The 57671-nt window shown below is 66.2% G+C and carries 48 protein-coding genes and 1 tRNA gene (1 of these 49 running past the window's edge); 25 read left to right on the forward strand and 24 right to left on the reverse strand.

Annotated features, from left to right (window positions below):
• Positions 1 to 264 precede the first annotated feature (264 nt).
• Positions 265 to 1809, reverse strand: coding sequence for an adenylate/guanylate cyclase domain-containing protein (locus tag IEW02_RS21855; protein ID WP_188547037.1), 1545 nt, complete (start codon positions 1807 to 1809; stop codon positions 265 to 267).
• Between the two features lie 43 nt (positions 1810 to 1852).
• Between IEW02_RS21855 and nucS the strand changes: the two genes are divergently transcribed.
• Positions 1853 to 2560 (forward strand): endonuclease NucS, encoded by a 708-nt coding sequence (nucS, locus tag IEW02_RS21860; RefSeq protein WP_188547038.1) that lies wholly within the window; start codon positions 1853 to 1855, stop codon positions 2558 to 2560.
• A gap of 20 nt (positions 2561 to 2580) precedes the next feature.
• The gene (locus IEW02_RS21865; protein ID WP_188547039.1) at positions 2581 to 2904 is read left to right on the forward strand and encodes an Rv1322 family protein; all 324 of its coding nucleotides are present in this window, start codon (positions 2581 to 2583) and stop codon (positions 2902 to 2904) included.
• Positions 2905 to 2935: 31 nt separating this feature from the next.
• Here the strand turns inward: IEW02_RS21865 and IEW02_RS21870 are convergent, their stop codons facing one another.
• Complete coding sequence (locus tag IEW02_RS21870) at positions 2936 to 4168, reverse strand: hypothetical protein (RefSeq protein ID WP_229746227.1); 1233 nt, start codon at positions 4166 to 4168, stop codon at positions 2936 to 2938.
• 48 nt (positions 4169 to 4216) lie between these two features.
• Entirely contained in the window at positions 4217 to 4696 is a 480-nt protein-coding gene (gene mce, locus IEW02_RS21875) for a methylmalonyl-CoA epimerase (RefSeq protein ID WP_188547040.1), read from the reverse strand.
• A gap of 98 nt (positions 4697 to 4794) precedes the next feature.
• Here mce and IEW02_RS21880 point away from each other — a divergent pair, with 98 nt between their 5' ends.
• Entirely contained in the window at positions 4795 to 5154 is a 360-nt protein-coding gene (locus tag IEW02_RS21880; RefSeq protein WP_188547041.1) for a DUF3817 domain-containing protein, read from the forward strand.
• 70 nt (positions 5155 to 5224) lie between these two features.
• On the forward strand, positions 5225 to 6112 hold the full coding sequence (locus IEW02_RS21885) for a tetratricopeptide repeat protein (protein ID WP_188547601.1): 888 nt from the start codon (positions 5225 to 5227) through the stop codon (positions 6110 to 6112).
• Position 6113: 1 nt separating this feature from the next.
• On the opposite strand, the gene IEW02_RS21890 is transcribed toward IEW02_RS21885, so the two are convergent.
• Genes IEW02_RS21890 through IEW02_RS21905 form a run of 4 tightly spaced genes read right to left on the reverse strand, consistent with a single transcriptional unit; the run spans position 6114 to position 11969 of the window.
• On the reverse strand, positions 6114 to 6290 hold the full coding sequence (locus IEW02_RS21890) for a hypothetical protein (RefSeq protein WP_188547042.1): 177 nt from the start codon (positions 6288 to 6290) through the stop codon (positions 6114 to 6116).
• A 14-nt stretch (positions 6291 to 6304) separates the two neighbouring features.
• Entirely contained in the window at positions 6305 to 7750 is a 1446-nt protein-coding gene (locus tag IEW02_RS21895; RefSeq protein ID WP_188547043.1) for a neutral zinc metallopeptidase, read from the reverse strand.
• The gene (gene glgB, locus IEW02_RS21900; RefSeq protein ID WP_188547044.1) at positions 7750 to 9966 is read right to left on the reverse strand and encodes a 1,4-alpha-glucan branching protein GlgB; all 2217 of its coding nucleotides are present in this window, start codon (positions 9964 to 9966) and stop codon (positions 7750 to 7752) included. The genes IEW02_RS21895 and glgB overlap by 1 nt, the downstream gene beginning before the upstream one ends.
• A complete protein-coding gene (locus IEW02_RS21905) occupies positions 9963 to 11969 on the reverse strand; it encodes an alpha-1,4-glucan--maltose-1-phosphate maltosyltransferase (protein ID WP_188547045.1) in 2007 nt (668 codons plus the stop codon). Before IEW02_RS21905 ends, glgB begins: the two co-directional genes overlap by 4 nt.
• A gap of 203 nt (positions 11970 to 12172) precedes the next feature.
• Between IEW02_RS21905 and glgP the strand changes: the two genes are divergently transcribed.
• Positions 12173 to 14740, forward strand: a complete 2568-nt coding sequence (gene glgP, locus IEW02_RS21910) for an alpha-glucan family phosphorylase (protein ID WP_188547046.1) — start codon at positions 12173 to 12175, stop codon at positions 14738 to 14740.
• 70 nt (positions 14741 to 14810) lie between these two features.
• A complete protein-coding gene (locus tag IEW02_RS21915; RefSeq protein ID WP_188547047.1) occupies positions 14811 to 15593 on the forward strand; it encodes an alpha/beta fold hydrolase in 783 nt (260 codons plus the stop codon).
• On the opposite strand, the gene IEW02_RS21920 is transcribed toward IEW02_RS21915, so the two are convergent.
• From IEW02_RS21920 to IEW02_RS21930, 3 genes are read right to left on the reverse strand one after another with little or no spacing between them, the layout of a single operon-like run.
• Positions 15590 to 17638, reverse strand: coding sequence for an ATP-dependent DNA helicase (locus tag IEW02_RS21920; protein WP_308933201.1), 2049 nt, complete (start codon positions 17636 to 17638; stop codon positions 15590 to 15592). The two genes, IEW02_RS21915 and IEW02_RS21920, sit on opposite strands and share 4 nt — an antisense overlap.
• A gap of 17 nt (positions 17639 to 17655) precedes the next feature.
• On the reverse strand, positions 17656 to 18207 hold the full coding sequence (locus IEW02_RS21925) for an isochorismatase family protein (protein WP_188547048.1): 552 nt from the start codon (positions 18205 to 18207) through the stop codon (positions 17656 to 17658).
• Positions 18204 to 19502 (reverse strand): nicotinate phosphoribosyltransferase, encoded by a 1299-nt coding sequence (locus IEW02_RS21930; protein ID WP_268236773.1) that lies wholly within the window; start codon positions 19500 to 19502, stop codon positions 18204 to 18206. The genes IEW02_RS21925 and IEW02_RS21930 overlap by 4 nt, the downstream gene beginning before the upstream one ends.
• 62 nt (positions 19503 to 19564) lie before the next feature.
• Here IEW02_RS21930 and clpS point away from each other — a divergent pair, with 62 nt between their 5' ends.
• From clpS to rdgB, 7 genes are all read left to right on the forward strand, one after another.
• Positions 19565 to 19870 (forward strand): ATP-dependent Clp protease adapter ClpS, encoded by a 306-nt coding sequence (gene clpS / locus IEW02_RS21935; RefSeq protein WP_188547050.1) that lies wholly within the window; start codon positions 19565 to 19567, stop codon positions 19868 to 19870.
• A 14-nt stretch (positions 19871 to 19884) separates the two neighbouring features.
• Positions 19885 to 20472: an oxidative stress transcriptional regulator AosR gene (aosR, locus tag IEW02_RS21940; RefSeq protein ID WP_188547051.1), complete on the forward strand. Its 588-nt coding sequence runs from the start codon at positions 19885 to 19887 to the stop codon at positions 20470 to 20472.
• Positions 20469 to 21527, forward strand: coding sequence for a P1 family peptidase (locus tag IEW02_RS21945; protein WP_229746228.1), 1059 nt, complete (start codon positions 20469 to 20471; stop codon positions 21525 to 21527). The genes aosR and IEW02_RS21945 overlap by 4 nt, the downstream gene beginning before the upstream one ends.
• A 63-nt stretch (positions 21528 to 21590) precedes the next feature.
• Entirely contained in the window at positions 21591 to 22220 is a 630-nt protein-coding gene (locus IEW02_RS21950; protein WP_188547611.1) for a rhomboid family intramembrane serine protease, read from the forward strand.
• Positions 22221 to 22266: 46 nt separating this feature from the next.
• Entirely contained in the window at positions 22267 to 23025 is a 759-nt protein-coding gene (locus tag IEW02_RS21955) for a cyclic nucleotide-degrading phosphodiesterase (RefSeq protein ID WP_188547053.1), read from the forward strand.
• A gap of 111 nt (positions 23026 to 23136) precedes the next feature.
• A complete protein-coding gene (gene rph / locus IEW02_RS21960; RefSeq protein WP_188547054.1) occupies positions 23137 to 23889 on the forward strand; it encodes a ribonuclease PH in 753 nt (250 codons plus the stop codon).
• Entirely contained in the window at positions 23882 to 24487 is a 606-nt protein-coding gene (gene rdgB, locus IEW02_RS21965; RefSeq protein ID WP_188547055.1) for an RdgB/HAM1 family non-canonical purine NTP pyrophosphatase, read from the forward strand. Before rph ends, rdgB begins: the two co-directional genes overlap by 8 nt.
• A 62-nt stretch (positions 24488 to 24549) precedes the next feature.
• Here the strand turns inward: rdgB and IEW02_RS21970 are convergent, their stop codons facing one another.
• The 4 genes from IEW02_RS21970 to IEW02_RS21990 form a co-directional block, all read right to left on the reverse strand.
• On the reverse strand, positions 24550 to 24915 hold the full coding sequence (locus tag IEW02_RS21970; RefSeq protein ID WP_188547056.1) for a DUF3817 domain-containing protein: 366 nt from the start codon (positions 24913 to 24915) through the stop codon (positions 24550 to 24552).
• On the reverse strand, positions 24912 to 25304 hold the full coding sequence (locus tag IEW02_RS21975; protein ID WP_188547057.1) for a transcriptional regulator: 393 nt from the start codon (positions 25302 to 25304) through the stop codon (positions 24912 to 24914). Before IEW02_RS21975 ends, IEW02_RS21970 begins: the two co-directional genes overlap by 4 nt.
• 59 nt (positions 25305 to 25363) lie before the next feature.
• A tRNA-Leu gene (locus IEW02_RS21980) sits at positions 25364 to 25447 on the reverse strand.
• Positions 25448 to 25975: 528 nt separating this feature from the next.
• The gene (locus tag IEW02_RS21990) at positions 25976 to 26755 is read right to left on the reverse strand and encodes a DUF8548 family protein (RefSeq protein WP_188547059.1); all 780 of its coding nucleotides are present in this window, start codon (positions 26753 to 26755) and stop codon (positions 25976 to 25978) included.
• A gap of 451 nt (positions 26756 to 27206) precedes the next feature.
• Between IEW02_RS21990 and IEW02_RS21995 the strand changes: the two genes are divergently transcribed.
• Together IEW02_RS21995 and acpS are read left to right on the forward strand one after the other, a co-directional pair.
• Positions 27207 to 36419 carry a type I polyketide synthase gene (locus tag IEW02_RS21995; protein ID WP_188547060.1) on the forward strand — a complete coding sequence of 3071 codons (9213 nt, stop codon included), beginning with the start codon at positions 27207 to 27209 and terminating at the stop codon, positions 36417 to 36419.
• Complete coding sequence (gene acpS, locus IEW02_RS22000; protein WP_188547061.1) at positions 36416 to 36808, forward strand: holo-ACP synthase AcpS; 393 nt, start codon at positions 36416 to 36418, stop codon at positions 36806 to 36808. Before IEW02_RS21995 ends, acpS begins: the two co-directional genes overlap by 4 nt.
• A gap of 85 nt (positions 36809 to 36893) precedes the next feature.
• On the opposite strand, the gene IEW02_RS22005 is transcribed toward acpS, so the two are convergent.
• Entirely contained in the window at positions 36894 to 37571 is a 678-nt protein-coding gene (locus IEW02_RS22005; protein WP_229746273.1) for a TetR/AcrR family transcriptional regulator, read from the reverse strand.
• A 233-nt stretch (positions 37572 to 37804) separates the two neighbouring features.
• Here IEW02_RS22005 and IEW02_RS22010 point away from each other — a divergent pair, with 233 nt between their 5' ends.
• The 3 genes from IEW02_RS22010 to IEW02_RS22020 all read left to right on the forward strand — a co-directional run bounded on the left by IEW02_RS22010 (position 37805) and on the right by IEW02_RS22020 (position 41804).
• Positions 37805 to 39319: a hypothetical protein gene (locus IEW02_RS22010; protein WP_188547063.1), complete on the forward strand. Its 1515-nt coding sequence runs from the start codon at positions 37805 to 37807 to the stop codon at positions 39317 to 39319.
• Between the two features lie 57 nt (positions 39320 to 39376).
• The gene (locus tag IEW02_RS22015; RefSeq protein WP_188547064.1) at positions 39377 to 40717 is read left to right on the forward strand and encodes a dipeptidase; all 1341 of its coding nucleotides are present in this window, start codon (positions 39377 to 39379) and stop codon (positions 40715 to 40717) included.
• A gap of 229 nt (positions 40718 to 40946) precedes the next feature.
• Entirely contained in the window at positions 40947 to 41804 is an 858-nt protein-coding gene (locus tag IEW02_RS22020) for a cyclopropane mycolic acid synthase family methyltransferase (RefSeq protein ID WP_188547065.1), read from the forward strand.
• A gap of 4 nt (positions 41805 to 41808) precedes the next feature.
• Here the strand turns inward: IEW02_RS22020 and IEW02_RS22025 are convergent, their stop codons facing one another.
• The 3 genes from IEW02_RS22025 to IEW02_RS22035 are packed head-to-tail and all read right to left on the reverse strand — an operon-like array spanning position 41809 to position 44926.
• A complete protein-coding gene (locus IEW02_RS22025; protein WP_188547066.1) occupies positions 41809 to 42816 on the reverse strand; it encodes a crotonase/enoyl-CoA hydratase family protein in 1008 nt (335 codons plus the stop codon).
• A complete protein-coding gene (locus tag IEW02_RS22030) occupies positions 42813 to 44312 on the reverse strand; it encodes a hypothetical protein (protein ID WP_188547067.1) in 1500 nt (499 codons plus the stop codon). Before IEW02_RS22030 ends, IEW02_RS22025 begins: the two co-directional genes overlap by 4 nt.
• A 5-nt stretch (positions 44313 to 44317) precedes the next feature.
• Positions 44318 to 44926 carry a TetR/AcrR family transcriptional regulator gene (locus tag IEW02_RS22035; RefSeq protein WP_188547068.1) on the reverse strand — a complete coding sequence of 203 codons (609 nt, stop codon included), beginning with the start codon at positions 44924 to 44926 and terminating at the stop codon, positions 44318 to 44320.
• A gap of 135 nt (positions 44927 to 45061) precedes the next feature.
• Here IEW02_RS22035 and glgX point away from each other — a divergent pair, with 135 nt between their 5' ends.
• A complete protein-coding gene (gene glgX / locus IEW02_RS22040; protein ID WP_188547069.1) occupies positions 45062 to 47101 on the forward strand; it encodes a glycogen debranching protein GlgX in 2040 nt (679 codons plus the stop codon).
• Positions 47102 to 47126: 25 nt separating this feature from the next.
• On the opposite strand, the gene IEW02_RS22045 is transcribed toward glgX, so the two are convergent.
• On the reverse strand, positions 47127 to 47717 hold the full coding sequence (locus IEW02_RS22045; protein WP_188547070.1) for a hypothetical protein: 591 nt from the start codon (positions 47715 to 47717) through the stop codon (positions 47127 to 47129).
• A 71-nt stretch (positions 47718 to 47788) separates the two neighbouring features.
• Complete coding sequence (locus IEW02_RS22050) at positions 47789 to 49003, reverse strand: MFS transporter (RefSeq protein ID WP_188547071.1); 1215 nt, start codon at positions 49001 to 49003, stop codon at positions 47789 to 47791.
• Between the two features lie 227 nt (positions 49004 to 49230).
• On the opposite strand from IEW02_RS22050, the gene IEW02_RS22055 reads away from it, so the two are divergent.
• Genes IEW02_RS22055 through IEW02_RS22080 form a run of 6 tightly spaced genes read left to right on the forward strand, consistent with a single transcriptional unit; the run spans position 49231 to position 55273 of the window.
• Positions 49231 to 50220 (forward strand): fumarylacetoacetate hydrolase family protein, encoded by a 990-nt coding sequence (locus tag IEW02_RS22055; protein WP_229746230.1) that lies wholly within the window; start codon positions 49231 to 49233, stop codon positions 50218 to 50220.
• Entirely contained in the window at positions 50217 to 51353 is a 1137-nt protein-coding gene (locus IEW02_RS22060; RefSeq protein WP_188547073.1) for an FAD-dependent monooxygenase, read from the forward strand. Before IEW02_RS22055 ends, IEW02_RS22060 begins: the two co-directional genes overlap by 4 nt.
• Complete coding sequence (locus tag IEW02_RS22065; protein ID WP_188547074.1) at positions 51350 to 52381, forward strand: amidohydrolase family protein; 1032 nt, start codon at positions 51350 to 51352, stop codon at positions 52379 to 52381. Before IEW02_RS22060 ends, IEW02_RS22065 begins: the two co-directional genes overlap by 4 nt.
• Positions 52378 to 53325, forward strand: coding sequence for a VOC family protein (locus tag IEW02_RS22070; RefSeq protein WP_188547075.1), 948 nt, complete (start codon positions 52378 to 52380; stop codon positions 53323 to 53325). Before IEW02_RS22065 ends, IEW02_RS22070 begins: the two co-directional genes overlap by 4 nt.
• Positions 53322 to 54293, forward strand: a complete 972-nt coding sequence (locus tag IEW02_RS22075) for a fumarylacetoacetate hydrolase family protein (protein ID WP_188547076.1) — start codon at positions 53322 to 53324, stop codon at positions 54291 to 54293. The genes IEW02_RS22070 and IEW02_RS22075 overlap by 4 nt, the downstream gene beginning before the upstream one ends.
• Entirely contained in the window at positions 54290 to 55273 is a 984-nt protein-coding gene (locus tag IEW02_RS22080) for a cyclase family protein (RefSeq protein ID WP_188547077.1), read from the forward strand. The genes IEW02_RS22075 and IEW02_RS22080 overlap by 4 nt, the downstream gene beginning before the upstream one ends.
• Here IEW02_RS22080 and IEW02_RS22085 read toward each other — a convergent pair.
• The 4 genes in view from IEW02_RS22085 to IEW02_RS22100 are tightly spaced (at most 27 nt apart) and all read right to left on the reverse strand, a layout consistent with a single transcriptional unit that may run on beyond the window.
• Positions 55266 to 56198, reverse strand: a complete 933-nt coding sequence (locus IEW02_RS22085; RefSeq protein ID WP_229746231.1) for a LysR family transcriptional regulator — start codon at positions 56196 to 56198, stop codon at positions 55266 to 55268. The two genes, IEW02_RS22080 and IEW02_RS22085, sit on opposite strands and share 8 nt — an antisense overlap.
• A 12-nt stretch (positions 56199 to 56210) precedes the next feature.
• On the reverse strand, positions 56211 to 56699 hold the full coding sequence (locus IEW02_RS22090; protein ID WP_188547078.1) for an FBP domain-containing protein: 489 nt from the start codon (positions 56697 to 56699) through the stop codon (positions 56211 to 56213).
• A complete protein-coding gene (locus tag IEW02_RS22095; RefSeq protein WP_188547079.1) occupies positions 56696 to 57274 on the reverse strand; it encodes a TetR/AcrR family transcriptional regulator in 579 nt (192 codons plus the stop codon). The genes IEW02_RS22090 and IEW02_RS22095 overlap by 4 nt, the downstream gene beginning before the upstream one ends.
• 27 nt (positions 57275 to 57301) lie before the next feature.
• Positions 57302 to 57671, reverse strand: partial view of a TetR/AcrR family transcriptional regulator gene (locus IEW02_RS22100; RefSeq protein WP_188547080.1) — the 3' portion only. It continues 203 nt past the right edge of the window; only the last 370 of its 573 coding nucleotides appear in the window; the start codon falls outside the window, past its right edge; the stop codon is at positions 57302 to 57304.

A 57671-nucleotide genomic window follows, 5' to 3' on the forward strand; every position in this document is an offset into this window, starting at 1 on the left:
ACCGCCGAACACAACCCCCAGAAAGCCCCCCACCACCAGGTGAGGGGCTTTCTGCATGTCACGGTTAAGTCGAACGGACACAACACCATTCGGCACGGGTAGTTCCCAAGCTTGTGAAGGATTGTCCGCGGCTGCCGCGGTGGATCCTTCACAACCGTGTGGAGACCGCATTCATCGCGCAGGAGCGAAGGGCACATCGGGCCCATCTGACCGTGCCCGTCCAGAAGTTCGCGCGTAGAGCACCGACATTTGACACCTCCGGGATTACTCCGGGATCGCCAACTGTGTTTCCTGCGAACGTCCTCGCAACGTGACGGAGTCCCCGAGTTTCCAGCCTTGGGCCCGCTTGGCTTCGTCTATCGTTCGGGCCGAAGCCACGAGTGCGCCCGGAATGGACTTCGCCAGCTCGGACAACCGTGCGGCCTCGTTCACCGGATCTCCGATGACGGTGTACTCGAACCTCGCTTTCGCCCCGATGTTGCCGGCAACGGCGCGCCCCGAGGCGACGCCGATGGCGGCCTTGCAGTCCGGGACCTCGACGAGGAGCCGATCACGGATGCAACGGGCGGCGGCCAGCGACTTGCCGCACGGGTCGTCGATGTCACTGGGCGCCCCGAAGATGGCGAGGGCGGCGTCGCCCTCGAACTTGTTGACGAACCCTTCGTGACGATCCACCTCCTCGACGACGACGTGGAAGAACCGGTTGAGTAGATCGACGACCTCGGAGGGCGGTTGCGACGCAGCAAGTTCGGTCGAACCGACGAGGTCGATGAAGAACACCGCGATCTCGCGCTCCTCACCCCCCAGCTCAGGGTTCTTCGCCAATGCTGCCTCCGCGACCTCGGTGCCGACGTGACGGCCGAACAGGTCACGGATCTTCTCGCGCTCCCGGAGTCCGTCGGCCATCCGGTTGAAGCCGCTCTGCAGCTCACCGAGCTCGGTCCCGTCGTACACCTGCAGTCGAGCGTCGAGCTCGCCCTTCTCGATCGCGGCCATTCCCGAACGCACGTTCTTGATGGGTGCCGTCGTCGCCAGACCGCCCAGAAAGGTCAGCAGGAAGCCGAAGACGATGGTCACCGAACCGAGCGCCAGAATCGCCACGGCGAACTGGGTGGAACTCGTATCGCGGCGGATGAACGAGGCGATCGCGATGATCATCAAACCGATCACGGGTACTCCCGTGCCCAGGAGCCAGGACAACAGGGAACGTCCCATCACTCCTGCCATTCGGATACGGCGGGGATCGCCGGCTTCGAGGGCGCGGGCGGCAGCGGGGCGCAGCGCGAACTCGGTCAAGAGGTAACTGAACGCGCACACGGTGATTCCGCCGAAGACGACGGTGAAGGCAACCTTCGGTATCGAGCCCGGATTGATCGTGCCGTACGCCGTCGTGAAGAGCATCGAACCGACCGTCCACAGGAGGATTTGCACCCTGGTCAGACGCCACGGCATGGCCAGTGTCCGAACCTGTTCCCGACGCGTCGGTTCGCGATCCTCGATTGCCCACCGGAGCCCCTTCACGGTGCGGGTGGTGCCGTAGACGAGTCCGATCAGGAACGCGAGCGCCAAGTAGATGGGGAGCATGATGAAGTTGACCCACCAGTACTCCCGTGGCGTCACGACGTTCGGTCCCGGCACCACCACGCTCACCAGGGTGAGAACGACGACGAGCCCGATGGCATTGGCCCCCAGCAGCGACACCGTGAGCAGAATTTGCACCCGGATACGCCGGCGACGGGGGGATTCGTCGGGCTTGCCGAGAAGCGACGATCCCAGTGGGGCTACGGTACGACCTGGTCTCCGGGGCATGGTGATGACGAGACTATCGGGCGAACTGTTCTACTGTGTCCGAGTGCGTCTCGTCATTGCTCGTTGCCAAGTCGACTACGTGGGACGCCTGACCGCGCACCTTCCGTTCGCCCGCCGGCTGATCCTGATGAAGGCCGACGGTTCGGTCAGCATTCATGCCGACGATCGGGCCTACAAGCCCCTCAACTGGATGACGCCGCCGTGCTGGCTGACAGAGAACCCGGAACACCTGACGGCGCCGCTGGACGGCGAGATCGTGCCCGCCGATCGGCAGATCTGGGTGGTCACGAACAAGGCCGGCGAGGAACTGCGCATCACCGTCGAGGATGTCGAGCTCGACTCCTCGCACGAGCTGGGCGTCGATCCCGGTCTCGTCAAGGACGGCGTCGAGGCGCACCTGCAGGAATTGCTCGCGGAGCACGTGGAAACCCTCGGACCCGGGTACACGCTCGTTCGTCGTGAATACCCGACTGCGATCGGTCCCGTCGACCTTCTGTGCCGTGCCGAGGACGGTGGCTCGGTAGCCGTGGAGATCAAACGGCGCGGCGACATCGACGGCGTCGAACAACTCACGCGATACCTCGAGCTGCTGAACCGCGACCCGTTGTTGGCCCCGGTCAGTGGGGTCTTCGCGGCGCAGCAAATCAAGCCGCAGGCAAGGACTCTTGCGGCGGATCGCGGAATCCGTTGTCTGACACTCGATTACGACGTTCTGCGGGGTACCGAGAGCACCGAGTTCAAGTTGTTCTGACCGCCGATAGAATCGGGGGTGTGCCTCGTCGAAAACCACACCGCAAAGGTGGCCGCGCCGCGCCCACGGAGCACGACGGCACGCTGTTCGGCAGCGCAGTGATGCGCACCGAAATCGGTCCCGCCGGCGACGAGGACGAGCGTTACGCCGTACGTCCCATTCCGGGATCGCGGGCCACCAAGCCCTATCGGTGCCCGGGCTGCGACCAGGAGATCATGTCGGGCGTCGCCCACGTCGTCGTCTGGCCGGTCGATCGCATCGGTGGACCCGACGACAGGCGGCACTGGCACACCGGCTGCTGGTCCGGAAGGGGCACCAGGAAGCTCACCCGTAGGTGGTCCTGAGTCGGAGCGGCCGGCCCCGGCCCCCGCCGACTCAGTTTCCGGTACGAATAGCCGTGGTGTCGGCGTCGTCCGAGTAGTCCTCCACGTCGTCGTCCTGAGACTGTGAGCTGTCGAGCAGTTCGCTCTCACGATTGACCGACGACAGCATCGCCGGCACTGAGTCGAGCTGCCCGCGGATGCCCAGGAGCTGAGCCAGAACGCGTCCACGGAGCACACGCAGCTCCTCGGCCAGTTCCTTCGCGTGGGCGATTCGTCGTTCCGACTGTTCCGTCGCGGCCTGCAGCCGTCGCTTGGCCTCGGCGGTGGCATCCGCCAATGTGCGCTTGGCTTCGGCGCTCGCCTCGGCGAGGCGGCGCTCGGCGTCTGCCTTGCTCTCGGCCAGTCGTCGTTCGGCTTCGGCGGTACTGGTGGCGAGGCGGTCGTCGGCCGCTGCCTTGCTGTCGGCGAGGAGTTTCTCGGCTTCCGCCTGGCTCTCCGTGCGAAGCCGCTCGGCCTCGTTCTTGCTGTCCGTGAGACGAGCCTCGGCCGTGGCAGTGCTCTCCGCCCGCAGCTTCTCCGCGGCGGCTGTGCTCTCCGCGAGCAACGTGTCCGCAGCAGCGGTGCTGTCGGCCAAGCGTTTGGCTGCCTCCGCCTTGCTGGTGGTGTCGAGCTCCTCCACCTCCGCGAGGACCTTGCCTCGGCGGTCGGCCATGGTGATCTCGAAGTCTTCCTGCACCGCGTTGCGCTTGGTCTCCGCTTCGGCGTCGAGGCGGTCGCGCTCGGCCTCTGCTGCTTCGACGATCCGCGCGGCCTCGGCCCGCGCGTCGGCCATCGTCTTCTCGTGTTCTTTGTCCAGCGCCGCGCGGCGTTCCTTGAGCTCGACGACGAGGGTGTCGTGCTGGCCACGCAGTCGCTCGCTCTCCTGCTCCGCGACGGAAATCATCTCGGCGGCCTCGGCCTGTGCGGTAGAGCGCACTTCGGAGGCCTCGTCCGACGCCAGACGCAGCATGCGCGAGATGCGATCGCTCATGCCCTCCGCAGTAGTCGGCGGGACCGAGAGACGATCGATGTCCTTGCGCAGGTCGTCGATTTCGTCCCGTGCGTCCTCGAGTTGTACGGCCAGGTCCCTCGCCTGAGCCGCCGCCGCGTCGCGATCGGTTGCGGTGACACGCAACTCCGCGTCGAAACGCTCGAAGTACCGCTGAACTTCGTCCTTGTCGAATCCCTTGCGTGTGACGCTGAAGGGAAGGCTCGTCGCGCCCCCGCTGACGTTCTCGTTCACCATGGCGGTCAACTTACCGGGACAACCGCCATCATTCCCAGTGCGTGCCTGTCAGTGCTGCGTCGACGCGGCGGGCTCGACCAGTTCGACGAGCACCCCGCCCGCGTCCTTGGGATGCACGAAATTGATCCGTGAGTCCGCGGTTCCGCGCCGAGGCTTCTCGTAGAGCAGGCGAACGCCGCGCTCGCGGAGGAATTCGGACACGGCCTCGACGTCACTGACCCGGAAGGCGAGTTGCTGCAAACCGGGTCCGTTGCGATCGAGGAACTTGGCGATGGTGGACGTCTCGTCGAGCGGTGCCAGCAACTGGATCTGAGCGGACGCATCCGTTGCCCCAGGTACGGACATCATGGCTTCGCGCACGCCTTGACTCTCGTTGACCTCTTCGTGTGTCGACACCATGCCGAAGTGCGAGCGGTACCACTCGATTGCGTCGTCGAGATCGCGGACTGCGATGCCCACATGATCGATCGCGGTCACGAGGCCCGCTGCGATCGCCTGGGCCGTGGGGGACTGCGTCGAAGAAGTCATCCCACGACGGTATAGCGGCGGAGCGGAAACTGCCGATGGTGTAGCTCACACCAGCGGACAACTACCCGCTGTCGTAGTCGTCGGGCACAATCGATGTCATGGCGAATGCATTCGATCTCTCCACCACGGCCAAGCGCTTCCGCTTCGTTGCGATCGCCGAGGCCATCACCTGGGTGGCTTTGCTCGTGGGAATGGCCATCAAGTGGATCCCGGATCCGAACATCGACAGCGCCGTTCGTTACCCCGGCATGATTCACGGTGCCGTGTTCGTCATCTACATCGTCGTCACGGTCGTCACCGCGGTGAAGCTGAAGTGGACCGTAGGAGTGACCCTCGTCGCATTGCTGGCCAGCATCCCGCCCTTCGGCACCGTGATCTACGAGCGGTGGGCCGTGCGCACGGGCCGTCTGGCCGAGTTGTCCGAGGGTGGGGCAACCTCGCGCTCGGTCCCCGCGTAGTGACAAAATATTCGATGTGACTCGCCCCGGCTCCCGTCCTCCTCGTCCCTCGGCAGTGACAGCGGCCGCCATGTCCGGCGCCGTGGACCTGTCAGCACTCAAAGCCAAGGCTGCGGCCAAGGACGCACCACCGCCGCCCACCGCGCCCAACGGGTTACCCGTGGTCGTCGCCGTGACGGAACTGGACTTCGAGGACAACGTTCTGGTCCGCTCGAACCAGGTACCGGTGATCGTCAACCTCTACTCGGCCAGGTCACCGCAGACCGCCTCGCTCACCACGGTGCTAGAGAAACTGGCCGTCGAAGGCGCGGGATCCTGGGTACTGGCGAACGTCGACGTCGACGTCAGTCCCCGCATCGCTCAGGCATTCGGCGTCCAAGCCATTCCGACCCTGGTGGCGGTGGCCGCCGGCCAACCCCTCGCCGACCTGCAGGGACCGCAGCCCGAGGAGCACCTTCGGCAGTGGCTCGCCGCCATCGCCCAGGCCGTGGAAGGCAAATTGAGCGGACCCCCGTCGGCAGACGGGGCAGTCGAGCCCGAAGAACCGAGCGATCCGCGATTCGACGCCGCGGAAGACGCTCTCGCCGACGGTGACTTCACCAAGGCCGAGCAGGCGTTCCAAGCGATCGTCGACGCGGAGCCGACCAACGCCGAGGCGCTGAGCGGCGTACGTCAGGTGCGGTTCCTCGCTCGCGTGCAGCAGCTACCGGCGGATGCCGTCGCCACGGCTGATTCCGACCCGTCCAACATCGACGCCGGTCTGGACGCCGCCGACGCCGAATTGCACGAGCAGCGGATGGAGGAGGCCTTCGACCGACTCGTCGCGTTGGTCAAAGTCACTGCGGGCGAAGATCGTTCACGTGTTCGAGCGCGCCTGCTCGAACTCTTCGAGCTGTTCGACGTGGCGGATCCGGTGGTGGTGAGTGCTCGCCGCAAGCTCGCGACAGCGCTCTACTAGGTCAGTTCCAGTCGTCGTCCTTGTCGGCCGCCTTGTTGCGTGCCGCCGCCGTCTCGAGGGCGTGCTCGGCGCTGTCCCGGTCCGGATACGGACCCATCCGGTTCGAGTATCCGGTCGTCTTGCCCTGGGAGACCTGCTTGGTCTCGACGTCGTAGTACCACTCACCTGTGTCGCTCACGTACGTAGTGTGCCTCAGTTGTAGCGGCCGTCGCACGCTGTTCGGCCGCCCAGTACGCCCCAGCGGAACGCGTCGACGCGGGAGAAACCACTGGGGACCGTGTTGCCGTCCACGTCGGAGGCCGCGAGTCCGTCCGTGAGGAGGCCCGAGACGGCCTCGTCGAGATCACCGGGGGACAGCGTGACGGCCAGTTGCGCTCCCTCCTGGGGGTTTTCGGGGCTCAGCAGCGAGGTGACGGCGCCCGAGAGGCATGCGGATCGCAGCGCGGCACGGGCGTCGACGAGGGTTTGCCCCGCGGCTTTCTGTACCGCGAGGACGTATCGCGAGACGAAGACGACGTACGCGCTGTAGTCACCCGAAACGTTGATCGGCAGCACGTCGTCACCGGACCGCGACTGCTCACCGCGCTCGGCCAGTTTCTCGACGTCGACGCCGATCGTGTTGGTGGAGGGACAGTACGACACGGGGTCGGTGGTTTTCGCGTCGGTGCAACCGGTGTCGGAACGGGTGTAGTCGAACGTCGGGGGTGTCGGCGTGGGAAGAACCTGTTCGAAGGTGGTAGCAAACATCTCGAGAGATTCCTGCGTCACCGGCAGTTCGCCAGTGTCCGAGGGATTGTCGAACTGCTGGGGGAGGCTCGCACGCCTGGATTCGACTTCCTTCTCGTCGATCTTCGTGCAGGCACCGGCGCCGTCGGTGAACCCGATCTGCGCGGCGGTCACACGCTCGAATGCCGACCCGTGCACCGAATCGGGGGAGCCCGGGTCCTCGTCTCGGACGGCGACCGTTGCGGCGAGCACCGAGTTCAACCCGTCGGACGTGTTGAGCGTGAAGTGCTTCGACTCGCCCTGAGCGACCGAGCGCATGAACGCGCCGCCGAAACAGTCGGCCTGTTGCTCGGCGACGATCGTGGGATCGCTGTCGCCGATGAGTCCCGACTGCGTCTGCACTGCGTGGCCGTACTCGTGTGCGAGGACCATCACGACGGACATGGGGCCGAACGCGTCCATCATGGCGGGAAGGAGGATGCCTCGGTCCCACCCGATGGTGTTGTCGAGCGAGCAGAAACCGGCGTTCGGAACGCCGTCGGTCTCCTCGTCGCAGAAGTCCGGACTCTGGCCGCGCCGTGCGTCGGCGTCCCACGAGATCAGCTCGGCCACCGGCTCGAATCGACCTCGGAACAAGGTGGGATAGACCGCCTCCCAGAACGTCTGGATGTCGTCGACGGCATCCACCGCCAGCACGTCGGCGTCGTTGCCGTCGAAGTTCGTGACCGGTAGGTCGGCGTGGCTCACGCCCGGACGTGGGCCCGACGGACCCGACGTGACCGGGAGACCGGCAACGGTGAAGGGGTCGTCGTAGATGGACACGGCCCGACCGGACACGAGGTTGCCGCAACCCGATGCCAGAAGAGCGAGAGCGAGGGTCGCCGCGATCAGACCCGAGCGACCCCCGATCATCACCTCTCCAGTCTGAGCCAGATCGCTCCGTAGGGCGGCAGTGTGACCCGCGCCGAGGCGGGGCGACCGTGCCAGGACTGCTCCGTTGCCGTGACCTCACCGAGGTTCCCGACGCCGGAACCCCCGTAGGACTCGGAGTCGGTGTTCAGGATCTCGGTCCAGGTGCCCGGTTCGGGTAATCCAACACGATAGTCGGCGTGCTGAGAACCCGAGAAGTTGAACAGGCACGCGACGGTCGAACCGTCCGAGCCGAATCGCAGGAAGCTCAGTACGTTGTTCGCGGTGTCGTTGGCATCGATCCAGGAGAAGCCGCTGGGCGAGCTGTCCTGGGTCCAGAACTCCGGGCCGTCGACGTAGGTGCGGTTGAGGTCTCCGACCAACTGCTGCACCCCACGATGCAGAACGCCGACCCCGTCACCGTCCATGTCGTGCCAGTCGAGACCGCGTTCGTCCGACCACTCGGCGGTCTGCCCGTACTCCTGACCCATGAAGAGCAGCTGCTTGCCGGGGTGTGCCCACATGTAGGCGAGCATTCCGCGCACGCCGGCGGCTTTCGCCCAGTCGTCGCCGGGCATCCGGGTCCACAGGGTGCCCTTGCCGTGGACGACCTCGTCATGGCTGATCGGGAGGACGAAGTTCTCGCTCCACGCGTACACGAGCGAGAAGGTCATCTCGTGGTGGTGGTAGGCGCGGTGGATGGGATCGCGGCCCATGTACCCGAGCGTGTCGTGCATCCAGCCCATGTTCCACTTCATCGAGAAGCCGAGGCCACCGACGCTCGTGGGACGGGTCACGCCGGGCCACGACGTGGACTCCTCGGCGATGGTGACGACGCCGCGATGTTGTTTGTGCACAGTGGCGTTCATTTCCTGCAGGAACGCCACCGCCTCGAGGTTCTCGCGGCCACCGTAGATGTTCGGTTCCCAACCACCCTCGGGCCGTGAGTAATCCAGGTAGAGCATGGATGCAACAGCGTCCACGCGGAGCCCGTCGATGTGGTACTCGTCGATCCAGTAGAGCGCGTTCGCCACGAGGAAGTTGCGGACCTCGGTACGACCGAAGTCGAAAACCAGTGTGCCCCAGTCGAGTTGCTCACCGCGGCGGGGATCGCCGTGTTCGTACAGCGGTGAGCCGTCGAATCGGGCGAGTGCCCATTCGTCCTTCGGGAAGTGAGCGGGAACCCAGTCGACGATGATGCCGATGCCGTCCTGGTGCAGCCGGTCGACGAACGCGCGGAACTCGTCCGGGGTGCCGAACCGTGAGGTCGGGGCGTAGTAGGACGTGACCTGGTAGCCCCACGAACCACCGAAAGGGTGCTCGGCCACAGGCAGCAGCTCGACGTGGGTGAAGCCGGTTTCCTTGACGTGAGCCGAGAGTTGTTCTGCCAATTCGGCATAATTCAATCCGGGCCGCCACGATGCCAGGTGTACCTCGTACACGCTCATCGGTGCACGATGCGGTTCGAGTTCTGCGCGGGCGTCGATCCACTCGGCGTCCTGCCACTCGTACGAGCTGGTGGTGACGACCGACGCGGTCGAGGGCGGCACCTCTGTGCGGAACGCCATCGGGTCCGCCTTGTCGCGGGTGACACCGTCCTTGCCGTGCACGCGGAACTTGTACAGGGTGCCGTCGCCGACGTGCGGGACGAACAGTTCCCACACACCCGTCGATCCGAGGGTGCGCATCGGCCAGGTCTGACCGCCCCACCCGTCGAACTCGCCGACGACGGTGACGCCGACCGCTCCGGGAGCCCACACGGCGAACGAGGTGCCGGCGACCTCGCCGTCGGGCGTCGTGTACGAGCGGGGGTGAGCGCCGAGAATTTCCCACAGTCGTTCGTGGCGGCCCTCGCCGAACAGGTGCAGGTCCAGCTCGCCGAGAGTGGGGAGGAATCGGTACCCGTCGGCGACGGTCACCACGTGGTCACCGGGGTACTCGACCCGCAGGCGGTAGTCCGACAAGTTCTCGATCGGGAGCACCGCATCGAAGACACCGTTCGCGAGGTGGCCGAGCGGGTAGTCCTTGCCGCCCACGACAGCCGTGACCGACTTCGCGTTGGGGCGCAGCGCCCGGATCGCGGTGCCGCCCGTGACAGGGTGCGCGCCCAGCACGGAATGCGGGTTGTGGTGGTGGCCTCTGGCCAGCAGCGACAGGTCCTCGGACGAGGGAGGAGTGTAGGTCGGGGAGGCCTGAGGCGGGTCGTTCTGCGGGGTCATGATGTTCCTTCCCGGTAGGCGAGCTCGAATCGTGCGGGGAAGGGAACCGGAGGCAACGCAAGGATGTGCGCCACCGCCCGCCACGGCTCGAGTCGGACGTAATTGGCTTGGCCCCACTGGAATTGCTGTCCGGAGACCTCGTCGGTCACCGTCACGTGCTCCTGCCAGTCACGACCGATCTTCGGCATGTCCAGCCACACGGTGCCTTCCTCGGCACCGAACGGGTTCAGGTTCACGATGACGAGGACGGCGTCCCCCGACTCGGGATCGAACTTCGAGTACGCGATGAGCGCGTCGTTGTCGATTGCGTGGAAATGGATGTTGCGCAGTTGCTGCAACGCGGGATGCGCACGCCGAATCGCGTTGAGCGAGGTGATCCACGGCTCGAGAGACTCACCGCGTGCGCGGGCGCCCTCGAAATCACGTGGACGCAACTCGAACTTCTCGGTGTCGAGGTACTCCTCGCTGCCTTCGCGAACGGCCTGATGTTCGAACAGCTCGAAGCCCGAGTAGACGCCCCAGGTCGGCGACATCGTCGCGGCGAGCACGGCCCGAATGGCGAACATTCCCGGTCCACCGTGTTGCAGGCTTTCGTGCAGGATGTCCGGGGTGTTGACGAACAGGTTCGGGCGAGACTGATCGGCCTTCGTCGCGATCTCGGTGGCGAATTCGGTGAGTTCGGTCTTCGAGGTGCGCCAGGTGAAGTAGGTGTAGGACTGCGTGAATCCTCGACGCGCCAGACCGTACAACCGGGCGGGGCGGGTGAACGCCTCGGCGAGGAACAGTACGTCCGGGTCGGTCTTCTTGATCTCCGCGATCAGCCACTCCCAGAAGTCCGGTGGCTTGGTGTGCGGGTTGTCGACCCGAAAGATCTTGACGCCCTGCTTGATCCAGAATCGTACGACGCGCAGGACCTCGGTGTAGATGCCCTTGCGGTCGTTGTCGAAGTTGATCGGGTAGATGTCCTGGTACTTCTTGGGCGGGTTCTCGGCGTACGCGATCGTGCCGTCGGGAAGAACCGTGAAGTACTCGGGATGGGCGGTCGCCCACGGATGGTCGGGTGCGGCCTGCAGGGCGAGATCCAGCGCGACCTCGAGTCCGAGACTCTTCGCCGCGCTCACCAGAGCCCGGAACTCCTTGGTGGTGCCGAGTTCCGGGTGGGTGGCGTCGTGGCCGCCCTCGTCCGAGCCGATGGCCCACGGTGAGCCGACATCCGTCGGTCCGGGCGTGAGCGTGTTGTTGCGGCCCTTGCGGTTCACTTTTCCGATGGGGTGAATCGGCGGGAAGTACACGACGTCGAAGCCCATGGCCGCGACCCGCGGAAGCTGATCCGCGGTGGTGGCGAAGGTGCCGTGGCGCGGGCTTCCGTCCTCGTTCCACCCACCTGTCGACCTCGGGAACAGCTCGTACCAACTACCGAACAGCGCGACACGGCGGTCGGCCCAGATGTTGACCGCGTTACCTCGGGTCACCAGTTCGCGCAGCGGATATTCGTGCAGGAGTGCGCGCACCTCGGGTGTGAACGCCGGTGCGACACGAGACGGAAGGAAGGCGTCGCTGCGCAGTGCCGTCACGACGTCCTCGATGCGCGAACGATCCGTCTTGGGCACACTCTTCGCAACCCGTTCGAACAGCAGCGCGCCTGTCTCGAGGTCGTTCGCCAGCTCGCCCGGGCCCTGGCCGACGCCCAGCTTTGCCTCGACCGCATGCATCCAGGTCGCGACCGGATCGCTCCACGCCTCGATACGCGCGATCCAGAATCCCTCGGCGTCGGGGGTGAACACTGCGTGGAAGATATCGGGTTCGGTACCCGGCACCATGGGGATGCGGAGGGTCTTCGTCTGTCCGGGTCCGCGGACCGTCAGGGTCGCGGCGATGGCGTCGTGCCCTTCGCGCCACACCGCCGCGGACAGTGGAAACGTTTCTCCGACCACGGCTTTCGCCGGAAACCTTCCGGCCGTTGTGTCGGGTAGTACGTCGTCGATGCCGAGTCGGCCTGTCACCGGAGCCCCATTTCTGATGCGTCGCTGGCTGTAAGTGTCTGGCTGAAGAACGTCTCCAACCGTATCGGAGTCACTGCCGACGCGTCGTGTGGTCGCAGAGTCCAGGCTGGAATGGCCACGATCGACCTTCCTCAAACCGCTTTCTTCGACTGTTCTGTCTTGTCCGCCCGCGGGGGCCCGCCGCCGTGAGTAATGTTCGGCCGGTGAAAGCCCTGCGTCGGTTCACCGTCCGAGCCCAATTGCCCGATCGCCTCTCCCCACTCGCCGAACTCTCGGTCAACCTGCGGTGGTCCTGGCATTCGCCCACCCAGGATCTGTTCGAGAGTATCGATCCCGAGCTCTGGGTCAGCAGCGAACGCGACCCGGTTCGACTTCTCGGTGAGGTCGGCCCCGACCGTCTGCGCGAGCTCGCAACCGACGACCGCTTCGTTGCCCGCCTCGCCGAACTGACCGACGAGTTGCACGAGTACCTGCGGCGGCCGCTGTGGTTCCAACGCGAGCTCGAGGCAGGTCAGGACCTGCCGGCAGGTATTGCCTACTTCTCCATGGAGTTCGGCGTCTCGGAGGTGCTGCCCAACTATTCCGGCGGCCTCGGCATCCTGGCCGGTGACCACCTCAAGGCTGCGTCGGACCTGGGGCTCCCACTGATCGGCGTAGGCCTGCTGTACCGGTCGGGTTACTTCCGTCAGTCGCTGACCGCCGACGGGTGGCAGGCCGAGCGGTATCCGTCGCTGGATCCGCAAGGACTTCCCCTGCGCCTGCTGACCGACGACGGTGGCACCGCGGTACTGGTACACGTCGCGATGCCCGGCGACCGCGTGCTGCGCGCACGAGTCTGGATCGCCCAGGTGGGCCGGATCCCGCTGCTGCTGCTCGACTCCGACATCGCCGACAACGATCCCGAACTGCGCGGAGTCACCGACCGGTTGTACGGCGGCGACCAGGACCATCGCGTGAAGCAGGAGATCCTGGCCGGTGTCGGCGGCGTGCGCGCCGTGCGCGCCTACACCACGATCCACAATCTGCCCGCCCCCTCGGTGTTCCACATGAACGAGGGTCACGCCGGCTTCCTCGGCCTCGAACGCATTCGAGAGTTGTTGGCCGACAACAGCAACGGACTCGACTTCGATTCCGCGCTGACGGCGGTGCGCGCGTCGACCGTGTTCACCACCCATACGCCGGTACCGGCCGGAATCGACCGCTTCCCGGCGGATCTCGTGCGGCACTACTTCGGCGACGGGTCCGCGCAGTCGTCTCTGCTGCCCGGTATTGCGTTGGATCGCATTCTCGAACTCGGCCGTGAGCAGGACCCGAGTGTGTTCAACATGGCGCACATGGGACTTCGATCCGCGCAGCGCGCCAACGGTGTGTCCAAGTTGCACGGCATCGTCAGCCGCGGCATGTTCGAGGCGTTGTGGCCGGGATTCGACGCCGGCGAGGTGCCGATCGGATCGGTCACCAACGGCGTGCACGCACCGACGTGGGCGTCGCGTCGGTGGATCGAACTGGCCGACGACACCATGGAGGAAGCCGAAGGGTGGGAGCGTCTCGGGGACGTCCCCGAGCAGGAACTGTGGCGAATCCGCGGCGATCTCCGAGCCGAGCTCGTCGACGAGGTCCGCCGACGCGTCAAGGCGTCCGCACTCGAACGCGGGTCGACGGAGGCCGAACTGGGTTGGACGGCAGACGTTTTCGATCCGAACGTGCTCACTGTCGGGTTCGCCCGACGGGTCCCGACCTACAAGCGTCTGACGTTGATGTTGCGTCAACCAGACCGGCTGCGGGCGATGCTGCTCGACCCCGAGCGTCCGGTCCAGTTGGTGGTCGCCGGTAAGAGCCACCCTGCCGACGACGGAGGGAAAGCGCTCATCCAGCAGATCGTGCGCTTCGCCGACGAAGCCGATGTGCGTCACCGCATCGTGTTCCTGCCCGACTACGACATGTCGATGGCGCGTTACCTGTACTGGGGATGCGATGTGTGGCTGAACAATCCGCTGCGTCCACTCGAAGCGTGCGGCACCTCCGGAATGAAGTCCGCTCTGAACGGCGGACTCAACCTGTCAATCCGAGACGGGTGGTGGGACGAGATGTACGACGGCGAGAACGGGTGGGCCATTCCGACGGCGGACGGCGTCGTCGACGAGCACCGCCGCGACGATCTCGAAGCCGCGGCGCTCTACGAACTGCTCGAGAAATCGGTGCTTCCGAAGTTCTACGACCGAAACGCCGAGGGACTGCCGGCCCGATGGGTCGAGATGGTGCGCCACACGCTGCAGCGCACGGGCCCGAAGGTGTTGGCGTCGAGGATGGTTCGTGATTACACGACCGGGTACTACGGTCCGGCGTCGCGTGCCGGAGTCGCTGCGACAGCAGACGGTTTCGCCGGAGCGAAGGCTCTCGCCGAGTACCGCAGCCGGATCGACTCGGCGTGGCCGTCGCTGCGAGTACTCGAGGTGGACAGCTCCGGCCTGCCGGACACTCCGGTTCTCGGATCGGAACTGACCCTCACGGCGCACGTGGACTTGGCCGGCCTCGCACCGGGCGACGTCGTGGTGCAGGCAGTTCTCGGGAAGGCCGATTCCGACGAGAATCTGTCCGGAGTCGTCACCGTGCCGATGGCGCACTCGGGTCAGGGCCCGGAGGGCGAAGCGGTCTTCGACGTCGACACCACGCTCCCGATGTCCGGCAACGTCGGCTATACGGTGCGGGTGCTTCCGCATCACCCGTCCTTGGCCGGGGACGCCGAGTTGGGGAGGGTTGCGGCGCCCTAGCCCGGTCGTCGCCGGGCGCTCACACCTACAGCGTCCGAGCCGCCCGGCGCGCTTGCGATAGCGTCGGGCGATGACGTTGAACCATGTTCGTGCCGGCAAAGGCACCCCGTTGTTGCTCGTACACGGTCTGGGTGTGGGATCACGATCCTGGGCCCCGATCCTCGACGAGTTGGCCGCTCACCGTGAAGTCATCGCTGTCGACCTACCGGGGTTCGGTGAGACACCGCCGCTCACCGGCGAGGTGTCGATCGCTACCCTCGCCGACTCGGTGGCGGACTTCATCCGCGATCACAATCTGAGCGGCATTTCCACCGTCGGCCACTCGGTGGGCGCCCGGATCGTGCTGGAACTCGCGCGGCGCGGAGTCGGCGGTGACACCGTGGCGCTGGACCCCGGCGGGTTCTGGAGCGACCGCGAGCTCACCGTCTTCGGCGCTACGTTGAAGCCGTCGATCGCTCTGGTCAAGGCGTTGAGAGGTGCGCTGCCCACCCTGCTCGGCAACCCTGCGGGACGGACCCTGTTGCTGGCTCAGTTGTCGGCGCGGCCCTGGGCACTCTCGCGTGAGACCGTGTTGCCGGACGTCCGCGGGCTCGCCGACTCCCCGTCGGTCGGAGCCACCCTGGATGCCCTCGTCCACGGGCCCAAGCAACAAGGCGCCCCGGCCGGCACCGCGCCCGGCCGGGTCACGATCGGTTGGGGGCGGCGGGATCTGGTGACTCTGCCGAAGCAGGCCGCGCGCGCCACAGACCTCTTCCCCGACGCAAAGCTGCACTGGTTCGAGCGATGCGGCCATTTTCCGCAGTGGGACGCACCTCGTGATGCGGTACGACTGATTCTCGACAGCACCGACTAGCTCGTCAGCCTTTTCAACGCGGCTTTCACGAGGTCCGGATCCGACGTCTCCCAGAACGGTGGGAGCGATGCCCGCAGGTAGCCGCCGTAACGGGCGGTTGCCAGGCGGGGATCGAGAACGGCGATCACACCCTTGTCGTCCACGCTGCGCAGCAACCTGCCCACGCCCTGGGCGAGGAGCAGCGCGGCGTGGTTGGCTGCGACGGCGAGAAAGCCGTTGCCGCCGCGGGATTCGATGGCGCGCTGCCGCGCGACGAGCAGCGGGTCGTCGGGCCGCGGGAAGGGAATGCGGTCCAGGATGACGAGGGTGAGGGACCGGCCCGGCACGTCGACGCCCTGCCACAGCGAGAGCGTCCCGAACAGGGTGGTCGGCTCGTCCGCGGCGAACGTGTCGACCAACGCACCGGTCGCGTCGTCGCCCTGGCAGAGGATCGGGGTGTCGAGGCGTTCACGCATCTCGGCGGCGGCCGTCTTCGCCGCGCGCATCGAGGAGAACAGTCCGAGGGTGCGTCCGCCCGCGGCCTCGACGAGACCGGCGATCTCGTCCAGGTAGGACGGGCTGAGCCCGTCTCGGCCCGGCGGAGTCAGGTGCTTGGCGATGTAGAGGATGCCGGCCTTCTTGTGGTCGAACGGCGAGCCCACATCGAGGGAGTTCCAGCGAATGGTCTTCTCGTCCGACGGGGCTTCGACACCCGACGCGAGGGCGGCGTCGACCCTCGTGGGGTTCTCGGCGGGCAGCCCCCAGTTCACGGCCAGACCGTCGAACGACCCGCCGACGGTCAGGGTGGCGGAGGTCAGGACGACGGTGGACTCCGCGAACAGCTTGCTGCGCAACAGTCCGCCGACCGACAGCGGCGCCACCCGCACGACTCGGCGTACGACACCGCGGAAGTCGTCGACCGAGAGCCAGACGACGTCGCGGCGCTTCGCCGGATCCGGCTCCTGGTACGTCTCGAGAATGCGGACGGCGGTGTCGTGCACCTCGTCGATGGCGGCGATCGCCGCCGTCCGCGCAGCAGCCGCGTCCGCGTCTGCCTTGTCGGCCGGCCCGATTGCACTACGCACCGACCACGCAGAGTCACGTATGGCGGCCAGGGTGTGGCCGGCGCCGTCGGGCAGCTCCTCCCACCGGCCCGCTGTGCACTCGTCGAGCAAGGCGGCGAAACCCTCCGCCGACGCACTGAACCGGTCGAGGATCTCGTCCTCGACGAGCTTGGTGCTGCGGCGCATCGCAGTGCCGATGGAGGACACGGACAGCTCGGCCGTGGCGGCGCCGGTCACTCGGTCGACCAGTTCGTGTGCCTCGTCGATGACCACGACGTCGTGTTCGGGGAGGACCTTGATCCCGGTGATCGCGTCGATGGCGAGCATCGCGTGATTGGTCACCACGACGTCGGATTTCGCGGATTCGCCGCGCGCTTTCTCGGCGAAGCAGTCCTCGCCGTAGCTGCATCTCGACTTGCCGAGGCATTCTCTCGAGGTGACGGACATCTGCCGCCACGCCTGATCGCTGACACCGGGCTTGAGCTCGTCACGGTCCCCGGTCTCGGTGTCGGACGACCACTTTCTGATCACCTGCACTTCGCGGCCCAGACGGGACACCGCGAACGCGTCGAACAGCGGGTCTTCCTCGGGCGAATCCACCGGCGCACCGTGAAGCTTGTTCAGGCACAGATAGTTTCCGCGTCCCTTGAGGATTGCGAATCGGGGCGCTCGGTTCAGGTCCGAGGTGAGCGCCTTCGACAGGCGCGGGAGGTCGCGGTCCACCAGCTGGCGCTGCAACGCGATCGTGGCCGTGGACACCACGACGGTCTTGCCCGACTCGACGGCGTGACGCAGTGCGGGAACGAGGTATGCGAGCGACTTACCGGTGCCGGTTCCGGCTTGTACGGCGAGGTGCTCGCCGGTGTCGATGCTGTGCGCGACGGCCGACGCCATCGTGACCTGCGCGGCGCGTTCGGTGCCGCCGAGTGCCGACACGGCTGTCTTCAGCAGGTTGGGGACGGTCGGCAGGTCCGGCTGGTTCTTCGATGACAGGGGCGGCACCGGAGAAGGTTACTGCGTCAGGAGATGTGAACCCCGCGCTCGTTCAACTCCCCGAGGACGGTGGGCGTGTTCGTCGGTGACACCGCCGCGCAGTATTCGGTCAGCACGGTGGTGTCGAAACCGGCCTTCGCCGAATCGAGCGCGGTGGCGCGCACGCAGTGGTCGGTGGCGATACCCACGACGTGCACGGCATCGACTCCCTGCTCTCGGAGCCAGACGTCGAGAGCGACCCCGGTCTCGGACGACCCTTCGAACCCCGAGTACGCGGCGTCGTACTCGCCTTTGGAGAACACGGCCTGAACAGTGCTCGTGTCGAGGTCGGGGTGGAAGTCGCAACCCGGCGTGCCGACGACGCAATGCGGCGGCCAACTGTCGACGAAGTCGGGGGTGTCGGAGAAGTGCGCGCCCGGATCGATGTGGTGGTCGCGGGTCGCGGCCACCACCGAGTAGGTACCGGCGGCGAGCAACTCCGTGATGGACTGCGCGACGCGTGCGCCTCCCGTGACGGCCAGCGAGCCGCCCTCACAGAAGTCGTTCTGTACGTCGACGACGAGCAATGCAGTGGTCATCGGGCCGAGAATACGGTGGGTACGGCCGGGTCTCCCTGGGAGAGACCCAGGCCCTCCCACGGCAGCGACCGCAGACCGTCGGCGACGAGGGTCCGTGCGTCGGACAGGGTCGGCAGTTCGGGCACCTGATCGCCGCCGCGAACGAGTGGTATCGACAGTTCCCGAACGAGGTGTTCCGCGGTCGTCGGCGGGGTGTCGTCCGCACCCTGTACCAGCTCCTCGACGATCGTGCCGGTGTGCCGGGACACCCTGAACGCGCGCTTACGCCCGCCGCGGGATTCCTTGTGGCTGCTGCGCTTGGCCACCGGGATGTCGTCGACCTCCACGAGTTTGTAGACCATGCCGGCGGTCGGGGAGCCCGACCCCGTCACGACGGACGTTCCGACGCCGTAGGTGTCGACGGGTTCGGCGCGTAGCGACGCGATGGCGTACTCGTCGAGGTCGCCCGACACGACGATCTTGGTGTTCTCGGCACCGAGTGCGTTCAACTGTTCGCGCACCTGACGGGCGAGTACGCCGAGATCGCCGGAGTCGATGCGGACCCCGCCCAGTTCCGGTCCGGCGACGGATACGGCCGTGGCCACACCGTCGGTGATGTCGTAGGTGTCGACGAGAAGAGTGGTACCGACCCCCAACGCGTCGATCTGACTGCGGAACGCGGCCGCTTCGTCCGGTCCGGCCGCTGTGGTGTGCAGGAGGGTGAAGGCGTGCGCACTGGTTCCGGCGCCGGGAATGCCGTGCCGCCGAACGGCTTCGAGATTGGACGTCGCTGCGAACCCGGCGATGTACGCCGCGCGCGAGCTGGCGACGGCTGCCTCCTCGTGCGCACGTCGAGAGCCCATCTCGATGAGGGGGCGGCCGGCGCTGGCGCCGACCATTCGGGCTGCCGCGGACGCGACTGCGCTGTCGTGGTTGAAGATCGACAAGGCCAGCGTTTCGAGGATCACGCATTCGGCGAAGGTGCCGCGCACCGACAGAATGGGGGAGCCCGGGAAGTACAAATCGCCCTCGCGGTAGCCGTCGATGTCGCCCGAGAAGCGGTAGTCGCGCAGCCATTCCAACGTCACCTCGTCGAGGAACACTGCGAGAGAGGACAATTCGCTCTCACCGAACCGAAAGCGGGTGAGCGCGTCCAGGAAGCGGCCGGTGCCCGCGACGACTCCGTAGCGTCGTCCGTCCGGAAGCCGGCGCGCGAACACCTCGAAGGCGCTGCGGCGGCTCGCGGAACCGTCTCGGAGTGCAGCCGACAACATGGTCAGCTCGTACTGGTCGGTGAACAGCGCCGTGGAGGTCACGAGAGGAGACTGTACGGATGCGGGGTTCTCTTCGCCCGAGGTCACGTCGTACCCTGGTTTGCATGTCGACTGCCACGGCCGTTCCGGAAGCGTCGCCGACGCAATCGGCGGCGGTGAAAGAAGACGTCGCCGAGGACAAGCCCTGGGTCACCATCGTGTGGGACGACCCGGTGAACCTCATGCATTACGTCACCTACATTTTTCAGAAGCTGTTCGGCTACAGCAAACCCAAGGCCACCGAGCTCATGATGCAGGTGCACTCGGAAGGCAAAGCGGTGGTTTCGTCGGGTGCCCGCGACAAGATGGAACTCGACGTGCAGCGCCTCCATGCCGCCGGCCTGTGGGCGACCATGCAGCACGATACGTAGAGGGGTTTTCGCACGTGCGCACGTGGAGTCGACGGAGCGGCCTCGGGGGCCCGAAATTCAGGTCCGAGATGGACGCCCGCGAAGCCGCAGTTCTGAGGTCCTTGGTGTCGTCCGTGGGCGGACTCCTCGAACAACGATCGGCGCAGTCGCCCGTCGACGACCTCGCCGAGCTCACCGGCATCCGATCGGGCAACACGAGCGCACCGACCGACCCGACGCTGGCTCGCCTACTCCCCGATTTCCACCGCCCGGAGGGCGCCGACGCGTCCGACCCCGAGCTGGAGTTGGCCGAGCAAGCCGACCTCAACGGTGCGCTTCGCAGCATCCACGAGCCCGACATCATCGACGCCAAACGCGCCGCCGGGGCCGTCGTTCTGGACACCCTCCCCGCGGACGGTGGCCGCATTGTGCTGACTCCGGAGCAGGCGGACGCCTGGCTCGCCGCGCTCAACGACGTGCGGCTCGCCCTGGGGACCACGCTGGGTATCGAGGCGGACACACCCGACGCGTTCGAGGCCGACGATCCGCGTGCGCCGCACCTCGACGTCTACCACTGGCTGACGTGGATGCAGGATTCGCTGGTCCAAGCCTTGATGCCGTGACCACCGGGCGTCGCGATCTGCTCACCGACGTACGGGGGCTGCTCGTGGGCCATCACCACGTTCTGGATCGCGACGTCACCGTCGCCACCGAATCCGACGTCGGCACCGGAAGCGCAACGGGATGCACGGTCGTACTCACGACAGTCGGCACCACTGCCGCGGTGGACGTCCGCGGCGGTGGACCCGGAACACGCGAAACCGACCTGCTGGACCCGTCGCACTCGGTCCAACAGGTCGACGCGATCCTCCTCACCGGCGGCAGCGCGTACGGCCTGGCCGCCGCAGACGGAGTGATGCGGTGGTCCGAAGAACACGGGCGCGGGGTGCCGATGGGACGGGCCGGGTACGTCGTCCCGATCGTCCCCGGCGCCGTCGTCTTCGATCTGCCCGTCGGCGACTGGGCGGTCCGGCCGACGGCGGAATTCGGCTACCTGGCCGCGGACGCGGCGGCCGAGGACTTCGCCCTCGGCTCCGTCGGGGCCGGAACTGCTGCCAGGGCCGGGGTGCTCAAAGGCGGCGTCGGGAGTGCCAGCGTGGTGATCGAATCGGGGCCCGCAGCGGGTGTGACCGTGTCGGCGCTGATGGTGTGCAACCCGGTGGGATCGGTGTTCGACCCGTCGACGGGGATGCTCTGGGGCCAGGGCTTCGTCGGGTCGGCCCCGACGCCCGCTGAGGTCGCCGCGGCGGCGACTCTGACCGACAAGGACACGTCGCTGAACACCACGATCGGCGTGGTTGCGACCGATGCGCCGTTGACGGCAGCGGGGTGCCGCCGCTTGGCGGTGGCGGCGCACGACGGTTTGGCGCGGGCCGTCCGACCGGCGCACTCACCGCTCGACGGCGACACGATCTTCGCTCTCGCGACAGCGATGGCCACGGTCCCGGCCGACGATCGGGCGAACCCGATGATGGCGGCGGACCTGCGTCTGATGGACGCCGTGTGCCGGGCGGTGGCGCCGGTGGTCGAACGGGCGATCGTCAAGGCCGTGCTGGCCGCGAGCCCGGTGGCGTCGATCCCGACCTATCGCGAGGTCTTTCCGTCGGTCTTCCGCTGACGCGTGGCGGTACATTCGATACCGGGAGAAGGGTGAGCACAGATGATCGATCCGTCGACGGGAATGCTGGTGCCCGAGCGGGCCGCGCAAAACAGTACGCGCCCGCTGTGGTTACGCGCCGGTCTGCTGACCGCCTCCTTCGTCGCCCTGCTCTACGTCATCGAAGCCGTCGACGTCGCGACCGGTTTGCGTCTGGACAACGCGGGAATCGAGCCGCGCGAAGTCGACGGTCTGAGGGGCATTGCGTTCGCGCCGCTTCTCCACCACGGCTGGGACCACCTGTTCGCGAACACCGGACCGATCCTGGTGCTGGGGTTCGTCGTCATGATGTCGGGCATCGGCCGCGGTCTCGCGGCCACCGCTGTGATCTGGATCGTGGGCGGTTTCGGGACCTGGTTGACCGGTGGCGCCTTGAGCATTCACGTCGGTGCGTCGGGGCTGGTCTTCGGTTGGCTGGCGTACCTGATCGTGCGCGGGGTGTTCACGCGCAGCCTGCTGCAGCTGCTGCTCGGTGTCCTCGTGCTCCTGGTCTACGGAAGCGTGTTGTGGGGAGTCCTGCCCGGTCAGGAAGGTATTTCCTGGCAGGGGCACCTGTTCGGAGCGGTGGGCGGTGTAATCGCGGCGTGGGTTCTCGCGTCGGACGTGCGCCGTGCTCGGCGTACCGGCGACAGTGCGACGCTCGCGCCTCGATGATCGCGTTCTTTCGTTTGGCGGGACCTTCTCTGGCAGCATGGCAGCCATGCGTCTAACCGTTCTGGGATGCTCGGGAAGCGTCTCCGGACCGGACTCACCCGCGTCCGGATATCTGCTCGGGGCTCCGGACACACCGCCGCTGGTACTCGACTTCGGGCCCGGTGTTCTCGGTGCGCTGCAGCGCTACGCCGACCCCGGCTCGGTCTCTGTTCTGCTCTCGCATCTGCATGCGGACCACTGCCTCGACGTTCCCGGGCTTCTGGTGTGGCGTCGTTACGGTCCCGCTCGCCCGGAAGGGCGAGCCATCGTCTACGGGCCGACGGACACTGCGTTCCGGCTCGGTGTCGCCTCGGCGGAGTGCGGCGGACGGATCGACGACATGTCGGACACCCTCGATCTCCGGCAGTTGCAGGACGGCGGTGTCATCGAGTTCGGGGCGCTGCGCATCCTGACTCGGCAGGTCTATCACCCGCCCGAGTCGTACGGATCGCGGATCACGAGCGACACCGGCAAAGTGCTGGCCTACACGGGCGACACCGGTGTGTGCGAGTCGGTGCGCGAACTGGCCGCCGGTGCCGACGTGCTGCTCGCAGAGGCGTCCTGGACGCATGCGGCGGATCGTCCGAAGGGCGTTCACCTCTCCGGAACCGAGGCCGGTGAGCTGGCCGCGTCGGCCGGCGTCGGTGAGCTGCTCCTCACACACATCCCCCCGTGGACATCGCGAGAGGACGTCATCGCCGAGGCGAAAGCGGCGTTCGACGGCCCCGTTCACGCAGTGTCGCCCGGGGACGTCTTCGACGTCTGACGTCCGACCGGCCTCCGGCCTGCCCGCCTGAATTCCGACCGGCCTCCGGCCTGCCCGCCTGAATTCCGACCGGCCTCCGGCCTGCCCGCCTGACCCGATTAGGCTTGCGCCGTGTCCACACGAGAAGACGGCAGGGCGGACGACGAACTCCGCACCATCACCATCACGCGCGGTTTCACCTCGCATCCGGCCGGATCGGTTCTGGTCGAGTTCGGCAACACCCGGGTGATGTGCACCGCGAGCGTCGAGCAGGGTGTTCCGCGCTGGCGCAAGGGTTCCGGGCTCGGGTGGCTCACCGCGGAGTACGCGATGTTGCCGGGCGCGACGCACACCCGGAACAGCCGAGAGTCGGTCAAGGGCAAGGTCAGCGGGCGCACCCAGGAGATCAGTCGTCTGGTCGGACGGTCGCTGCGCGCGTGCATCGACCTGGCGGCCATCGGTGAGAACACCATCGCGCTCGACTGCGATGTTCTGCAGGCCGACGGCGGCACTCGCACTGCCGCGATCACAGGGGCGTTCGTCGCCCTGTCCGACGCAGTGACGTTCCTGCGAGCGCACAATCGCCTGGCCGATCCCCAGCCCATCTCCTGTGCCATTGCTGCCGTGAGTGTCGGCGTGGTCGACGGTCGCGTCCGCCTCGATCTGCCGTACGAAGAGGACTCGCGCGCCGAGGTCGACATGAACATCGTCGCCACCGACACCGGCACGCTCGTCGAGGTACAGGGCACCGCCGAGGGCGCAACGTTCTCCCGCTCGACCCTCGACAAGATGATGGACTCGGCACTCGCCGGGTGCGAGCAGCTCTTCGAGGTTCAGCGAGCAGCACTGGCGCAGCCGTACCCGGGTGTTCTGCCCGGTGCCTGACCTCCTGGTCGCTAGTCGCAACGCGAAGAAGCTGCGCGAACTGGAACGGGTCCTCGGTGTCGCCGGCGTCGAGGGGATCACCTTGGTGGGCCTGGACACGGTGCCGCCGTTTCCGGAAGCCCCCGAAACCGGCGCAACCTTCGAAGAGAATGCGCTGGCGAAGGCGCGCGATGGTGCTGCTGCAACTGGGATGGCATGCGTCGCAGACGATTCCGGTGTCGAGATCGACGCACTCCGTGGAATGCCCGGCGTGCTGTCGGCGAGATGGAGCGGAACACACGGGAACGACGCGGCGAATACCGCACTCGTTCTCGCGCAACTGGCGGACGTACCCGGCGACAGACGCGGCGGCGGATTCGTCTCGGCGTGCGCGCTGGTGTTGCCCGACGGTCGCGAGTTCGTGGTGCGAGGGGAGTGGCGCGGCACAATCGCTCGGGAACCGAAGGGCGACGGCGGTTTCGGGTACGACCCGATCTTCGTGCCCGACGGTGACACCCGCTCGGCGGCCGAACTCACCCCGGAAGAGAAGGACGCCGCCTCGCATCGCGGGCGGGCGTTGCGGCAGTTGGTGCCGTCGCTGCGGGACTGGGTCGGTTAGATTTCAGTCGTGCACGGGTGCTACCTGCTTGTACAGAAGTGCAGCCCGGTCGCTCTAATCGGTCAGAGCTTGACGCCGGCCCGCACTCGCTTGGTGACGTAGTGCTCGGCGACGAAGGACAGGAACGGAATGGTTCCGGCGAGGGCCACGCCGATGATGGTCACGGGCTTCCATCGCGCCTTGATCGCCAAGTCGATCGTGCAGACCAGGTACACCATGTAGAAGAGCCCGTGGGCCTGACCGATGTAGAACAACCAGCTCGGGGCGGTGCTGCTGTCGGTGAGAATGACGTACTTGTAGATGATCTCACCGGTCAACACGAGCAGCCACACGCCTGTGATGTAGGCCAGAACCCGGTAGCGGGTGAGCGCAGAGGCGATACGTGGTTGCAGGACAACCGATTTGGACGGGGTGTCAGCCGTGCTCACGAAGTGCTCCTGTCGCTCTCGCGATTCAGATCTGCGAGATAGGTGTTGTATTCCAGTAGCTGGCGAGACTCGGGATCGTCGATCGTGTCCACGTAGTTCGCGAAGGATGGGCGCTCGGGGAGAACTCCGTCGGGGATCTCGTTCGGCTCGTCCTCCGATACAGCGACCGCATCTTCGTCACCGTCTTCGAGCTGAACGAACCGCCGATAGAAGAAGACGACGAAACCGGCGAACAGTGGCCACTGCAGCGCGTATCCGAGGTTCTGGCCGGTGCCCGACGACGACTCGAACCGCTGAAGCTGCCACCAGCCGAGGATCAAGCACACGGCGAACGCGGAGACGACCAGCAGGATCAGCGCTGGTCGGCGTCTCTTCGCAGTCGTTGCCACACCTCGACGGTACCGGATCGGCGAGTGTGAACGACGGCACGTCGTAGAGAGGTAGATCGTGGTGCGCGAGGGGGGACTTGAACCCCCACGTCCTAAGACACCACATCCTAAGTGTGGCGCGTCTGCCATTCCGCCACTCGCGCGTACTGGCAATTTACCCCACTTCGTCCGCGCTCGACTTCGTCCTCGCAGTGGACCGGGACCTGTTCCGCCCCGCCCAGGTCGGAGTCTGGCTATGGCAGTTGGGGCACAGGAAGCGAAGATTGACCAGTCTGCAGTCGAGAGGATTCCCGTCGACGTGATCCACATGCAAGCGAAGTGGTTCGCCCATCCACGCCGGGCCTAGTCGGCAGAGAGCGCACTCCTCGACGACGCCGGACTCGAGCATTGCGCGCCGGAGATGATGCGGCTTCGCTCTTGCAGAGCCCGGAGCCCTACGAATCAGAATAGTGGCCGCAGTCCGGCGATTGCTGGACGACTTGCCTTTCAGATGGGCCTGACCTGTGAAGTGCGACGTATCGATTTCCAACCGCCGAATCCGTCGACTGATGTGAGCGTGAGAGCCACCCGACAGTGGAACGCCGAGGTGCCTGAGCACCCCGGCGATACTGTTCGACTGGTCCACCGCTTCGCGTAGTACTTCTTCGGTGTACTTCATCGAACGACTGCGATCAGTCGTCCAGTGGTTGCGTCATTCTCCGCGGCCGCGCCTGCTTGCGCTGATACCGCCAGATGCTGTGCCGGAGCGTAGTCGTGCTGCAGTCGAGTAGGGCTGCGGCAGAGGCGAGTTCCGCGTCGACGTCCACGTCTTCCCAGGCCACGGCCCGGCGAACGAACGCCGCGATCATGGCCTCGGACTCGGGAGTGACGACGTCGAGGACCGCGAGGAAGCACTCCCAGGACATCTGTCCGACGCCCGCAACGGAGGTGAAGGCGGCTTTCTGCGCTTCCGATCCGTCGACGTCCGACGCGTGGTGCACGCCCACCTCCATCAGCGCCGACGCGACGAGACGCGCTGCCTCGGCTTTCGTCGTGTAGTTGCCGGCCACTCGCTGCCGATTTCCGAGTGCGTCGACGAGTTCCTCGGAATCGATGCGGGTGAACCCGTCGAGGTTGTCGAGTTCGGTGCCCCGGCTCGCTCGCCACGCCGCCACGACTTTGCGGACGCCGGTCGTCTCGGTCCCGTAGGTGGCGCGTGCGGAGAACACCGCGTCCAGTACGGCGGCCTCGATCTCGCCCGGCCACCCGTCGAACCAGAACGGCCAGGAGTCTTTCGGCATCGCCGCCGTGATGTTCGCGGCCACGAGCTCCACCGTGTCCATCGGTTCTGTATCGACCAGCTCTGTATCGATCAGCTCCGTATCGATCAGCTCTGTATCGATCGGTTCGGAGTCGTCCCACGGCTCGGAACGCGTATCGAATTCTGCGTTCGAGATGTCGGTGATGGTCATGCTTCCCCCTGTTGTTCGGAACCCCCAGTATCGAACGTATGTTCGATACTGGGGTCAAGGTAAACGCCGGGTACGACAGAACTGTTTATAACGAAAGCGTAACGATGAACTCGAGGGATTCCTCGAGTTCGGCCACCCCTGATCGGACCCCGGCCTGCGGTGATGATGGCTACTCACGAGTCACTTCGGTGTGCTCGACCACAACTTCACCGTCGCTACCAACGGGTAGCAGTAGGACGTCCGACAAAACCTGAGGATTTCCTCATGATTTTGTGACATTCTGGGTCCACGCGATGACCACCACCGGCGGCGCTGCCGGTTGCCCAGACACCGCTTGCGGGCGAGGTGTGGTTCGTCGATCAGGTGAGCCGACATCACTGCAGCAACTGCCACGAGCACACCGCACAGCCCATCTCGCTACCGCGAGGTGCCAGGAGAGGAAATTCGACGAGTGACCATCAACGAGAGCACACCCCGAGGCCCCAAGTCGACGGACCGCACGGCCGCAGTCGCAGAGAGGATCGTCGACGGTGAGCCCTACGCGCTGGCGTTCGGCGGGCAGGGTGCGCCCTGGTTGGTCACCCTCGACGAGCTCACACGCGACTGTGCGTTGGAACCGCAGCTGACCGACCTGGTCAACGCCTCGGCTCGCCTGCTCGAACCTGTCGCCCAGGAACTGCTGGTCGTGCGCCCGCTCGGATTCGACCCGATCGCGTGGATGCTCGAAGCCGAGCTGGAAGACGATATGTCCGCCGGCCCCTCGGCCGCCGCGTTGGCGTCCGCAGCCGTCTCCATGCCGGGCGTGCTGTTGGCGCAGCTGGCCGCACTGCGGGCCCTCGCCGTTCAAGGACTCGACTACACCACGACGGCTCCCGTGGCCGTCATCGGACACTCTCAGGGTCTGCTCGCCGAGGCCGCTGTTGCCGACGCCGGGCGTAGCGACGCAGAAATGCTCGCCGTCGCCCAGCTCGTCGGTGCTGCCGCCGGCCTGGTCGGTCGTCGTCGCGGCCTGGTCGGCACCGGCGATCGCGCCCCGATGGTCGCCGTATCGAACGTCGATCCCGATCGGTTGCAGGCCGTGGTCGACGAGATCGCCGGATCGGACACCACGTCCAACGCCGTCCTCGCCATTCGCAACGGTCGCCGCCGCGTCGTGCTGACCGGTCCTTACGCCAAGATCGTGCGCATTCAGCAGCGGTGCGAGCAGATCGCCGACGACGAGAACCGCGAGCGCGACGCCAAGAAGCGTGGCGGATCCATCTTCTCCCCAGTTTTCGAACCGCTGGACGTCGAGGTCGGGTTCCATCACCCGTTGCTCGGTGAGGCAGTCGAGATCGTCGAGGCATGGGCGTCGCGCTGTGGGCTCGATGCAGCCCGCGCACGCACACTCGCGCAGGGCATTCTCGTCGATCCCGTCGACTGGGTGGCAGCTGTCGACTCCGTCGTCGCGGCCGGTGCGTCATGGATTCTCGACCTCGGCCCGGGCGACTCGTTGACCCGGCTCACCGCGTCCAACGCCCGCGGACACGGTGTCGGTGTTGTTGCTGCGTCGACGCGCAGCGGCCACCGCAGCCTCTTGACCCCCGGTGCCGCACCCGAGGTGGAGCCGGCGTGGAGCACCTACACACCCACGCTCGTCGAACTGCCCGGCGGCAAGATCGGCGTCGAGACCACCTTCACCACCCTCACCGGACGCTCACCGATCCTGCTCGCAGGCATGACGCCGACCACCGTCGATCCCAAGATCGTCGCCGCGGCAACGAACGCCGGCCACTGGGCCGAGCTCGCCGGTGGTGGACAGGTGACGGAAGAGATCTTCGCCGGCCACGTCGCCGAGCTGCAGACTCTTCTCGAGCCCGGACGCAGCATCCAGTTCAACTCGCTCTTCCTCGATCCCTACCTCTGGAAGCTTCAGCTCGGCGGTAAGCGCCTCGTGCAGAAGGCACGTACGGCCGGGGCCCCGTTCGACGGCGTCGTCGTCACCGCAGGCATCCCCGAACTCGACGAGGCAGTCGCCCTCATCGAGGAACTCACCGAGGTCGGCATCAGCCACGTCTCGTTCAAGCCGGGCACCGTTGCGCAGATCCGCGCCGTCATCCGGATCGCGAACGAGGTGCCGGACTACCAGGTCAACATCCACATCGAGGGCGGCCGCGCGGGCGGTCACCACTCGTGGGAAGACCTCGATGATCTGCTGATCGCCACGTACGCCGAACTGCGTGCGCGGCCGAACATCGTCATCTGCGTCGGTGGCGGAATCGGAACACCCGAGCGCGCTGCCGACTACCTGACCGGCGCCTGGTCCGAGGCGGCCGGCTACCCGGCCATGCCGCTCGACGGCATCCTGGTCGGTACGGCCGCCATGGCGACGCTCGAGGCGACCACCTCACCCGAGGTCAAGCAGCTCCTCGTCGATACCCCGGGAACGCCGGACTGGGTCGGCGCGGGCACCGCGAACGGTGGAATGGCCTCGGGCCGAAGCCAACTCGGTGCCGACATCCACGAGATCGACAACGCCGCCTCACGCACCGGACGCCTCCTCGACGAGGTCGCCGGCGACGAGGACGCAGTGTCGGATCGCCGCGCGGAAATCGTCGCGGCACTCGACGCCACTGCCAAGCCGTACTTCGGCGATGTGGCCGAGATGACCTACGAGCAGTGGATCTCGCGCTACCTGCAGCTGGCGATCGGTGACGACCTCACTGGCAGCTCGCCCTGGCTCGACATCACCTGGCGTGTGCGATTCGGCGAGATGCTCCAGCGCGCAGAGGCGCGTCTGCACCCAATCGACAGCGGACCCATTCCGACGCTGTTCGACGACGTCGCCCTGCTCGAGCGGCCCGCGGATGCGCTGAACGCTCTGTTGGCGGCCTACCCGGATGCGACGTCCGTCGTTCTCCACCCGGCCGACATCCCGTTCTTCCTCACCCTCTGCAAGACGCCCGGCAAGCCGGTGAACTTCGTCCCCGTCGTCGACAAGGACGTGCGTCGCTGGTGGCGCAGTGACTCGCTGTGGCAGGCACACGATGCCCGCTACTCCGCCGATCAGGTCTGCGTCATTCCCGGAACCGTCGCGGTCGCCGGTATCGATCGTCTGAACGAGCCCGTCGGCGATCTGCTGAACAGGTTCGAGAAGGCCACCGCGGATCGGCTTCTCGCGTCCGGCGCGGTCCCGACATCCATCGCCACCCGACGCCACCCCGCCGTCGCTCCGGGCCTGCTCGGTATCGTGCTGGCCGCTCCCGACATCACGTGGGCGTCGCGTCTGGCGCCGAACCCGGTACGCAAGCTGGGCAAGACGTCCGAGTGGAGCGTCGAGTCCGATTCCGTTGCCTCGCATTCACGTACGGGGTCGACGCTCACCGTGCTCGATTCCGATCACGTGGAACTCGCCGTTCCGCTGTCGGCGCACAACCGGGTGACCATCCGAATCACGGTGCCTGCGTCGGCAATCGACGGCGGCGCGCCCCTCGTCACCGACACGGACGCCGAAGAAGCGATGTCCGCATTGCTCGGAGTTGCTGCAGGACAGTCGGTTCCCGAGGTAAAGAACGGTGCGGCCCGCGTCAACATCGCGTGGACTCCGGATCTCGTTCCCGACCACGCCGGCGTCACCGGCTCGGGTCTGCCCGCCTCGTTCGGCACCGGTCACAGCGCCGTCCCGGACGTGCTGGTCGGTGCGTGCTGGCCCGCCGTCTTCGCCGTGCTCGGTGCCACCCGCACTGCCGACGGTGTCGGCGTGATCGAAGGCATGCTCGACCTGGTCCATCTCGATCACCGCATTGCCGTGACCGGCGAACTGCCGACGTACGCAAGCATTCTCGTGGTCAAGGCCGAGTCGGGCGAGGTCGTCGACACCGATCTCGGCCGCGTCGTCGAGGTCACCGTCACCATCGGCGCCATGCTCGGTGAGGGTCTCGACGCACCCGTGGTCGCCACGTTGGTCGAGCGTTTCGCCATTCGTGGACGCACCGGTTCGGGCGAGCTGACCGACCCGGACCGCGCAGGCGGATCGCTCACGGCAGCCGCGCAGGACACCCCGCGTCGTCGTCGCCGCGACACCACGATCGTCGCTCCCCGTCACATGGGTGCGTTCGCTCAGGTTTCCGGTGACCACAACCCGATCCACACCTCCGACGCCGCAGCCAAGTTGGCCGGTCTCGGATCGCCGATCGTGCACGGGATGTGGTTGTCCGCCGCCGCGCAGCAGACGGTCACCGCGATCGATCCGTCCGACACGAAGTCCCCGCCGCGCAAGCTCACGGCATGGACCGCACGCTTCCTCGGCATGGTGCGGCCCGGAGCCGAGATCGACGTGCGCGTCGACCGGACCGGTACCGACGCAGGTGCCGAGATCGTCGAGGTCTCCTGCAAGGTCGACGGTGACCTGGTCATGGTCGCAACCGGCCGCGTCGCCGCCCCCAGGACGGTCTACGCGTTCCCAGGTCAGGGGATCCAGCAGCCGGGAATGGGACTCGATGCCCGCGCTCGCTCGAAGGCCGCACGAGAGGTGTGGGAGCGTGCCGACAAGCACACTCGCGCAGCACTCGGATTCTCCATTCTCGCTGTCGTGCGGGACAACCCGACCGAACTGCGTGCCCGCGGCACCGTCCACATGCACCCGGACGGTGTGCTGCACCTGACGCAGTTCACTCAGGTCGCCATGGCGGTCCTCGGTGTCGCGCAGGTTGCCGAACTCCGGGAAGCCGGTGCGTTCGTCGAGGATTCGTTCCTCGCCGGCCACTCCGTCGGTGAGTACAACGCACTCGCTGCCGTCGCCGGCGTACTTCCGCTCGAAGCGGTTCTCGAGGTGGTGTTCCAGCGCGGATCTGCCATGCACCAGTTGGTTCCGCGCGACAGCGCGGGCCGCAGCAACTACCGCATGGCTGCGATCCGACCGTCTCAGATGGGTCTGGCCGATGCCGACGTCGAAGCCTTCGTGGCGTCGATCGGTGAGCGGACAGGTGAATTCGTCCAGGTCGTCAACCTCAACCTGCGTGGCTCGCAATACGCCATCGCGGGAACCGTTGCCGGACTGAAGGAGATGGAGACCGAGGTCGACAAGCGTCGACTCGACTACGGCGGCAAGCGCGCGTTCATTCTGGTTCCAGGAATCGACGTGCCGTTCCACTCGACCGTGCTGCGCGGCGGAGTCGACGACTTCCGTAAGCGTCTGCTCGATCTCCTCCCTGCCGAAATCGATCCGGCCATTCTCGTCGGCCGCTACATCCCGAACCTGGTTCCCAAGCCGTTCTCGCTGAACCGTGAATTCGCGCAGGAGATCGCCGATCTCGTTCCGTCGCAACCGCTTGCCGAGGTCTTGGCCGATTGGGACGACTGGGCCGCTCGCCCGGGTGACCTGTGCCGGGTCATCCTCACCGAGCTGCTGGCATGGCAGTTCGCCAGCCCGGTGCGTTGGATCGAGACTCAGGATCTGCTGTTCGCCGACGAGGCCGACGGTGGTCTGGGCGTCGAGCGCTTCGTCGAGGTCGGTCTCGGATCGGTGCCGACGGTGGCAAACCTGGCCGCTCAGACACTGAAACTGCCGGGCCGCGTGGGTCATCCGATCGAGGTGCTCAACATCGAGCGTGAAGCGTCGATCGTGTTCAGCACGGACACCGACCCGGAACCGGTCGAAGACGAGCCGGCGGAGACCGCCGCGGCTGATCCAGCCGCTGCGCCCGCCGCGTCGGCTCCGGCTCCTGCGGCCGCCCCCGCATCGGCTCCGGCCGGTGCTCCGCGTCCGGACGACCTTGCTTTCACCGCCTCCGACGCCACAACCATCTTGATCGGTCTGTGGACCAAGTTGCGCCTCGATCAGATCGGCCCCGCCGACACGATCGAAGCGCTGTGCGACGGTGTGTCCTCACGCCGTAACCAGCTGCTCGTCGACCTCGGTTCCGAGCTCGCGCTCGGCGCCATCGACGGAGCAGCCGATGCCGACATGGGAGCCCTCGCCGGCACGGTCGACAAGCTCGCCCGCACCTACCGTCCCTTCGGTCCGGTGCTCAGCGATTCGGTGAACGACCACCTGCGCAAGGTGTTCGGCCCGTCGGGTCGTCGCCCCGGATCGATCGCGGAGCGCGTGACCAAGGTGTGGCAGCTCGGCGACGGGTGGGCACACCACGTCACCGCCGAGGTCGCCCTCGGCACACGTGACGGATCGTCCGTGCGTGGCGGGTCGCTCGGCGGACTGCACGAAGGTCCGATCGCGGACGGAGCCGCAGTCGACGCTCTCGTCGACTCGGCCGTCTCCGCAGTGGGCCTGCGTCGTGGGATCCAGGTCGCCATGCCGTCCACCGGTGGTGGCGGCGGTGGCACCGTCGACGCAGCCGCTCTCGGCGAGTTCACCGAGAACATCACCGGACGCTCCGGCGTCCTTGCCTCGGCGGCACGACTGGTGCTCGAGCAGCTCGGTTTCGCCGACCAGGTCTCGCTTCCCGTCGCCGACGGATCCGAAGCCGAACTCGTGGACCTCGTGTCGACCGAGCTCGGATCGGACTGGCCGCGTCTGGTCGCCCCGTCCTTCGACTACAAGCGCGCGGTGTTGCTCGACGACCGGTGGGCCACCGCCCGTGAGGATCTCGCGCGGCTGTGGATCGGTGACGAGCGTGCACAGGCGCTTGCCGTGACGGCCTTCGCCGGTGCGGGCGATGCGGTTGCGGCGCAGGCACAGTGGTGGCAGGACAAGGCAACGGCCTCGGGCCTCGACAGCCTGGCGCAGACCTACGGAGCCATCGCATCCGCGGCCGGCGTGGCTGACGAGGCCGGCGAATACGCCGGTGAAGTCGCCGTCGTGACCGGAGCCAGCAAGGGCTCGATCGCTGCTGCAGTCACCGGCAAGCTTCTCGCCGGTGGAGCGACCGTCTTCCTCACGACGTCACGTCTCGATCAGCAGCGGCTCGGCTTCTACCGGGATCTGTACCGCAGCAACGCTCGAGCGGGTGCGGCACTGTGGGTGGTTCCGGCCAACATGGCGTCGTACACGGATGTGGACGCACTCATCGAGTGGATCGGCAACGAGCAGATCGACAGTGCCGGTGGCGCAAAGACTCTGGTCAAGCCGGCGATCACCCCGACAATGCTCTTCCCGTTCGCGGCTCCTCGCGTGCAGGGCGAACTGTCGGACGCCGGCTCGCGTGCCGAAATGGAAATGCGCGTGCTGCTCTGGTCGGTCGAGCGTCTCATCGCCGGTCTGTCCCAGATCGGGTACGACCGCGACGTCGACACCCGCCTGCACGTCGTACTTCCGGGTTCGCCGAACCGCGGAATGTTCGGTGGCGACGGCGCTTACGGCGAGTCCAAGGCCGCCCTCGACGCAATCGTGAACCGCTGGAAGGCGGAACGCACCTGGGCCGAGCGAGTCACTCTGGTGCACGCCCGCATCGGGTGGGTTCGTGGAACCGGCCTGATGGGTCACAACGATCCTGTCGCCAAGGCCGCGGAAGCAGCCGGTGTGCGTACCTGGTCGACGCAGGAGATGGCGGAACAGCTTCTCGCCACCTGTGATTCGGCCTCGAAGGAGTCGGCGGTGACTGCTCCGATCGAGATCGACCTGACCGGGGGACTGGCCGAAGCCGGACTCGATCTCGGGGCGCTCGCGAAGGAGGCGGCCGAGGCCGCCGCCGTCGACGAGGTCATCGAGGAGCTCGAAGCCACGATCGCCGCTCTGCCGGCACCGCCGCGACTGACCGAGGAACTCCCCGCTCCGGCGTGGAACCCGGTCGACGTGGATCCGTCGGAACTCGTCGTCATCGTCGGTACCGGTGAGCTCGGCCCCTACGGCAGCGCGCGTACGCGCTTCGAGATGGAGGTCGACGAAAGGCTCTCGGCAGCAGGCGTTCTGGAGCTCGCGTGGAACACCGGCCTGGTGGTGTGGGAGCAGGATCCCAAGCCGGGTTGGTACGACGTCGAGTCGGGTGACCTGGTGCCCGAGGCCGAGATCGCGGAGCGCTACCACGACACCGTGGTGGAGCGGTGCGGTATCCGCCGGTACGAGGACGACGGCGCAATGGTGAACAACAGTGCGCCGCTCATGACCTCGGTGTTCCTGGACAACGACCTCACGTTCGTCGTCAGCAGCGAAGCCGAAGCACGGGCGTTCGTCGGCGCAGATTCCGAGAAGACGGTGATCACGCAGGCGGCCGACAGCGGTGACTGGCAGGTGACCCGTAAGGCGGGCACCGAGATTCGCGTTCCGCGTCAGATGAAACTGACGAGGACCGTCGGTGGTCAGATTCCGACCGGCTTCGACCCGACCAAGTGGGGCATCTCGCCCGACATGGCCAGCTCCGTCGACCGTGTCGCGCTGTGGAACATCGTCTGCACCGTCGACGCGTTCATCACGTCCGGGTTCAACCCGTCCGAGCTGATGCGGTGGACCCACCCCTCCCTCGTGGCCAACACGCAGGGAACGGGCATGGGCGGCATGGAGTCGATGCGCTCGCTGTACATCGACACTCTGCTCGGCGACGCCAGGGCGAACGACATCCTGCAGGAGGCCCTGCCGAACGTCGTTGCAGCCCACGTGGTTCAGTCCTACGTCGGTAGCTACGGCGCGATGGTTCACCCCGTCGCCGCCTGCGCCACCGCGGCGGTCTCGGTGGAGGAAGGCGTCGACAAGATTCGACTCGGCAAGGCCACGTTCGTGGTCGCCGGCGGGTTCGACGACCTCAGCACCGAAGGCATCATCGGCTTCGGTGACATGTCGGCCACCGCCGACTCGGCGTCGATGCACGCCAAGGGCATCGACGATCGACGGTTCTCACGGGCCAACGACCGCCGACGCGGCGGATTCGTCGAATCGCACGGCGGCGGAACAATTTTGCTGGCGCGCGGCGACCTGGCACTCGAGATGGGTCTTCCCGTCCTCGGTGTGGTCGGGTGGGCACAGTCCTTCGGTGACGGCGTCCACACGTCGATCCCCGCTCCCGGACTCGGCGCGCTCGGCGTCGGCCGCGGTGGCCGCGACTCGGCACTCGCCCTGTCGCTCGCCGCACTCGGTGTCTCCGCAGACGACATCGCGGTGGTCTCGAAGCACGACACGTCCACGGCAGCAAACGATCCCAACGAAGCGGAGCTGCACACCAGACTGGCGAAGGCGCTGGGGCGCTCGGACGGCAACCCGCTGTTCGTCGTGTCGCAGAAGTCGCTCACCGGACACTCGAAGGGTGGAGCGGCAGCGTTCCAGCTGATCGGGTTGTGCCAGGTGCTGGCACAGGGAGTGATCCCGCCGAACCGCAGTCTCGACTGTGTCGACGACAAGATGACCGAGTTCGGTCACCTCGTCTGGGCCCGTGACCCGCTGCGCTTCGGCGAGCGTCTGCCGCTCAAGGCCGGTCTGCTGACCAGCCTCGGCTTCGGACACGTCTCCGGGCTCATCGCTCTGGTGCACCCGCAGGCCTTCATCGAGGCCATCCCGCAGGAACGTCGCGAGCAGTACCTGGCGACGGCTCGTGAGCGCAAGATTGCGGGGCAGCGTCGACTGGTGTCGGCGATGTGTGGCGGAGACGCCCTGTACGAACGGCCGGAGGATCGGCGTCTCGGACACGAGGGTGCCTCTTCGGACACGAAGCACCAGCTCGAAGTCGACCTGTTGCTCAGCGAAGATGCAAGACTCGGCGCCGACGACGTTTACCGCAGCAACACACCGGGGTGCAAATGAGCATATTGGGAGTCGGTTTCGATCTGGTCAACGTGACCCAGTTCGCCGAGCAGATGGAAAAAATCGGAACCACCATGGTTCGCGACAGCTTCACCGCAGGTGAACGACGGCATGCGTCGACCAAGAGTGCCGAGCCGGCTCGGCACTACGCGGCTCGGTGGGCGGCGAAGGAAGCGGTGCTGAAGGCTTGGGCATCGTCGCGCTTCGCGCGGCCTCCGCAGATCGGTGACAACCCGTATCCGCTCATCGAGGTCGTCAACGATGCGTGGGGTCGGCCGTCGATCAAGCTGCACGGTATGGCTGCGGAATTCCTGCCGACGGTCAAGATCCACCTGTCACTGACACATGACGGTGACATGGCTGCCGCGGTGGCGATCCTGGAGGACTAGTTCCCCCGTGTTCTCTCCGAGTGAGGGGCACCCCGATGTCGATGGATCGACTCGGGGTGCCCCTCACTCGTTTACGGGGAGGTGACTAGCGACGGCTCTCGGATTCCTTCTCGGTCACCAGCAGGTACGCACCCATCAGTCGCTTGAGCTCGGCGACGGCGTCCTCGTGGCTCTGTCCGTCCTGCACCGAGAAGTTCAGCATCGAGTAGACGACGTGGACGAGTACCTCGGCGAGCAGCATGCGCTTGGCGCGCGGTGTTCGAGGAGTCAGCGGCGCCAGCATTCGTTCCACCTGCGCGGCGAAGGCTTTTTCGTGAATGACGCCGGTGGCCCTGGTTGCCGGTGTCGACTGCATGGCGAGCCACACTTCGCGGCGCGACCGGTCCGATGTCCACAACCCGGCGAGGTGATCGAGAAAGCGGTCGAGGAATCGAAGCCAGTCCAGTGACGGAATCTCACCGTCGAAGTCGGCCAGCTCGTGCTGTACCCCGCGCAGGTCCTGCCGGCTCAGCTCACACACGATCACGTACTTGTTGCCGAAGAACTGGTACAGCGTTCCGATGGGCAGGCCCGCGCGTGCTGCGACTTCCTCGCAGGTGAACGACTCGAAACCGACGTCGGTCAGCAGATCGCGCGACGAGGCGAGCAGAGCGTCGAACTTGCGCTTGCTGCGCTCTTGTGTGGGGCGGCGACGGGGAAGCAGTTCGTCGGACTTCTCGTCGGCGCCGTCCGGGCCAGTCTCGTCGTGGTCGGGCTCCTCCACGGGGAAGGGTGTTCCGAGGGTCGACTCCACGTTTCCCAGACTATCGGTCCCCCCTCGAAATGCCGACGACGCGGATAGACGGGTCCTGTGATGAATCATGCAGTCGGTTTGTTTACCTAGGCAAAATGGACCCTGGAGTCCAATTCATTGCGTATAGTCGACTGAACGTGCAGGGCAGGACTCGCGATGAGGTCTGCCGTCGGGTGCTGCGAACTCCAAGCACGGGAGGCGAAATGACAACAGTAGGAATGACCAAAGCCACGGCAGCGGCGAAGAGCCGCGCCGGCGATGACCCGTCTTCGAAGGCGGGTCGAGGGTCGGCGAAGACATCCGGCACCGCAGCCGAGTCCGTCGTCCTCACATACGAACTTGCAGACAAGCATCTGACCGCATCCCTGGTGGACGGCGGAGACGGTTCTCAGCGCGGTGATGCTCGCACCATGGATCTCGAGGATCTGTCGCCAGAGCAGATCGGACTCACGGTTCCCATGCTGTGGGAGCTTCTCGACCGCGCGAAGGTCAAGCCCGGCACCGTAGTCGTGCTCGGCGACGTGAACACCGCCACGGTATCGCCCATTCTCGAACTGGCTCTCGGCGTTCCGGTCATTGCACCCGGAGTGTCGGCCGGAAAGGGTTCGGACATGAAGAAGCCGACGATGCCGAAGGCGGATGCGCCGGTAGCGGCTGCAGTCACCAGGCCGGTCCCGGCCAAGCGCCTGGCGCCCAAGTCGAAGACAGTGAAGCCCGCGTCGGCCGCTGCCGACTCCACCGAGGCCACGGCAGCCGTGGTGGCGGTACCGGGTAAGCCCGTACCTACGACAGCGAAGACTGTTGCAGCGAAGACCGTTCCACCGAAGACAGCTGAATCCAAGACTGTGGAATCCAAGACCGTGGACTCCAAGCTTGTGGCCGGCAAGCCCGCTGCAGCCGCCGTCGCCGCCGGAACAGCTGCCGGAACAGCTGCCGTCGCTGCGAAGAAGGTCGACATCACCAAGCCCGCATCGGCGACCGGTGCGAAGAGCCCCGGCACTGCGGCCGACGTGACCGATCCTCCGACCGAAGAGATGGCCGTCGTGACGCCCGTGGCGCCGCCGTACGCCTTCGCCGATGCCGACGTCACTGCTCCGGTCCCGGCCGTTGCGGCGGTTCCTCCGTCGTCGACGCCCGCGTCGCCGGCGTCTGCCTCGGGTGGGAAGGGTCGTCGCGGACTCGTTCTCGCGGCCGCCGCCACTGCGGTGGTGCTGGCCGGCGGCATCGGTGCCGCGCTGGCGCTGAACAACGGCGGTTCCGAGTCGGTCCCCGGGCCCACTCCGTCCGCCGCCACGCAGGAAGCGGCACCGGCCGCGCCGTCCGCGGCGCCGAGTGCGGAACTTCCGTCGTCCGCTGCCGCATCCGCCCCGGCCGCCGTCGTGCCTGCGCCCGCCGCTGTCCCGCCGCCGGCCGCCCCCGTGGCCTCGGCGGCACCGCCTGTCGCGTCGGCACCGGTCGACACGTCGGGTTGGACCAACTCGGCTCCGCCGGCGTGGACTCCCAACCGCGTTCCCGCTGCGCAGCCGCCCGCTACGCAGGCTCCGGTGGCACCGGCACCGCAGTCTTCGTCGACGTACGTACCGCCTCCGCAGTTCACCGTTCCCGTTCCCGTCCCGGATCCGAACAACCCGAATGCCACCCCGCAGGAGCTGCAGGACAAGGCGTGGGCCGATCACTGGGAGCGGACCCGGGAGTACTTCGAGCAGCAGGGCGGCTGACCCGTAACGTCTCTTCCCGGCGCGCTGATCCGGGCGCGCCGATGAGGAGGGTGGCCCATGTCGATCGAGGTAGTTCGTTCGCGAGTCGCTGCCGACATGCCGCGTGTGCTGGAGGACTTGGCAGCGCTGGTGCGTTTCCGGTCGGTGGCCGACGAGCGCGTGGCGCCGGCGTCCGAATGTCGGGATGCGGCAACGTGGGTTGCGAACGCGTTCCGGAGCGTGGGCGTCGAGGACATCGATCTCGTGGACACAGTCGATGGGTCGGCTGCCGTGATCGGGCATGTCCCGGCACCGGCGGGAGCGCCGACGGTACTGCTCTACTCGCACTACGACGTCCAGCCGGCCGGTGACGAGAACCTCTGGAACACATCTCCTTTCGAGCTGACCGAGCGCGACGGCCGTCTGTACGGACGGGGAGCCGCCGATTGCAAGGGCAACGTCGTGATGCATCTCGCTGCGCTACGTGCGGTGGGAACGCCGTTCCCGGTCGGCATCACCATCGTGTCGGAAGGTTCCGAGGAAACCGGGGCCGGCGGGTTGGAGGCGCTGGTCGAATCGCGTCCGGAACTGTTCGAAGCCGACGTCGTGGTCATTGCCGACACGGGGAACACCGCGGTGGGAATCCCGACGGTGACCACCACCTTGCGCGGTATCGCCAACGTTGTCGTCGAGGTCGAAAGCCTTGCAGGAGCAGTACATTCGGGAATGTACGGTGGGCCCGCGCCGGATGCACTCCTTGCTCTGGTCACCATGCTCGCGACCTTGCGCGACGAGGACGGCAACACCGTGGTGCGCGGGCTGGATTGCACCGGAACCTGGACCGGCGACGCGTACTCCGAAGAGCAGTTCCGTGCGGACGCGGGTGTTCTCGACGGTGTGGATCTGGCGGGAACCGGGTCGGTGGCGGACCGGGTCTGGGCCCGGCCGGCGCTCACCATCATGGGTATGGATTGCCCACCGGTCGTCGGGTCGGCAGCTGCGGTGGTGCCGCGCGCCTCGGCGCGGCTCAACCTTCGGGTTCCGCCCGAGATGGATCCCGTTGCTGCGCAGCACGCGCTCACGAATCATCTGCACGAGGTGGCGCCGTGGTCGGTTCGGGTGACCGTGACGCCGGAAGCCGTGGGGTCGCCGTTCCGCGCGCGCACCGACGGTCCCGGCTACACCACGCTGATCGAATCCCTGCGCGATGCGTACGGCCATGACGTCGCGGTCGCCGGTCAGGGCGGGTCCATCCCGCTGTGCACGGCACTGGCGCGTGCGTGTCCGGACGCCGAGATCATCCTGATGGGGGTGGAGGAGCCGCTCTGTTCCATTCACGCTCCCAACGAGAGCGTCGATCCTCTCGAAATCGAGTCGATCGCGGTGGCCGAGGCGCTGTTCCTGACGCGCCTGTCCTGAGCGCTGCAACGGGGGGCTTAAACCGGTCGCGCATGCGGGTACCGCGTCGGTAACAAGCATTGTACCGAGTTCGGTTGCGGCGCAACCTGTTCGGCTGGCCAATTCGGCCCGGTTCGACGCGTGGGTGAAGCCCGACAGGTAGCGTTCGGTGCTGTCGGTGGTCGGTGTTGCGGGGCTCGACCGGCGTACTGATCCCAAGCCGTCGACGGTCTTTCGAAAGGACCCGCCCATGACTTCGCTGAAACCGTTCTACGAGGACGTTCAGGCACACTACGACCTGTCCAACGAGTTCTTCGATCTGTTCCTCGACCCGACTCACACGTACAGCTGCGCCTACTTCGAGGACGAGTCGATGACTCTCGAAGAGGCGCAGATCGCGAAGATCGATTTGGCTCTGGGAAAGTGCGACCTGAAGCCGGGGATGACCCTTCTCGACGTGGGCTGCGGTTGGGGCGCCACCATCAAGCGGGCGCGCGAGAAGTACGACGTCAACGTGATCGGTCTGACCCTCAGCCGCAATCAGTACGAGCGCGTCAACGAGGAGCTGCAGGCAACCACGTCGCATCGCACGGCGGAGGTACGGCTGCAGGGATGGGAAGAATTCGACGGGACGGTCGACCGGATCGTCAGCATCGGCGCGTTCGAGCACTTTCAGCAGTCCCGTTACGACGCGTTCTTCTCGAAGTGCTTCGAGATTCTTCCGGCCGACGGCCGCATGCTACTGCATACCATCGTCGGGCTGGTGTGGGAGAAACGCCAGCAGGGATACAAGGTACTTCGCGAGGACATTCAGTTCGCGCGATTCATCATGACCGAGATCTTTCCCGGCGGCGAACTTCCGCTTCCCGCTTGGGTTCCCGATCATGCGAGCCGCGCGGGTTTCTCGGTCGAACGAGTGCAGCCACTCCAGATGCACTACGCGCGCACGCTGGACTACTGGGCGGAGGCGCTCGAGGCGCACCACGACGAGGCTGTCGCCATCGCGTCGACCGAGGAGTACGAGCGGTACATGAAGTACCTGACCGGCTGCGCGGAACGGTTCCGCAGTGGCTTGATCGACGTGCGCCAGTACACCCTGGTCAAGTAGAGGATCACAAACCCGGCGACGCCGTTCGACCGTGATCGTCGAACGGCTCGTCGCGTTCTCGCACCGCCTGACGGAATCCCACTGTGGCAGCGCGCATCTGGAATGCGTAACCCTCACGGGTATGTCGCGAGACTCCGTCGAACACGGTGCTGATCATCGACGAATTCGCAACTCCTTGATTCAGCAACGTCGCGTTCAGGGCCAGTTTGACCATCATGAGCTGGTTGATGGGCATCGCGGCGATCCGTGCCACCAGCTCCTCGGTGCGGGCGTCCAGTTCGTCCGCCGGGGCCGATTCGACGGCCAGCCCCCATTCGGCGGCCTGCTTGCCGGACAGGCAATCGCCGGTCAGCAGAAGACGTTTCGCGCGTTGGTCGCCGAGGCGATGCGCCCACATCCCGGCCGCGGGAATGCCCCACACCCGGGTGGGTGGGTATCCGATCTTGGTGTCGTCGGCGGCGATGATCTGGTCACAGAACAGTGCGATGTCCGTCCCGCCCGCGACGCAGAATCCGTGAATCTTGGCGACAGTCGGCTTGTTGGCGTGCAGCAGGCTCGCGAACCCCTTGTTGAATCTGCTCATCATGGCGTAGTCCGCCATGGGGTCCCAGGTCCCCTCGGGGTTGTGGTTGCGCGCCTGAACGATCGGGTCGACGACGGTGCCCGCGGATCGGTCGACCCCGGTGTCCGAATCGAGATTCTCGGCGAAGATGCTCAGGTCGTAGCCACCGCAGAATCCGGTTCCACGTCCGGACAGCAGCATCACGTGCACCCGTGGGTCGAGGTCCGCGCGTTCGACGGCGGCCGCGAGTTCGACGGGGGTGTCCGACGTGATGGCGTTTCCCTGCGCCGGACGGTCGAAGGTGATCCGTGCGATCCGCCCGGTCACCTCGTACGTCAGGGTGCGGTACTCGGTTTCGTCGGAGTGGGCGTCGCGGCCGGCGAACAGCGAACCGTCACCCTCGTCCCACCCCTCACGCCATGCGGCTGGACGTTCTCCCGATGAGTTCATGACTGCGAAGTCTGCCCCACCGGTTGCGTGCGGGTGGTGGAACGGGACGGAGCGTCCATGGTGCGATCGCCACGGTAGACCAGCACGGCGGTCACCACGGCGATCACGGCGAGAGCGACGCGTTCGGTATCACCCGACCAGATTCCGATGCCGGCGACGGTGTGTCCGATCAACGCACCACCCACCACCGCCAGCGTATGGCGTCGTGTCCAGGCGGTCGACGCCGCACAGTACCTCAGGGCGGCAACCGAAATCGAAAGGACGACGAGTGCCATCACCATCGGTACGAGTGCTTCGGCTCCGTGGGTGAACGCGGGTTGCGACGACCCGAACGACCGGAAGGTCAGCCAGAGAACCGAGACGGACGCGGAGAACGACGCGGCGTAGAGCCAGGGGAGTGGAACAGGAAATCGCTGGGTGCGGTGCACCGTGCGGGGCGGGAGAACCCGGAGGGCGACGAGTCCTAGAAGGGCAACGCCGATCACGCAACCGACGACGAACGGGATCGGCGTCTGGTAGCCGGGATCCTGCGACGGCGGCACGGTGAATCGCAGAAGCACCACACCCGCCACCGCCACGACAGCGGTCGCTGCGGTCCCTCGCTCACCGAGGTAGGGACGATGGACGTGGCGTGGAAACACCAACGTGGTCAACACGATCGGAACGACCACGGTGAAAATGGCGTGATAGATCGCATTCGCTTCCCAGTAGGTGACGTTGACGCCGAGTACGCGGACACCCCAGTCGGCGGCATCGTAGAGGTGGGGGCTCGTCAAGGCCTGCAGGCCGATCCCGTCCTCGACAACTTCGTAACCGACCGCCAGCAGGATGACGCTCGGCCATCCGCGTCCGGTTCGGACCACGAGTTCGCGAATCAGCACGACCCCGCCGCCGTACACCGGGATCCACAGAACGATCAACCAGGACAATGTGATCGGTGTGGATCCGAACGCCACTTCCGCAATCGACGGCGTGGCGACGGCCAGAAACAACGCAGCGGTGCGGTTGCCGGTTCGCGCTGGTCGTTGGTATCCGAACAGGGTCCGCACGCGTGGCCGTGTCGCAGCGATCAGCGTGGCAACAACCGCAGCGGCCTGCACGAGGTAGAGGGTGCGTAGCCACAACGGATAGTCGGCACCCACGGTGAGCCACCCGACCGACACCAGTTGCAGGACAGCGATGATGAGTACGCGCCGGTACGAACGTCGGCGCAGCGACCTGAGGCGCCGCACGAACAACGGGAACAGCAGAGCGATGGTCGCGGCGGGGCCGGGTCGGGACCAGAGTGTCGTCGACAAGGTGTCCCGCAGCGTCGCATAGTCGGGGCTCGTCGGGTCCTGACCGGCGAGTTGGTGGGCCAGTATGAGGTCGTGGAAGATCCACGTGCACACAGCGGCCACAAGACCGATCGCCGCGTTCACGAACATGATGCGGACGAGACGATCGAGTGCAGGCGTGTTGTTCGATTGCTCGGGGGTACGTGGTCGTACGGTCATGTGGATCACCTTCTCGTCGCGCGGCGGAACGTCGACACCAGTTCGTCGGCGTAATGGTCGAGGTCCAGATCGGGATGCGTACGCAATAGGAACGCAACTCCGTCGAGCGAGCGCTGAATGGTCGCGGCCATGATCTCGGCGTCGAAGTCGGTGAATTCGCCCGCCTTCTGTCCGTCCACGAGTACCTGCTGAATCGGCGACATGACGGCCGTCTCCTCGTCCGGACCGTAGGTCGACGACCCGCCCGCCGGGTAATGTTCGAGGAAGATGCTCATCAAGGCCTGCATCGACGCTCGATGCGCGTCGTTCAATGCGACGGTGGCACGGATGGTGGTTTCGAGCGCAGAGTCGAACGAATCGGTCGCGATGCGCGCATGCGCCATGAACGCCGTGATCGTCGAAAACACGTCCTCGACGACCGCAGCGATCAGATCGTCCTTGCCGGCGAAGTGATACGAGATCGTACGAGTCGACTTGATGCCGGCGGCCGCCGCAATGGTCTGAAATGTTGCCGATCGGTAGCCGGACGTGGCGATGACGTCGATGGCCGCCGCGACGATCTGTTCGCGCCGCGCGCGTGCGGCGGGCCTCTGATCGCGAGCTGTTACTTGCATGAGTAAAAATGTACTCGGACGAGTACATTTGTCAATGCACCCGCTCTGTGACGCAGTCGTCCGGTTTCGCCGTCCCCGGCCCCGGGTAAGTCTCACGCGATCGAGCATGTCCAAGTCCAGCGATTAGGTGAATCAATGAGCGAGTCCGCTCCCGCGAGTCGGCCGTACCCCCTGGGAGTGACACCGCTCGCCGGTGGTGTCGGTAACGTCGCCGTGTACTCCGAGACCGCCGACTCCGTGTCCGTCGAGGTATTCGACGAGAGCGGGTCCACCACCACACTGTTGAGCGACCGGTTCGGCCACGTCTTCCACGGCATCGTTCCGGGCCTCGTCGTCGGCGCGCGTTACGGCTTGCGGGTCGACGGTCCCTGGGATCCCGCGAACGGTCTGCGACACAACGTCCACAAGCTTCTGCTCGACCCGTACGCCAAAGCTATTGCCGGCCAGGTCGACTGGAACGAGTCCGTCTTCAGTCACCACCACGACGAGCCGCTCGAGCGCAACGACGACGATTCGGCGGACGCCATGCCGCGGTGTGTCGTGGTGGACACGGAATTCGACTGGGAGGGCGATCGTGCACCTCTGATTCCATTGTCGGAGACGATCGTCTACGAAGTGCATGTCAAGGGATTCACCGCGCGCCTCGACGGGGTGCCGGAGAGCATTCGCGGAACCTATGCCGGGATGGCCGAACCGGCCGCCATCGAGCACTTGACACGTCTCGGCGTCACATCGGTCGAATTGCTGCCCATTCACCAGTTCGTACAGGACTCGCACCTGCTCGAAGCGGGCCGCAGGAACTACTGGGGATACAACTCGATCGGCTTCCTTGCACCGCACAACGAGTACAGCTCCAGTAGCGACGACGGCGCGCAGGTTCGTGAGTTCAAGTCCATGGTCAAGGCGCTGCACGCCGCCGGTATCGAGGTCATTCTCGACGTGGTCTACAACCACACGGCAGAGGGTAATCACCTCGGGCCGACGTTGTCGCTCAAGGGAATCGACAACGGGTCGCACTACCGCCTGGTACCCGAGGATCAGAGCAAGTACTACGACACCACCGGCACCGGTAACAGCCTCAATGTCGGTCATCCAGCTGCCCTTGCCCTCATCATGGATTCGCTGCGCTACTGGGTCACCGAATGTCACGTCGACGGTTTCCGATTCGACCTTGCCAGCACCCTGACTCGACAGGACAGCGGCCTCGACGTGCACAGCGCGTTCCTCGACATGGTCCACCAGGACCCGACGCTCGCGCCGGTCAAGCTCATCGCCGAGCCGTGGGACACGCAGGGGTACCAGGTCGGCGGATTCCCGGCACGGTGGTCGGAGTGGAACGGGAAGTACCGCGACGACACGCGTGACTTCTGGCGCGGCGAGGAGGGATCGCTTCCCGCTCTGGCACAACGCATCACGGGTAGCCCGGACGTCTACGAGAACGACGGCCGTCCGGTTCTGGCGAGCGTCAACTTCGTCACCGCACACGACGGATTCACGCTCGCCGATCTGAACGCGTACGACTCCAAACGCAACGAGGAGAACGGCGAGAACAGCCAGGACGGCGAGTCCGACAACCGTTCCTGGGGCTGCGGAGCAGACGGCGAGACCGACGACGTCGGTATCCTGGAAGTCAGGAAGCGTCAGCAGCGCAATCACCTTGCGACGCTTCTGCTCTCGGCGGGTGTGCCCATGATCCTCGGTGGAGACGAGTTGGGTCGCACGCAGGGCGGCAACAACAACGCCTACTGCCAGGACAACGAAATTTCCTGGTACGACTGGGATTCTGCGGATCAGGAACTGATCGACTTCACAGCGGGGATGATCGGTCTGCGTAACGCGCATCCCGCTCTGCGTCCGATCTGGTTCCGTCACGACAGCTCGTCGAGCTCGACCGACACCGTCGACTTCTACCGAGCCGACGGGGAGATCCTGAACGCCGAGGATTGGGACGACACGACGTCGAAGTCGATTCTGGTGCTGCTGCGCGCGGAGAAGGACGACTCCGATTTCGCGTGGATCGTCAACGCGTCGCCCAGCGGGGTCCAGTTCGAACTCCCCGACGGCGAATGGTCGCTCGAAGTGTCGAGCGATCCGGAGCAGGTGCACAACACCGGCGGGCCATCGACGGTGGCACGTGAACATTCCTTCACCTTGCTGAGTTCGCCGAGCAAGTAGAGCGCACCGAAGTCGCGCGGGGGCCTCAGGTCTCCGCGCGACTTCGTATGTTCAGCAACATCTTTCGCACCATGATCCCGTCACCGAACTCCATCGCGAGTCCGATCGCCACCGATACGGCACTTGGATGCAGTCGGAATCGCACACGACTGAGGATCCGTGTGGACCCGTCCCGCTGCGGTTCGAGTTGCCATGTCCACGTGGTGTCGTATCGCGTGCTCCACACCATGGTTCGCGGGGGAAGCAATCGCTCCACGGTGAATCCCGTTCGGCCGGCGGGTGTCAGCGGCACGATGTCTCCGACGTCGAGGTGCTGCAGCCGGGGAACGATGGTTCGTGCACTGGGCCGCCCGAAGTTGTCGATCAGGTCGTAGCTGTACCACCCGGCTCGGCCCGTCCCGACCTGGAGCAACCACGGCCAGATGTCCTCGGGCGTGGCGAGGACGGTGACCGCTCGCGTCGCCCGCAGCGTCGGATGTGGCACGAGGTCGTCGCCCAGCAACGGCCGCGATGCCTCGTGCGCCGTTGCGCCCCAATTCAGTTGCCACGGTCTGATCGCCGCGGCGTAGAAGACGGCAGCCGAGGCCGCGCCGATCACTGTCGCGGTGCGGGCCATACCGCTCACCGTAGTCCGGTGGATCAGAACAGCGGGTGCTCCGAAACCGGGTGATCGGGCGGCGCCGGCCCTTACGACTCGAACGCCGGGACTGCCGTACGCACCGAAGCCAGCCGGGTGGCCATCAGGGCCAGGGCGAGGGACAGAACGCCCACCGCCACCAATGCAGCGAACAGTCCGCCCACCGCCGCCGAGATCGCGAGAACGACCAGCGCCGACGAGAACTGCCCGAGGAACAGGCACGCCGTCCATGCGCCGGTGCCACGTCCGCGCTCCTCGAACTTCAGCGCACCCAGGACCCAGGTCAGCAAGGTGGGAAGCAGGACACCGCAGCCGGCCGATGCGATGACGCCTCCGATCGCGACCACGACCGGTGTTCCCGCCAGGCCGATGACGGTGATGCCGAGACCGGCCGTCCCGAATGCGCTCGGTAGCAACGTCTTCGGTCCGAGCTTGCCGATACGCATGAACGAGATTGCTCCGATGGCCGTGGCCACCGCCACGAGGGCACTGACGGCACCGATCGGGCCCGCCCCCGTCATGCCGACGTCGGACAGGGCGTACGGAATCTCGACGATCGGCACGTAGAAGACCACGCCGCCGAAAGCGGTGACCGCCAGCGGGATCGCCAGCGCGCGCCAGTCGATCGGGCTGAGCGAGCTGACGTCCGACCGGTTCGCCTTCGTCGGGGACCACAAGACGAGAGGCACGAGCAGCGCGAACAGCAGTCCCACTCCGTAAACCCAGAACGGTGTACGCCAACTCGACTGCGCCAGAGCGCCACCGAGGCCGATGAACACCACCGCGGACAGTGAGCTGAACACCACCTGCAGGCCGAGGTAGCGCGCTCGCTGCTTGCCCACGAAGTAATCGGCGATGAGGGTGGTGGAGCACGTCATGATCGCGGCCTCGGCGATGCCGACCCCGACGCGCGAACCCACGATGGACACCAGCGAGTGGAGGTAGAGCGGGGCAGTGCCGAACACTGCGTACACGACCAGCGCGACCGTCAGCAGGCGCATCCTGCCGACGGCGTCGACGATGCGGCCCGCGCCGAGGGCGAGCAGCCCGACCATGAGCGCGGGAGTGGTGATCACGAGGGGGACCAGCCAGTTCGACGACTGGGTGCCGGCGAACTCGGCGAGAATCTGCGGCTGGGCGGGCGCGAGCAGAACGGCGCCGAGAACGGACAGGCAGCTCATCGAGATGAGCAGCAGTCCTTGTACGGGACCGGCTACGCGGTCGGTCGAGGCTGCCGCTCTGGTCGGCGTGATGTCGTTGGTCATCGATACTCCGTCATGGTCCGGTGAGCTGGGTCACGTGCTGTATCGAAGTGTCGAGGCAGTGCGTACATAACGGAAATAACAATCACCGGGGTAGTGCATCAGTCAGGGTGATAAGTGGGTCATCACCGTCGTTGATGACGGGCATCATCGATCGGTCCTTCCCTGATGGCTTTCGTCGCAGCAGAGTGGTGGCAGTCACTCCGCACAGCGAAAGAAGTGGAACCACAGTGGAATCAACATCGATCCCCCTCCCGACCCTGGCACTGGGCACGGTCCGACTCGAGGGCCGCAGCCACGCGGTGGCTCTGCGCGACGGCACGCTCCTCGTACTCGACAGCGTTGCCGACCGACTCGACCTCCCGACGCCGATCAGCGTGCGCGACATCCTGAACGAGTGGGACCGACTCCTTCCCCTGCTTCGTGTCGTGAGCCGGGAGTCGACCGGTACCCGGGTGTCGGTGGACGAGGTCGATGTTCTGGCGCCGGTCGAGCCGATCCAGATCCTCCAGGCGGGGGCCAATTACCGCACCCACGTGATCGACCTCGCGGTCAAGCATGCAGACCTGTCCGACGGTCGCACCGAGGAACAGGTCCGTGCGGAGACCGCCGAGATGATGGACCTGCGTGCCGCCGAGGGCGATCCGTACTTCTTCGTCGGACTCCCGTCTGCCGTCACCGGACCGTACGACACGGTCAGCCTGCCGCCGGGCACCACGAAGAACGATTGGGAGTTGGAGTTGGCAGCCGTGATCGGCCGCCGCGCACACCGGGTGAGCGTCGACGACGCGCTCGATGTCGTAGCCGGCTACACCATCGTGAACGACCTCACGACAAGGGAACTGGTGTTCCGACGAGACATGCCCGAGATCGGCACCGACTGGTTGCGTGCGAAGAACGCTCCCGGGTTCCTTCCGGTGGGCCCGTGGATCGTGCCGAGGGAGGAAGCCGGTGACGTCTCGGAACTGCGACTCACCCTCGAACTCAACGGGACCGTGATGCAGGACGAATCGACCAAGGACATGTTGTTCGGGGTGGCGGAACTGATCTCCGCGGTGTCGCAGACCGTGACACTGCTGCCCGGTGATCTGGTCCTGACGGGAAGCCCGGCCGGTAACGGAATGCACTGGGGCAGGCTGTTGGCCGACGGAGACGTCATGGAGTCGACCATCACCGGACTCGGACACCAGAAGACGCCCGTGATCGGCGCGGACGCATGAGCGGCCCGGTGCATTCGGCACTGGTGATCGGCGGCGGGATTGCCGGCACTGCGGCAGCGATCGGTCTCGCCCGCGGCGGTGTCGAGGTCGATCTGGTGGAGCAGGCGTCCCGTAGTCGATCGGTCGGGTCGGGAATCACACTGCAGGGCAACGCGTTGCGGGTGCTCCGTGAGCTGGGTGTCTGGGACCGGGTGCGGGCAGCGGGATACGAGTTCAACGACCTGGGTTTGCGTGCACCCGACGCACACGGAACCCTCCTGGTGCAGATGGACGACGCTCGAATGGGCGGACCGGATCTTCCCGCCACGCTGGGCATGGAACGGCCCGTTCTCGCAACCATCCTCGGTGACGCCGCCGAGGAAGCGGGTGTGAAGCTCCGCTTCGGAACCACCGTCACCGCTCTGGCGCAGGATGCGTCCGGTGTCGACGTCGATTTCGGCGACGGGGCTTCGAGGCGCTACGACATCGTGATCGGCGCCGACGGGGTCCGCTCGTGGACGCGTCGGACGATCGGTGTCGACGTCGAACCCGCTCCGACAGGAATGGGAATCTGGCGTCTCGTCGGCCCGCGACCGGAGTCGGTGACGAGAACGGATCTGTACTACGGCGGCGCCGGATACATCGCCGGATATTGCCCGACGGGCCCGAACTCGTTGTACGCGTATATCGTCGAGGACGCCCGTGACCGCAGCATGTTGTCGAAGGCGGAGCAGCTGCACGTCATGCTCGATCTGGCGGCGCAGTACCACGGACCGTGGGACGACATCCGCGAGCAGCTGACCGATCCCGACGCGGTCAACTACACCTGGTTCGAAGCCCACGTCATCGACGGGCCCTGGCACCGCGGGCGGGTGGTGCTGATCGGCGACGCCGCGCACTGTTGCCCGCCCACCCTCGCGCAAGGTGGCGCCCAGGCGCTCGAAGACGCCTCGGTGCTCACCGAACTCCTTCTCGCTGCCGACACGATCGACGACAGCGTCCTGACCGCGTTCGCCGACCGGCGCCGCCCGCGTGCCCGCGCAGTGGTCGACGCCTCGGTGCAACTGGGTGCATGGATGCTCGAACATCGCACGGATGCAGACGTTCCCGGTCTCATGGGCCGAATCGCCGCGCTCGTCAGCGAGCCGGCATGAGCGCGCCTGTGGTGGACGTCCACGCGCACGCCATCGTCCCGGAGATCGAGGCCATCGTGTCCGGCTTCCCGGGCCTCGATGCTCTGCGGGCCCTCGAAGCCGTACGCAACGGCGCCGAGTCGCTCGAAGTGTCGGGAAAGATGGTGCGCGAGCGCATACCTCAGCTCACGGGCCTCGATCGCCGCCTGACCGACATGACCGCAGCGGGAATCGACGTGCAGGTGGTGTCGCCGTCTCCGTCGCAGTACCACTACTGGGCCGACCGGGAACTGGCACGCACGATCTACGGTGCCGCCAACCGCGGTGTCGCCGCACTGGTCGCCGAAGAACCCACGCGGCTCCTCGGACTCGGGCTCGTTCCGCTCCAACACCCCGGTGCGATGGTGGACGCCCTGGACGACGCCGTTCTCACGTGCGGTCTCAGCGGAGTCGAGATCTCGTCGTTCGCCCAGACACCGGACGGGACGGTCGAGTTGTCCAACCCGGCACTCGACCCCTTCTGGTCGCGAGCGGCATCTCTGGGCGCTGTGATCTTTCTGCACCCCTTCGGATGCTCGCTGGACGCTCGTCTCGACCGGTTCTACCTGTCCAACACCGTCGGCCAACCGGCGGAGAATGCGGTAGCGCTCTCGCACATCATCTTCTCGGGAGTACTGGACCGCCATCCGGAGCTGAAACTCGTTGCTGCACACGGCGGTGGGTACCTCCCCACGAACATCGGTCGCTCCGACCACGCGTGGAGGGTGAGGCCGGAAGCACGGCGCTGCGCCGACCTGCCGAGCAGCTACCTCGGCAGGTTGACGTTCGACTCGCTCGTGCACGGCCCCGATCAGCTCCGAAACCTCGTCGACGCTGTCGGCCCGGACTCGGTGGTGCTCGGCTCCGACTACCCGTTCGACATGGGCACCGACGACCCGGTGGCAGCCGTACGGTCCGCCGGACTGCCCACCGCCACCGTCGACGCCGTCCTCGGCAGCAACGCCGCCGCACTCGGATTGCGCACCACCACAGTAGGAGTTACATCGTGAATACCACGTCCCCGTTCTCACTGACCCACCTCCGCCACGTCGACCTTGCCGTGCCCGACTACCGGAAGCAGCTCGAGTTCTACACCGGGCACTGGGGGCTGAGCGTCGTCGCCACCGACGGCGACGTCACCTATCTGGCCGCGGAAGGATCGCCCGAGCAATACGTCGTCCGCATCCGCAAGGATTCTGACAAGCGCCTCGACCTCGTGTCGTACGGTGCGGCCGACGCAGCGACCGTCGATTCGGTCGCGCATCGACTGGCCGCGGACGGCGTCGCTCTGGTCGCCGATCCCGACGTGCTCCAGACTCCCGGTGGTGGTTACGGATTCAGATTCTTCGACAACGACGGCCGGACCATCGAGATCTCGTCGGATGTCGCAGTGCGCCGGCACCGCAAGATCGAGGAGGGCGAGTCGATTCCGGTCAAACTGTCGCACGTAGTGCTGAACACACCGAACCCCGAGGAGACGGTCGCGTTCTACAACAAGCACTTCGGGTTCAAACTGTCCGACACGTTGATGCATCCACGCATGGGGCACATGATGTGGTTTCTGCGCACCAACGCCCAGCACCACAGCATGGCCATCGCCCGCGGTCCACACGTCGCCCTGCATCACGCGTCGTTCGAGCTCCGCGGGATCGACGAGTACATGCGTGGCACCGGAAAGATGTTGCGCGCCGGGGTCGAGAAGATCTGGGGTCCCGGTCGACACATGGCCGGTAACAACACCTTCTCGTACTTCCTCGATCCCAACGGGAACACGATGGAATACACCACCGAACTGGAAACCCTCGACGAGGACACCTGGCACCCACACCTGCTGGATTTCTCGGCGCCCGAGGTGTCGGATCAGTGGGGCACCGCCAACGCGATGAACGAGTTCGTGGCCAAGCAGTCCTTCAACGATCCCGACAAGGGTCTGTTCGTGGCGCCGCCGGTATGAAATTCGCAACGTTCTCCGGCGGACGCGCCGACCGGGTGGGCGTGGTCGTCGACGACGTAGTCCACCCAATAGACGCGGCGACGTCCATGCTCGACCTCGTACGCGCCGGGTTGCACGACGCTCTGACGCTGGGCTCGCAGGCGATGAAGACATCGGGAATACCGCTGTCGGACATCACTCTTCGCGCACCGCTGCAACCGCCGACGATGCGTGACTTCGTGGCTTTCGAAGAACACGTCGAAGGTGTGCGGCGCAGCATCGACGGATCGACCGGGGTGCCCGACGCGTGGTACGAGGCGCCTCGGTTCTACTTCACAAACCCGTACGCCGTGGTCGGACCGAACGACACCGTGATTGCGCCGCGAGATACGCAGGCCCTGGACTTCGAGCTCGAAGTGGCTGCAGTCGTGGGCAAGTCGGGATCGAGTGTGTCGGTCGAGGATGCCCGCGACCACATCTTCGGCTACACGATCCTCAACGACTGGTCGGCTCGAGACATCCAGCGGCGCGAGATGCAGGTCAGTCTCGGACCGGCGAAGGGCAAGGACTTCGCGAACACCCTCGGGCCGTGGATCGTGACCGCCGACGAATTCGCCGAGTACCGAGGTGACGACGGGTTCTACGACGTCGAGTGCGAGGTGACGGTCAACGGCGAGCGCATCGGTCATGATTCGCTTGTTCACATGGGTTGGACGTTCGAATCTCTCGTCGCCTACGCCTCTCGTGACAGCTGGGTCCATCCCGGCGACGTCCTCGGCTCCGGAACCGTCGGAAACGGGGGATGTCTCGCCGAGTTGTGGGGACGGCGTGGGGAGCAGTCTCCGCCGCCCCTGCAGACGGGAGATGTCGTCACACTGACCGTTCAGGGAATCGGATCGGTGACCAATACCGTCGGCGCGTCCCGTGAGACACCGCCGGTGCCGCCCGCTCGCCGCCGTGAACACGCAGCAACTGGAGGGCTTTCATGACCGTCGACCACAACACACCGACGCTCGACCGTACCGATCCCGAAGGTGCCATCGCGGCGGCTGCGGAACGGAATCGAAATTGGAACCGTTGGGGCGCCGACGATGTCCGCGGGACGATGAACTATCTCACGCAGGCCCACCGGGCGGCTGCGGCCGCTCTCGTGCGGCGGGGCGCGTCCTTCTCGCTGTCGCAGAGCTTCGACATGGACGGTCCTCAGAAGGGCTGGCGGCGCCGCACCAACCCGGTCCACACGATGCTCGACACCGGAACCGACGCAGTGGCCGGTGTGCAGGGCTTCCCGCACGGGATCGGGGGAGCGGACGATGTGGTGTCGATGCCGCTGCAGTGCTCGACGCAGTGGGACGGGTTGGGCCACATCTTCGATCACGGTGTGGCCTGGAACGGGCGCCCGGCAAACGAGGTGGTCACCTCCCTCGGCGACGGTGTCACCGGAATCGAGACGGTCGCCAACGGAATCGCCGGGCGCGGGGTTCTTCTCGATGTGGGGCGCCGCTTCGGCACGGACGGCGAACTGCCGGACGGGTTCGCGATCACGACTCGCCATCTGGAGTCGACGATGCATGCACAGGACGTCGCAGTCGGTACGGGTGATCTGGTTCTGGTGCGTACCGGCCAACTCACCCGTGCCCGACGCGACGGGTGGGGCGACTACGCGGGAGGCGCGGCGCCGGGGCTGTCGTTCACGACGGCAGATTGGTTGCACGACAGCGAAATCGCGGCAATTGCCACCGATACGTGGGGTTTCGAGGTGCGTCCCAACGAGTTCGACGTGGCGTTTCAGCCGCTCCATCAAGTGGCGATCCCCAACATCGGACTCTTCCTCGGTGAGATGTGGGATCTGGATGCGCTGGCGCAGGACTGCGCCGCCGACGGTGTGTACGAGTTCTTCCTCACGGCTGCACCGATTCCCGTGACCGGAGCGGTGGGGGCACCGGTCAACCCGATTGCGGTCAAGTGAGATCGTCCGTCGCCATCCGTGCGGCCCGAACGACGAGGTCACGCAGGTAGACGTGTTCGGGATCGCGGTCGTAGACCGGATGCCACCACATCGCTTCGACCATCGGTGCCAGCGGAACCGGTGACGGCAACGTGCGAATGCCGGCGTTCAAGGGCAGCAGGCGCACGAGGCGCTGTTGCAGTAGTGCGATGCGGTCGCTGCCCACGATCAACGACGGCACCGTCAGGAAGCTTTCGGTGACCACCTGCACTCGCGGCTCGATGCCCATCATGCGCAACTGGCGGGCGGCCGGCGTCGAGGCGGTCTGGCCGTGATACACGAGAACCCAGGGGAGCGTGCGTAATTGGTCGTCCGTCAACGCGTCCGCGACGCCGTCGTTGTCCGAGGACACCACGATGACCCATTCGTCCTGGTACAGGTCGGCGTGCGGGAGATCGGTGATGAAGCCGTGCGGCATGAGCAGTACGTCGGACCCGAGGAGGGTTCGATCCGCGTGCCCCACGACGTCGGGGCTGGTGGGCCCGAACCGGAGTCGAGCATGTGGCGCTTCCTCGGCGAGCAACCCGGCGACCGTGTCACCCAGCACCGATATTCCGTAGTCGCTGACCAGCATGGTGAATTCGCGCGTCGACTCGCTGGGGTCGAATTCCGGTTGGCTCGAGAAGACCCGCTCCACCCCGTCGAGCGCCAATCGCGCCCGCCCGCGCAGCTCCGCGGCCAGCGGCGTGAGCCGGTATTCGTTGCCCACCCGATAGAGCAATTCGTCGCCGAAGTGCCGCCGCAAGCGAGCCAGCGCCGCCGAGAGTGCGGGCTGACTCAGGCCCAATTGTCGTGCTGCCTTGGTGACACTTCGGTTCTGCAGCAACGCATCCAGAGACACCAGCAAGTTGAGGTCGAGGTTGGAGACGTTCACCAGCTCACGCATACGACCACTGTCTCAGATACGCACCCTGGCCACGAACGCTTCGAGGTTGTCGCACAACTTGTCGATGCGCCCCTGTGGATCGAAGTCCTCGCGGTACTGCCGACCGAGTGCGGGCGTCTTCTTGCGGCGGGTGTAGAGGGAGCAATCGAGGTCGGCGCACATGTAGATGCCGACCGTGTTGCCCTTGCGCCCCGACTCACCAGACTTGCGGGCACTCATCAACGCCACGCCGCCGCTGGCGTGCGTGGTGAGGCAGATCGAACACATCTGCGCCTTGCGGGTGCCGCCGGTTTCGTATTTCAGTGCTACACCGACCAGTTCGTCGTCGCGCGGGAACACGATGTAGCAGCGACCGGGAAACGACGGGTCGCTCCACCCCAGGAAGTCCAGATCGTCCCACGGCCGATCGTCGAGATTCTTCGGGGTGGGTAGGCGCTTGACCTCGCCCTTGGAACAATTGACGAACGACGCCCGGATGTCGGATTCGGTGAGGGGTTTCATGTCGGTCCTTCCTGTGGCCAGTTGCGCAGCAGAGCGTCCAGTGCATCGAGAATGCGCACCCACGATTGCTGCGAGTCCGGCGTGCTGTGGGCAAAACCGCCGCTGGATTCCAGTGAGACGTATCCGTTGAACACGCTGCCCAGCAATCGGATTGCGTGAGTTCGGTCTCGATCGTCGAGGTGGTACCCCCGGAGTACCGCCTGCATCAGGTCGGTGTGTCTGCGGCCTGCGGCGAGTGCCCCGGAGTCGGGGTCGAGAGTCGCTCTGGTGGCGGCCCACCGGCCCGGGTGGGCCAGCGCGTACTCGCGATACGCATCGGCGAAGGCCGTCAGTGCGTCCTTGCCGGATCGGCCCGCGATCGCCTCGGCTGCGCGGTCGGCCAGTTCGGTCAGTGCAAGCAGCGCGATCCGACCCTCCAGGTCTCGGCTGCTCTTGACGTAGGAGTACAGGCTGGCCACAGCGACGTCGAAGTGTCTCGCGACGGCCGAGACCGTCACTCGATCGAACCCGTCGCGGTCGGCCAGTTCGGCGCCGGCGAGGGCTACTCGTTCCAGGGTCAGTCCAGCGCGTGCCATAAAGCTATCGTAATTTGCCTAAAGGTATTAGGCAAGCCGGTCGACGAGCAACTTCTCTACGACGTCCAGCGGTTCCGTCGTGCGTCCGGCCCGCGACACCAGTGCAGCTCCCTCGATGGCGGAGACGACGAGCAACGCTTCGTCCCAGGCTGCGACGCGGTCGTACCCGAACCTGCGGTAGACGAGCGCGACCGCCTTGCGCCATCGAGTGAAGCGCTCGTCGGCTTCGGCGCGCAACGGATCGACGGCCGAGGCATCCACGACGAACGCCGCGAGCAGACAACCTGAGGTGAAATCGCTGCGCAGCAACACCTCTCGCCAGGAATCGACGATCATCGCAACGGCCTCGGGAAGAGTGGCGGCGTCGGTTGCGGCTGCTCGGGTACCGGCGGCGAAG

The sequence above is a fragment of the Rhodococcoides trifolii genome (assembly GCF_014635345.1).
In the GTDB taxonomy this organism is placed as follows: domain Bacteria; phylum Actinomycetota; class Actinomycetes; order Mycobacteriales; family Mycobacteriaceae; genus Rhodococcoides; species Rhodococcoides trifolii.

Coding starts and splice junctions, on each gene's coding strand:
- IEW02_RS22015 (WP_188547064.1), top strand. CDS start 39,377: ATGTCGATCGAGGTAGTTCGTTCGCGAGTCGCTGCCGACATGCCGCGT.
- IEW02_RS22065 (WP_188547074.1), top strand. CDS start 51,350: ATGAGCGCGCCTGTGGTGGACGTCCACGCGCACGCCATCGTCCCGGAG.
- IEW02_RS22030 (WP_188547067.1), bottom strand. CDS start 44,312: ATGACCGTACGACCACGTACCCCCGAGCAATCGAACAACACGCCTGCA.
- IEW02_RS21955 (WP_188547053.1), top strand. CDS start 22,267: ATGCGTCTAACCGTTCTGGGATGCTCGGGAAGCGTCTCCGGACCGGAC.
- glgB (WP_188547044.1), bottom strand. CDS start 9,966: ATGACCCCGCAGAACGACCCGCCTCAGGCCTCCCCGACCTACACTCCT.
- IEW02_RS21880 (WP_188547041.1), top strand. CDS start 4,795: ATGGCGAATGCATTCGATCTCTCCACCACGGCCAAGCGCTTCCGCTTC.
- acpS (WP_188547061.1), top strand. CDS start 36,416: ATGAGCATATTGGGAGTCGGTTTCGATCTGGTCAACGTGACCCAGTTC.
- IEW02_RS21870 (WP_229746227.1), bottom strand. CDS start 4,168: ATGGTGAACGAGAACGTCAGCGGGGGCGCGACGAGCCTTCCCTTCAGC.
- mce (WP_188547040.1), bottom strand. CDS start 4,696: ATGACTTCTTCGACGCAGTCCCCCACGGCCCAGGCGATCGCAGCGGGC.
- IEW02_RS21895 (WP_188547043.1), bottom strand. CDS start 7,750: ATGATCGGGGGTCGCTCGGGTCTGATCGCGGCGACCCTCGCTCTCGCT.
- IEW02_RS21855 (WP_188547037.1), bottom strand. CDS start 1,809: ATGCCCCGGAGACCAGGTCGTACCGTAGCCCCACTGGGATCGTCGCTT.
- IEW02_RS22085 (WP_229746231.1), bottom strand. CDS start 56,198: ATGCGTGAGCTGGTGAACGTCTCCAACCTCGACCTCAACTTGCTGGTG.
- IEW02_RS22090 (WP_188547078.1), bottom strand. CDS start 56,699: ATGAAACCCCTCACCGAATCCGACATCCGGGCGTCGTTCGTCAATTGT.
- clpS (WP_188547050.1), top strand. CDS start 19,565: ATGTCGACTGCCACGGCCGTTCCGGAAGCGTCGCCGACGCAATCGGCG.
- IEW02_RS22080 (WP_188547077.1), top strand. CDS start 54,290: ATGACCGTCGACCACAACACACCGACGCTCGACCGTACCGATCCCGAA.
- IEW02_RS22020 (WP_188547065.1), top strand. CDS start 40,947: ATGACTTCGCTGAAACCGTTCTACGAGGACGTTCAGGCACACTACGAC.
- IEW02_RS22025 (WP_188547066.1), bottom strand. CDS start 42,816: ATGAACTCATCGGGAGAACGTCCAGCCGCATGGCGTGAGGGGTGGGAC.
- IEW02_RS22095 (WP_188547079.1), bottom strand. CDS start 57,274: ATGGCACGCGCTGGACTGACCCTGGAACGAGTAGCCCTCGCCGGCGCC.
- IEW02_RS22050 (WP_188547071.1), bottom strand. CDS start 49,003: ATGACCAACGACATCACGCCGACCAGAGCGGCAGCCTCGACCGACCGC.
- IEW02_RS21990 (WP_188547059.1), bottom strand. CDS start 26,755: ATGACCATCACCGACATCTCGAACGCAGAATTCGATACGCGTTCCGAG.
- IEW02_RS21925 (WP_188547048.1), bottom strand. CDS start 18,207: ATGACCACTGCATTGCTCGTCGTCGACGTACAGAACGACTTCTGTGAG.
- IEW02_RS21915 (WP_188547047.1), top strand. CDS start 14,811: ATGACGTTGAACCATGTTCGTGCCGGCAAAGGCACCCCGTTGTTGCTC.
- IEW02_RS22060 (WP_188547073.1), top strand. CDS start 50,217: ATGAGCGGCCCGGTGCATTCGGCACTGGTGATCGGCGGCGGGATTGCC.
- IEW02_RS21885 (WP_188547601.1), top strand. CDS start 5,225: ATGTCCGGCGCCGTGGACCTGTCAGCACTCAAAGCCAAGGCTGCGGCC.
- glgX (WP_188547069.1), top strand. CDS start 45,062: ATGAGCGAGTCCGCTCCCGCGAGTCGGCCGTACCCCCTGGGAGTGACA.
- IEW02_RS22045 (WP_188547070.1), bottom strand. CDS start 47,717: ATGGCCCGCACCGCGACAGTGATCGGCGCGGCCTCGGCTGCCGTCTTC.
- IEW02_RS22035 (WP_188547068.1), bottom strand. CDS start 44,926: ATGCAAGTAACAGCTCGCGATCAGAGGCCCGCCGCACGCGCGCGGCGC.
- IEW02_RS22010 (WP_188547063.1), top strand. CDS start 37,805: ATGACAACAGTAGGAATGACCAAAGCCACGGCAGCGGCGAAGAGCCGC.
- IEW02_RS22075 (WP_188547076.1), top strand. CDS start 53,322: ATGAAATTCGCAACGTTCTCCGGCGGACGCGCCGACCGGGTGGGCGTG.
- IEW02_RS21950 (WP_188547611.1), top strand. CDS start 21,591: ATGCTGGTGCCCGAGCGGGCCGCGCAAAACAGTACGCGCCCGCTGTGG.